This is a genomic window from Aureimonas psammosilenae (assembly GCF_009176975.1).
Lineage (GTDB): Bacteria > Pseudomonadota > Alphaproteobacteria > Rhizobiales > Rhizobiaceae > Plantimonas > Plantimonas psammosilenae.
The window spans coordinates 1-56,423 of record NZ_WEZG01000017.1; the positions used below are offsets into that span (position 1 = coordinate 1).

The 56,423-nt window shown below is 64.5% G+C and carries 51 protein-coding genes (1 of these 51 running past the window's edge); 32 read left to right on the top strand and 19 right to left on the bottom strand.

The window, feature by feature from the left end; genetic code table 11:
* Positions 1-350: 350 nt before the first annotated feature.
* Positions 351-773 carry a winged helix-turn-helix transcriptional regulator gene (locus F9929_RS21550; RefSeq protein WP_152048620.1) on the bottom strand — a complete coding sequence of 141 codons (423 nt, stop codon included), beginning with the start codon at positions 771-773 and terminating at the stop codon, positions 351-353.
* A 97-nt stretch (positions 774-870) separates the two neighbouring features.
* Between F9929_RS21550 and F9929_RS21555 the strand changes: the two genes are divergently transcribed.
* From F9929_RS21555 to F9929_RS21565, 3 genes are all read left to right on the top strand, one after another.
* Complete coding sequence (locus F9929_RS21555; protein ID WP_152048621.1) at positions 871-1,602, top strand: SDR family NAD(P)-dependent oxidoreductase; 732 nt, start codon at positions 871-873, stop codon at positions 1,600-1,602.
* On the top strand, positions 1,599-2,846 hold the full coding sequence (locus F9929_RS21560; protein ID WP_152048622.1) for an alpha/beta hydrolase family protein: 1,248 nt from the start codon (positions 1,599-1,601) through the stop codon (positions 2,844-2,846). The genes F9929_RS21555 and F9929_RS21560 overlap by 4 nt, the downstream gene beginning before the upstream one ends.
* 61 nt (positions 2,847-2,907) lie before the next feature.
* Complete coding sequence (locus F9929_RS21565; RefSeq protein ID WP_152048623.1) at positions 2,908-3,936, top strand: NADP-dependent oxidoreductase; 1,029 nt, start codon at positions 2,908-2,910, stop codon at positions 3,934-3,936.
* Positions 3,937-4,207: 271 nt separating this feature from the next.
* On the opposite strand, the gene F9929_RS21570 is transcribed toward F9929_RS21565, so the two are convergent.
* Positions 4,208-4,708 carry an Lrp/AsnC family transcriptional regulator gene (locus F9929_RS21570; RefSeq protein WP_210251375.1) on the bottom strand — a complete coding sequence of 167 codons (501 nt, stop codon included), beginning with the start codon at positions 4,706-4,708 and terminating at the stop codon, positions 4,208-4,210.
* Positions 4,709-4,807: 99 nt separating this feature from the next.
* Between F9929_RS21570 and F9929_RS21575 the strand changes: the two genes are divergently transcribed.
* Entirely contained in the window at positions 4,808-5,215 is a 408-nt protein-coding gene (locus F9929_RS21575; protein WP_152048624.1) for a DUF2000 family protein, read from the top strand.
* Positions 5,212-5,832: a LysE family translocator gene (locus F9929_RS21580; RefSeq protein WP_210251376.1), complete on the top strand. Its 621-nt coding sequence runs from the start codon at positions 5,212-5,214 to the stop codon at positions 5,830-5,832. Before F9929_RS21575 ends, F9929_RS21580 begins: the two co-directional genes overlap by 4 nt.
* Before the next feature lie 19 nt (positions 5,833-5,851).
* Here F9929_RS21580 and F9929_RS21585 read toward each other — a convergent pair whose 3' ends face one another.
* Complete coding sequence (locus F9929_RS21585) at positions 5,852-6,745, bottom strand: LysR family transcriptional regulator (RefSeq protein ID WP_152048625.1); 894 nt, start codon at positions 6,743-6,745, stop codon at positions 5,852-5,854.
* A 102-nt stretch (positions 6,746-6,847) separates the two neighbouring features.
* Here F9929_RS21585 and F9929_RS21590 point away from each other — a divergent pair, with 102 nt between their 5' ends.
* The 3 genes from F9929_RS21590 to F9929_RS21600 all read left to right on the top strand — a co-directional run bounded on the left by F9929_RS21590 (position 6,848) and on the right by F9929_RS21600 (position 9,001).
* Positions 6,848-7,717, top strand: a complete 870-nt coding sequence (locus tag F9929_RS21590; RefSeq protein ID WP_152048626.1) for an SDR family oxidoreductase — start codon at positions 6,848-6,850, stop codon at positions 7,715-7,717.
* Positions 7,718-7,782: 65 nt separating this feature from the next.
* Positions 7,783-8,256 (top strand): AtaL-like protein, encoded by a 474-nt coding sequence (locus F9929_RS21595; protein WP_152048627.1) that lies wholly within the window; start codon positions 7,783-7,785, stop codon positions 8,254-8,256.
* Positions 8,257-8,332: 76 nt separating this feature from the next.
* On the top strand, positions 8,333-9,001 hold the full coding sequence (locus tag F9929_RS21600) for an NAD(P)-dependent oxidoreductase (RefSeq protein ID WP_152048628.1): 669 nt from the start codon (positions 8,333-8,335) through the stop codon (positions 8,999-9,001).
* A 34-nt stretch (positions 9,002-9,035) separates the two neighbouring features.
* Here the strand turns inward: F9929_RS21600 and F9929_RS21605 are convergent, their stop codons facing one another.
* Positions 9,036-9,791 carry an SDR family oxidoreductase gene (locus F9929_RS21605; RefSeq protein ID WP_152048629.1) on the bottom strand — a complete coding sequence of 252 codons (756 nt, stop codon included), beginning with the start codon at positions 9,789-9,791 and terminating at the stop codon, positions 9,036-9,038.
* 98 nt (positions 9,792-9,889) lie between these two features.
* Here F9929_RS21605 and F9929_RS21610 point away from each other — a divergent pair, with 98 nt between their 5' ends.
* Entirely contained in the window at positions 9,890-10,795 is a 906-nt protein-coding gene (locus tag F9929_RS21610; RefSeq protein ID WP_152048630.1) for an AraC family transcriptional regulator, read from the top strand.
* A gap of 267 nt (positions 10,796-11,062) precedes the next feature.
* Here the strand turns inward: F9929_RS21610 and F9929_RS21615 are convergent, their stop codons facing one another.
* On the bottom strand, positions 11,063-11,674 hold the full coding sequence (locus tag F9929_RS21615) for an FMN-dependent NADH-azoreductase (RefSeq protein ID WP_152048631.1): 612 nt from the start codon (positions 11,672-11,674) through the stop codon (positions 11,063-11,065).
* An 85-nt stretch (positions 11,675-11,759) separates the two neighbouring features.
* Here F9929_RS21615 and F9929_RS21620 point away from each other — a divergent pair, with 85 nt between their 5' ends.
* A complete protein-coding gene (locus F9929_RS21620) occupies positions 11,760-12,149 on the top strand; it encodes a winged helix-turn-helix transcriptional regulator (RefSeq protein WP_152048632.1) in 390 nt (129 codons plus the stop codon).
* A gap of 387 nt (positions 12,150-12,536) precedes the next feature.
* Here the strand turns inward: F9929_RS21620 and F9929_RS21625 are convergent, their stop codons facing one another.
* From F9929_RS21625 to F9929_RS21645, 5 genes are all read right to left on the bottom strand, one after another.
* Positions 12,537-13,379: a phytanoyl-CoA dioxygenase family protein gene (locus F9929_RS21625; RefSeq protein ID WP_152048633.1), complete on the bottom strand. Its 843-nt coding sequence runs from the start codon at positions 13,377-13,379 to the stop codon at positions 12,537-12,539.
* Positions 13,380-13,394: 15 nt separating this feature from the next.
* Positions 13,395-14,387: an ABC transporter permease gene (locus F9929_RS21630; protein WP_152048634.1), complete on the bottom strand. Its 993-nt coding sequence runs from the start codon at positions 14,385-14,387 to the stop codon at positions 13,395-13,397.
* Entirely contained in the window at positions 14,387-15,403 is a 1,017-nt protein-coding gene (locus tag F9929_RS21635) for an ABC transporter permease (protein WP_152048635.1), read from the bottom strand. The genes F9929_RS21630 and F9929_RS21635 overlap by 1 nt, the downstream gene beginning before the upstream one ends.
* The gene (locus tag F9929_RS21640; protein ID WP_235919502.1) at positions 15,400-16,923 is read right to left on the bottom strand and encodes a sugar ABC transporter ATP-binding protein; all 1,524 of its coding nucleotides are present in this window, start codon (positions 16,921-16,923) and stop codon (positions 15,400-15,402) included. The genes F9929_RS21635 and F9929_RS21640 overlap by 4 nt, the downstream gene beginning before the upstream one ends.
* 72 nt (positions 16,924-16,995) lie before the next feature.
* A complete protein-coding gene (locus F9929_RS21645) occupies positions 16,996-17,985 on the bottom strand; it encodes an ABC transporter substrate-binding protein (protein ID WP_152048636.1) in 990 nt (329 codons plus the stop codon).
* A 184-nt stretch (positions 17,986-18,169) separates the two neighbouring features.
* Here F9929_RS21645 and F9929_RS21650 point away from each other — a divergent pair, with 184 nt between their 5' ends.
* A complete protein-coding gene (locus tag F9929_RS21650; RefSeq protein ID WP_235919503.1) occupies positions 18,170-19,267 on the top strand; it encodes a LacI family DNA-binding transcriptional regulator in 1,098 nt (365 codons plus the stop codon).
* Between the two features lie 110 nt (positions 19,268-19,377).
* On the opposite strand, the gene F9929_RS21655 is transcribed toward F9929_RS21650, so the two are convergent.
* Complete coding sequence (locus F9929_RS21655) at positions 19,378-21,156, bottom strand: methyl-accepting chemotaxis protein (RefSeq protein ID WP_152048637.1); 1,779 nt, start codon at positions 21,154-21,156, stop codon at positions 19,378-19,380.
* Positions 21,157-22,066: 910 nt separating this feature from the next.
* Here F9929_RS21655 and F9929_RS21660 point away from each other — a divergent pair.
* On the top strand, positions 22,067-23,893 hold the full coding sequence (locus F9929_RS21660) for a sensor histidine kinase (RefSeq protein ID WP_152048638.1): 1,827 nt from the start codon (positions 22,067-22,069) through the stop codon (positions 23,891-23,893).
* A complete protein-coding gene (locus tag F9929_RS21665; RefSeq protein WP_152048639.1) occupies positions 23,890-25,767 on the top strand; it encodes a putative bifunctional diguanylate cyclase/phosphodiesterase in 1,878 nt (625 codons plus the stop codon). Before F9929_RS21660 ends, F9929_RS21665 begins: the two co-directional genes overlap by 4 nt.
* A 225-nt stretch (positions 25,768-25,992) precedes the next feature.
* On the opposite strand, the gene F9929_RS21670 is transcribed toward F9929_RS21665, so the two are convergent.
* A complete protein-coding gene (locus F9929_RS21670) occupies positions 25,993-26,970 on the bottom strand; it encodes an aldo/keto reductase (protein ID WP_152048640.1) in 978 nt (325 codons plus the stop codon).
* 149 nt (positions 26,971-27,119) lie between these two features.
* Positions 27,120-27,878: a FadR/GntR family transcriptional regulator gene (locus F9929_RS21675; RefSeq protein WP_152048641.1), complete on the bottom strand. Its 759-nt coding sequence runs from the start codon at positions 27,876-27,878 to the stop codon at positions 27,120-27,122.
* A 158-nt stretch (positions 27,879-28,036) separates the two neighbouring features.
* On the opposite strand from F9929_RS21675, the gene F9929_RS21680 reads away from it, so the two are divergent.
* From F9929_RS21680 to F9929_RS21705, 6 genes are all read left to right on the top strand, one after another.
* On the top strand, positions 28,037-29,020 hold the full coding sequence (locus F9929_RS21680; RefSeq protein WP_152048642.1) for an arabinose ABC transporter substrate-binding protein: 984 nt from the start codon (positions 28,037-28,039) through the stop codon (positions 29,018-29,020).
* A gap of 61 nt (positions 29,021-29,081) precedes the next feature.
* Positions 29,082-30,596, top strand: coding sequence for an L-arabinose ABC transporter ATP-binding protein AraG (gene araG / locus F9929_RS21685; RefSeq protein WP_152048643.1), 1,515 nt, complete (start codon positions 29,082-29,084; stop codon positions 30,594-30,596).
* A gap of 6 nt (positions 30,597-30,602) precedes the next feature.
* On the top strand, positions 30,603-31,553 hold the full coding sequence (gene araH / locus F9929_RS21690; protein WP_152048644.1) for an L-arabinose ABC transporter permease AraH: 951 nt from the start codon (positions 30,603-30,605) through the stop codon (positions 31,551-31,553).
* Positions 31,554-31,558: 5 nt separating this feature from the next.
* A complete protein-coding gene (locus F9929_RS21695; protein WP_152048645.1) occupies positions 31,559-32,455 on the top strand; it encodes an aldose 1-epimerase in 897 nt (298 codons plus the stop codon).
* The gene (dgoD, locus tag F9929_RS21700; protein ID WP_152048646.1) at positions 32,452-33,600 is read left to right on the top strand and encodes a galactonate dehydratase; all 1,149 of its coding nucleotides are present in this window, start codon (positions 32,452-32,454) and stop codon (positions 33,598-33,600) included. The genes F9929_RS21695 and dgoD overlap by 4 nt, the downstream gene beginning before the upstream one ends.
* Before the next feature lie 5 nt (positions 33,601-33,605).
* Positions 33,606-34,385: an SDR family oxidoreductase gene (locus F9929_RS21705; RefSeq protein WP_152048647.1), complete on the top strand. Its 780-nt coding sequence runs from the start codon at positions 33,606-33,608 to the stop codon at positions 34,383-34,385.
* Between the two features lie 201 nt (positions 34,386-34,586).
* Here the strand turns inward: F9929_RS21705 and F9929_RS21710 are convergent, their stop codons facing one another.
* On the bottom strand, positions 34,587-35,612 hold the full coding sequence (locus F9929_RS21710; RefSeq protein ID WP_152048648.1) for a LacI family DNA-binding transcriptional regulator: 1,026 nt from the start codon (positions 35,610-35,612) through the stop codon (positions 34,587-34,589).
* A 171-nt stretch (positions 35,613-35,783) separates the two neighbouring features.
* Between F9929_RS21710 and F9929_RS21715 the strand changes: the two genes are divergently transcribed.
* The 7 genes from F9929_RS21715 (at position 35,784) to F9929_RS21745 (ending at position 44,224) form a co-directional block, all read left to right on the top strand.
* Positions 35,784-37,031 (top strand): ABC transporter substrate-binding protein, encoded by a 1,248-nt coding sequence (locus F9929_RS21715; protein ID WP_152048649.1) that lies wholly within the window; start codon positions 35,784-35,786, stop codon positions 37,029-37,031.
* 46 nt (positions 37,032-37,077) lie between these two features.
* Positions 37,078-38,004, top strand: coding sequence for a carbohydrate ABC transporter permease (locus F9929_RS21720; protein WP_152048671.1), 927 nt, complete (start codon positions 37,078-37,080; stop codon positions 38,002-38,004).
* Positions 38,001-38,855, top strand: a complete 855-nt coding sequence (locus F9929_RS21725; protein WP_152048650.1) for a carbohydrate ABC transporter permease — start codon at positions 38,001-38,003, stop codon at positions 38,853-38,855. Before F9929_RS21720 ends, F9929_RS21725 begins: the two co-directional genes overlap by 4 nt.
* Before the next feature lie 18 nt (positions 38,856-38,873).
* Positions 38,874-40,820, top strand: a complete 1,947-nt coding sequence (locus F9929_RS21730) for a glycoside hydrolase family 127 protein (protein ID WP_152048651.1) — start codon at positions 38,874-38,876, stop codon at positions 40,818-40,820.
* A gap of 12 nt (positions 40,821-40,832) precedes the next feature.
* Positions 40,833-41,933: an ABC transporter ATP-binding protein gene (locus F9929_RS21735; RefSeq protein WP_152048652.1), complete on the top strand. Its 1,101-nt coding sequence runs from the start codon at positions 40,833-40,835 to the stop codon at positions 41,931-41,933.
* Between the two features lie 43 nt (positions 41,934-41,976).
* Positions 41,977-43,329 (top strand): alpha/beta fold hydrolase, encoded by a 1,353-nt coding sequence (locus tag F9929_RS21740; RefSeq protein WP_152048653.1) that lies wholly within the window; start codon positions 41,977-41,979, stop codon positions 43,327-43,329.
* Positions 43,330-43,591: 262 nt separating this feature from the next.
* Entirely contained in the window at positions 43,592-44,224 is a 633-nt protein-coding gene (locus F9929_RS21745; RefSeq protein ID WP_152048654.1) for a tyrosine-type recombinase/integrase, read from the top strand.
* 191 nt (positions 44,225-44,415) lie between these two features.
* On the opposite strand, the gene F9929_RS21750 is transcribed toward F9929_RS21745, so the two are convergent.
* On the bottom strand, positions 44,416-45,588 hold the full coding sequence (locus tag F9929_RS21750) for a Gfo/Idh/MocA family protein (RefSeq protein ID WP_152048655.1): 1,173 nt from the start codon (positions 45,586-45,588) through the stop codon (positions 44,416-44,418).
* A gap of 17 nt (positions 45,589-45,605) precedes the next feature.
* Positions 45,606-46,529: a TIM barrel protein gene (locus F9929_RS21755; RefSeq protein WP_152048656.1), complete on the bottom strand. Its 924-nt coding sequence runs from the start codon at positions 46,527-46,529 to the stop codon at positions 45,606-45,608.
* Between the two features lie 99 nt (positions 46,530-46,628).
* On the opposite strand from F9929_RS21755, the gene F9929_RS21760 reads away from it, so the two are divergent.
* Positions 46,629-47,642 (top strand): LacI family DNA-binding transcriptional regulator, encoded by a 1,014-nt coding sequence (locus F9929_RS21760; protein ID WP_235919504.1) that lies wholly within the window; start codon positions 46,629-46,631, stop codon positions 47,640-47,642.
* Between the two features lie 311 nt (positions 47,643-47,953).
* Here F9929_RS21760 and bdcA read toward each other — a convergent pair whose 3' ends face one another.
* Complete coding sequence (gene bdcA, locus F9929_RS21765) at positions 47,954-48,667, bottom strand: SDR family oxidoreductase (RefSeq protein WP_152048657.1); 714 nt, start codon at positions 48,665-48,667, stop codon at positions 47,954-47,956.
* Positions 48,668-48,741: 74 nt separating this feature from the next.
* Here bdcA and F9929_RS21770 point away from each other — a divergent pair, with 74 nt between their 5' ends.
* Entirely contained in the window at positions 48,742-49,341 is a 600-nt protein-coding gene (locus F9929_RS21770) for a TetR/AcrR family transcriptional regulator (protein WP_152048658.1), read from the top strand.
* A 393-nt stretch (positions 49,342-49,734) separates the two neighbouring features.
* Here the strand turns inward: F9929_RS21770 and F9929_RS21775 are convergent, their stop codons facing one another.
* Positions 49,735-51,252: an FAD-dependent monooxygenase gene (locus tag F9929_RS21775; protein WP_152048659.1), complete on the bottom strand. Its 1,518-nt coding sequence runs from the start codon at positions 51,250-51,252 to the stop codon at positions 49,735-49,737.
* Positions 51,253-51,971: 719 nt separating this feature from the next.
* Here F9929_RS21775 and F9929_RS21780 point away from each other — a divergent pair.
* From F9929_RS21780 to F9929_RS21795, 4 genes are read left to right on the top strand one after another with little or no spacing between them, the layout of a single operon-like run.
* Positions 51,972-53,084, top strand: coding sequence for an ABC transporter ATP-binding protein (locus F9929_RS21780; protein WP_152048660.1), 1,113 nt, complete (start codon positions 51,972-51,974; stop codon positions 53,082-53,084).
* Entirely contained in the window at positions 53,081-53,731 is a 651-nt protein-coding gene (locus F9929_RS21785) for an ABC transporter permease (protein ID WP_152048661.1), read from the top strand. The genes F9929_RS21780 and F9929_RS21785 overlap by 4 nt, the downstream gene beginning before the upstream one ends.
* The gene (locus F9929_RS21790) at positions 53,728-54,417 is read left to right on the top strand and encodes an ABC transporter permease (protein ID WP_152048662.1); all 690 of its coding nucleotides are present in this window, start codon (positions 53,728-53,730) and stop codon (positions 54,415-54,417) included. Before F9929_RS21785 ends, F9929_RS21790 begins: the two co-directional genes overlap by 4 nt.
* 35 nt (positions 54,418-54,452) lie before the next feature.
* Positions 54,453-55,364: an ABC transporter substrate-binding protein gene (locus F9929_RS21795; RefSeq protein WP_152048663.1), complete on the top strand. Its 912-nt coding sequence runs from the start codon at positions 54,453-54,455 to the stop codon at positions 55,362-55,364.
* A gap of 95 nt (positions 55,365-55,459) precedes the next feature.
* On the opposite strand, the gene F9929_RS21800 is transcribed toward F9929_RS21795, so the two are convergent.
* On the bottom strand, positions 55,460-56,423 hold the 3' portion of the coding sequence (locus tag F9929_RS21800) for an HAL/PAL/TAL family ammonia-lyase (protein WP_152048664.1). It continues 545 nt past the right edge of the window; 964 of the gene's 1,509 nt are visible here — the last part of the coding sequence; its start codon lies off the right edge, out of view — the gene reads right to left on this strand; the stop codon is at positions 55,460-55,462.

Consider the following 56,423-nt stretch of genomic DNA (forward strand, 5'->3'; position numbering starts at 1 on the left):
TCGGCATGCCGTACCATCTGGCGGTCGATGCACCTTGCCCCTGCACCGCCGTCAGCCGAAAACCCCATAAACCACCAACCGGCATCCCGCGGGTTCGGTCTTCCGCGACTTTCGTACGCCTCACGGCGCCCGAAACTCTTCAGGAAAGCTGACTGTCCGCTTCCGGATTAGAATTTCCAAAAGCTGCCTTCGCGCCGAGCGCTACAATTTGGGCAAGACTCGATGACCGTCCTACCGTTTAGATTCCCAGTCATCGGCCTGGAGAGCTGACGAACTGGTTGCTGAGAATCTTTGGGGGGTTCGGCGAGACATACAAGCACGGCGCCCGAGTCACCCTGTCCGGAGCCGAGCTAATCGTCCCGTTTGTCGAACTCGACCTGTGCTTGCTGAAGTTCAGGCCCACGCTTGAGCGCCCACGCGTACAGCGCCTCAAACGGCTCCTGTAGGGAGTGACCGAGCGGGGTGATGGTGTACTCGACCCCGATGGGCGTCGTGGGCAAGACCGTGCGCTTGACGAGACCGTTGCGCTCCAGTCGCTTGAGCGCATCCGCCAGCGCCTTGTGGGTAATGCCATCGAGGCGGCGCATGATCTCGTTGAAGCGGGACGGTCGCGTGCACAGGACGGTCAGGATCAGGACCGACCACTTGTTCGCGATGTGCTCCAGGATCGGCCGCGTCGTGCGGGCGTCGATCAGGGCTTCGTCGGTCGCATCCGGAGCAGACGCCCTGGAACGGCGTTTCGAAGGACCCGTCTGCGTCAGGATTTCGGACATCGATATACTCCGTCATATCTGCGATAAATATAGTGCGTAATTGACCGTAAGTATAACATCTATATCGATGCGTCCATCATCAACGGATGGATGGGACATGACCCAGCTTAACAACAAGATCGCCGTCGTTATCGGTGGTTCGGGCGGTATCGGAGGCGCGATCGCCCAACGATTTGCGAAAGAGGGGGCGGCCGTCTATGCCACCAGTCGATCCGCCAAGACTGACGGAACCGCCACGGCGGTCGGGGCCGGCTCGATCCGCTCCCTATCGGCCGACGCCTCCAATCCAGCCGATCTCGAAGGCGCAATCGCTCGGATCTACGAGGATGCTGGCCGGATCGACATCCTCGTCGTCAACGCGGGGCTGTCGGAGTTCGCGACCCTGGACGGTCTTACCGAGGATCACTTCGACCGCACCTTCGGGCTCAACGTCCGCTCGCTCGTCTTCGCCGCGAAGGGCGCCGCGACGCACATGGGCGACGGCGGCTCGATCGTTCTGGTTGGCTCCATTGCCGGGGACATCGGCACGAAAGGCTACGGGGCCTACGGAGCGGCGAAGGCTGCGGTCCGTTCGTTCGCGCGGACCTGGGCCAACGAGCTCGCGCCACGCGGCATCCGCGTCAACGTCGTCAGCCCGGGGCCGACTGACACCGCGATGTTCGCCTCCGCCTCTGACGAGATGCGGGCGACACTCACTGCGATGATCCCGCTGGGACGCATGGGGCGCCCGGACGAGGTCGCAGCCGCCGCTCTCTTCCTCGCCAGCGACGAGGCGAGTTTCGTCACGGGAGCCGAGCTGCCCGTCGACGGCGGCATGGCACAGGTTTGAGGTCGATCACGATGTTTATTTCTACATTTGCGTCCCGTCTTCGTTCCCTTTCCGTCGCCGCCGGCCTTACAGTCGGTATCGCTTCGGCAGGGCCGCTGGCCATCCCGGGCGCCTGGGCTGAGGAAAGCCTGAACGTCAAGCTGCGGTCCGTTGCGGAGCACGCGGTTCCATCTGGCTTGGAGGCAGACGCCAAGCTGCTCGTCCACACGATGCCGGACGTCCGGGGCAGTCAGACCCCGGCCACCACGCTCCTGTTCGTCCCAAAGGGCAGGGCACCGACCGAAGGCTGGCCGATCGTGGCCTGGGCGCACGGCACCTCGACGCCGGGACAGAAGACATGCGCCCCAAGCCTCACGCCTGAACTCGACGGCGGGCTGACCCGCGACGGCTTCCCGAGCGACTACGTCTACCAGATCGGCGAGCTTCTGAGGGCGGGCTATGCCGTTGTGGCGCCGGACCTCGAAGGACTGGGTGCGCAAGCCATTGGTCCCTATCCGTACTTCGGGGCCGCCAGCGGCGCACGGTCCCTGATCTCTGCCGTCGAAGCCGCAAGGCTGGCCGAGCCGCACCTTTCCAACAGGTACGCGGCGATGGGGCACTCCGACGGAGGCCACCTCGCTCTCGGCGTCGAGGCACACGCCCATGAAGCGCCGGAGCTCGAGTTCGTCGGCACGGTCGCGTCTGTGCCCTACACCTCCGTCGCCGCGACAGCCGATCATTTCGGCGAAGCGGCACGAACGGCAAACGACGGGGCGGCAGCAAACCAAGCCCGGATGATGCGCGAGTTCCAGGGCGCGCTCATGACGGTGGGCTTAACCGCCGACAAGCCCGCCTTCGACCCGCGGGCGGTGATGGGTAACGACTTGGCCGGGCTGTTGCTGGAGTTCCGCTCCCTATGCTCGGTGAAGGCGATCGGGACGATCGACGCCGCGGTCAAGGCAAAGGGAGAGGCATTCGACGGCCTCAAGAAGGACTGGGCAACCAACCCCGACATGAGGGCCTTCCTCGCTGCCAACGACCCGGCAGCCTCGCCCGACTTCTTGCTTCGGCGGCCAACGCTCGTGGTGCAGGGAACGGCCGACGGCTTCGTCCTCGAGCCCCTGACGACGGCGTTCGTGGAAAGGCTGCGCGGCAAGGGAGCACCGGTCACCTACAAGACCTATCCCGGCGCTGACCACTTTTCGGTCATCCGCAAAGCCGATGACGACGTCCTCGCTTTCCTGCGGGAACGCTTCGCCGACTGAGAGTGACCCAGGCTGCCGACGCCAGGCGTCGGCAGCGCTTCTCACAGCAAGGGAACGCCAGATGGAAACGAGCTCGACGAACAGAAGGGTGCTGCTCGTGAAGCGGCCTCAAGGCACACCACGACCGGACGACTTTGCCATCGTCGACCAAGAGCGGCCGCAGGCCGGGGAAGGGGAGATACTGCTTCGTAACCTGTTCCTGTCGCTAGACCCTTACATGCGTGGCCGGATGAACGATGGCGACGGATCCTACGCCGCACCATATGCCCTCGGCGAGCCGCCAGGGGGCGGAACGGTCGCCGAGGTCGTCTCGTCGGACGTCGACGGCTTCCGTTCGGGCGACCTCGTGGTCGCGAACGGTGGCTGGCAGGAATACGCGGTCACGGACGGGTCGGACCTCTACGCTCTGTCAAGCGGCATGGCCCGGCCCTCGCTCGCCCTCGGCATCCTCGGCATGACGGGATTTGCCGCATGGCACGGTCTGACCGCCATCGGCTCCCCCCAGCCCGGCGAGACGCTGGTCGTCGGGGCGGCGACTGGCGCGGTCGGCGCCGCGGTCGGCCAGATCGGCAAGATACTGGGCTGCCGCGTGGTCGGGATTGCGGGCGGGGAGCGCAAGTGCCGCCATGCGGTCGAGGTGCTCGGGTTCGACGCGTGCCTCGATCACCAGACCCGGCAGCTTTACGAACGTCTGGCAGAGGCCGCCCCATCCGGCGTCGACGTCTATTTCGAGAATGTCGGCGGGGCGGTTCGGGCCGCCGTATGGCCGCTGCTCAACGTCGGGGCGCGGGTGCCCGTCTGCGGGCTCGTGTCTGGGTACAACGGCGACGTCGCCACTGACGGGAGCCCGCACGACCTGATGATGTCGCTGATCGTCAAACGCATCCGCATGGAGGGCTTCATGATCGGCGACCACTACGGCAGCAGGTTCGAAACCTTCAGCAAGCAGATGTCGGGCTGGGTGGAGGCCGGGAGGATCCACGCCGACGAGGACATCGCGGACGGGCTCGAGAAGGCTCCCGAGGCGTTCGTCAGGATGCTCGCGGGCCGTAACCTCGGAAAGACGCTGGTGCGTATCGGGCGTCGTTGAGGCGCGGGTGGTAGATCGTCACGACCGGACGTGAACTCCGGTGCGGCTTCTAGCGCATGAGAAGTGAGCGCCGTACTGGAGCTGGGTAACCAAGGCCGCTCAACGCTCCAGCGATCAGGACGGACCCGAGTTATGGGGTGCTCCCTCGGTCAGGGGAAGCACCTTACGCTGCCGCACCCGGAGGGCCGTTTGCCGTCGAACGCCACATTTCTACCTGATCACGTGAATCAAACGCCAGTCGACGATCCACGATTATCTACCCGCGTCGTCCTCACCCGGTCGCCACCGGGCTCGGCCCACGTTCGAGATAGGTCGATAGGGCGATGTAGCTTCTCGTGCCCTTGAAGCCCTCGATGGAGTGGATCCGCTCGAGAAGGTCCTCAAGCGCCTGCGTGTCGCGGGTCCTCACCTTGAGGAGCATCGCGCTCTCACCCGTCACGGTGTGAATTTCCTCCACTTCTGGCAGCTCCTTCAACGCCAGCAGGTGGCGCGTCACCGCCCAGCTCGTCGTATCGACGTGGACGAAGGTCAGGAGAGGGCGCCCGAGCTTCGCCCCGTCGAGGACCGCGACGTTCGCCTTAATGACCCCGTCCTGCCGCAGCCGTTTCACGCGCTCGTGGACGGCGGGCGCCGAGAGGTTGAGGAGCTGACCGAGCTCGGCGTAGCTGCGGGTCGTATCCTCGGCGAGCAGCCCTAACAGCGTTCGGTCCCTGTCATCCAAACGGGCCGGGGACCCACGGCTCGGCCGAACGCGGTTCGTATCTTCGCTCAACGCTCCGATCCTCCTTGGCGGCGAATGCTGTTCGGTTTTATCACCTCTTGGTCTTACCACATCCGGCCAAGTCGCCGCATCAGTATCAGAAGGTCAAGCATGTTCGACACGAAGGTCGCCATCCTGGTCCTGGACGATCTTGCGACCTGGCAGAAGCTGAACGTCACTGCGTTCCTTGCGACCGGCATCGCCGCTGCGGCGCCGGAAGCCATCGGCGAGCCGTACGAGGACGCCGCCGGACGACGCTTTGCCAGCCTTCTCGGCCAGCCCATGCTGGTCTTCGCCGCCGGACCCGACGAGCTCCGCCGCGCCCACCGGATCTCGGCCGAGAAGGACCTGACCACGGCCGTCTACGTCCGCGCGATGTTCTCGACCGGGCACGACGCTGCGAACCGCGACGTGTTCAAGGCCGAGCCGACCGACGCGCCCGACCTCGTCGGTATCGCCATCCGCGGCCCGAAGAGGGACGTCGACAAGGCCAGCAAGGGAGCAAAGCTGCATCCATGACCGCCCACTCGATGACCGTCGTCCAGCAGCTCCTGCCCTTCGTGACCTTCGCCTTCGTCGCTTCGATCACCCCCGGCCCGTCCAACCTCCTCGTTCTCGGCAACAGTACACGCTACGGCTTCGTGGCGGCGCTCCCGATCGTCTGGGGATCCTGCGTGGGAGCCGCAAGCCTCGTCCTGGTCGTCGGCTTCGGCATGGGCCGATGGCTGTCGGAGCACCCGGGGATCCAGGCCGCCATGGGCTGGGCGGGAGCGATCTGGATGAGCATTCTGGCTTGGCAGATCGTGTCGCAACCCGTCGGAACCGTCCACTCGGCTGCCGACAAGCCGACGGACGGCATGACCGCGGCCGCGCTCCAGGTGGTGAACCCGAAGACCTGGGGCATGGCGATCGCCGTTGTCGGCGTCTTCGCCGAAGAGAGCGCGGACATCGGGCGCTACGCCCTCCTGTCGGGCGTCTTCCTGCTGGTGTCGTTGCCGTGCCTCGAGATTTGGGCCGCCCTCGGTTCGCGGGCTGCAACCCACGTGCGTTCGCCGAAGGTCACGAGAGCCCTCAACCTCGCGCTGGGCGTCGCCCTCCTCGGCTCGGCGTGGATCGGCGTCCTGGAGCATGGCTAGGAAGCGTCGGGAACGGCAATCAGGCCTCGAGGTAGTTTGCCAGTTCCTCGGGCGTCCCTTGCGGGAAGGCTTCCTTCAGATGGTCGAGGAACGCAGACACGCGGGCGCTGAGGAGCCGGCGGCTCGGGTAGAGCGTCCACAGGGCGATCTCGGGTCCCTCGACGTCGCCCCAAGAGACCAGCCGTCCTGCAGCGAGATCATGGCCGACGAGGGAGATCGGCAGTCGCGCGATGCCGACGCCCATCCGCACCGCGTCCCGCACCATGATCATCGACGACAGGCTCAACGCGGGGCGGACCTCGATGTCGGATCGCCCTGTTGCCGTGATCACGGTCCAGGTTTCGCCCGCGCCTGCCGTCCCGCGCACCACAGCCGGAACGGACGATCCGTCCGAAGGTGCCTTAAGTCCCGGGTGCCCGACGACCACCAGCCGGTCGCGTAGGAACGCGCGCCCGACGAGGCTCTCGTCCGGCTCCGGGTTCACACGGATTACGAGATCGTAGGCTTCCTCAATCATGTCGACAGCACGGTCCTCCGTGGTGACCTCGAGCCGGACGTCCGAATGCTTGAGCGCGAACCCGGCTGCGAGCTTGCCCATGGCGGTCTGCGAGAAGAGCAGCGGCGCGCTGATGCGCAACCGACCCCGCGGCCGATGCCCGCCCGAAGCGATGGCGGCCGCGGTCTCCTGAAGGTCGGCGAGAAGCACGCCCGTGCGCTCGTACAGGGCCCAGCCCTCCTCGGTGAGCTTCAGCGCCCGCCCGCCGCGCTCGAACAGGCGGAGGTCGAGGCTGGCCTCCAACTCGGACACACGCCGCGACAGCGTCGCCTTCGGTCGCCCTGTCGCGCGGGCAGCTCGGCCGAACCCTTCATGCCGGGCGACGAGGTTGAAGTCGGCAAGGGCGAGAAGATCCATCCGTTCCACCTGTGAGACGGCACGTCCAAATTCGGCGTCTATTGGAATGAACGGGGATCACCGATCTTGCAACCGTAGCCAACACGAACCGGAGTGATCTCCATGACCATCCTCGTTACCGGCGCCACGGGCACCGTCGGCCGCAACGTCGTCGAGCAGCTCGCCTCCCGGGGCGCTGACGTGCGCGCCCTCGTCCGCGATCCGTCCAATGCCAACCTCCCGTCCGGCGTCGTCGCCATGCAGGGCGACCTCCTCGATGTCGACGCGCTGCGCAACGCCCTTTCGGGTGTGTCGACGCTGTTCCTCCTCAACGCCGTCGTTCCCGACGAATTCACCCAAGCGCTGATCACGCTCAACCTCGCCCGCGAGGCGGGCATCGAGCGCCTCGTCTATCTCTCGGTGATCCACAGCGACGTCTACGTCAACGTGCCCCACTTCGCGGGCAAGTTCGGCGTCGAACGGATGATCGAAGCGATGGGCTTCGGCGCCACCATCCTGCGCCCCGCCTACTTCATCAACAACGACGTCACGATCAAGGACGTGGTCACCGGATACGGCGTGTACCCGATGCCGGTCGGCTCCAAGGGTCTGGCCATGGTCGACGCCCGCGACATCGGTGAGATCGCGGCCATCGAGCTCATCCGCCGCGAGAGCTCGACGACGGCGCTTCCGCATGAGCGCATCAACGTCGTCGGACCCGACACGCTCACCGGAGCGGACATCGCCGCCATCTGGACCGAGGCGCTGGGACGTCCGATCGCTTACGGCGGCGACGACACCGCCGGGTTCGAACAGAACTCGCGTCAGTTCATGCCGCCTTGGATGGCCTACGACATGCGTCTGATGGCCGAGCGCTTCCTGACCGACGGCATGGTGCCGGAAGCCGGCGACGTCGAACGCCTGACCGCGCTCCTCGGCCGCCCGCTGCGCTCCTACCGCGACTTCGCCGCCGAGCTCACGGCCGCGGCCTGACCGCCACACGATCCGCCACCAAAAAGCGGGCGGTCGATGCCGTCCCCGAAACACGGAGCATTCCCATGATCTATTCGACCGCCATCGTCCCGGTGAACCCGGAAGGCGAGATGAAGCTGACCCAAGAGCAGGTGTGGAAGGGCCTTGAGCTCAAGGCACGCGACGCGCGCGAGTTCCTGCCGCCCGGCCTCTGCACCCGCTGCGAGGTCGTCGAGGAGAGCGCGACCCACTTCGTCCGCGAGGCCACCATCGCCGGGGCCGACCTGCGCGAGATCATCGTCCTCGAGCCACAGGCGAAGGTCACCTTCTTCCAGGCCACCGGACCGCGCGAGGGCGCCATCGTCAACGAGCTGTTCGACGACGGGGCCGGCGCGCTCCAGCTCCGCTTCTACTGCTACCTCGGCCTGCGCGGGAAGGAGCCGAACGGCCCCCAGGAGCAGGCGGAGCTGGCCCAGTTCGACAGCGACACGGGCTACAGGAGCGCCCTTCTGTCGACGCTGAAGCGGACGCGCGAGCTCGTGGCCGAAGGCCGGCTCTGAGCCTCAACCCGACATCCCCCAACCATCGAAGACGGGAACGCTCCAGGCGGGCGTTCCGCACAGGGAGACCCATGTCATGGATCGGATCACAACGCCCGCCCCCGCGGTGGCGAAGCCCAAGCTGCTTGTCCTCGGGGCGACCGGGGGAACCGGACGGCACATCGTCAGACAAGCGGTCGAGCAGGGTTACGACGTCACCGTACTCGCCCGCTCTGCGGAGAAGGCGAGCAAGCTGAACGGTGCCACGATCGTCGTCGGGGACGCCCTTGACCCGGCTGCCGTGCGCCGGTCGCTGGAGGGGCGGGACGCCGTCATCAGCGCCCTCGGGACGCCGGCAAGCCCCTTCAGGGAGGTCACGCTTCTCTCCTCCGCCACTCTGGTCCTCGTCGACGCGTTGAAGGCGGAGAACGTCAAGCGCCTGGTCGCCGTCACCGGGATCGGCGCGGGCGACAGCGCCGGGCATGGCGGCTTCCTGTTCGACAGGCTTATCTTCCCGCTGCTCCTGCGCCACGTCTACGCCGACAAGAACCGGCAGGAGGCGATCGTCAGGAACAGCGGGCTCGACTGGACACTCGTCCGCCCGTCCGTCCTCAACGACAAAACGATGGGCAAGCCGATCCGGGCGCTCGAGGACCTCTCGCGGTTCCATGGCGGTACGATCTCGCGAGCCGACGTCGCCAGTTTCGTCCTTGATCAGGTGACGGGCGATGAATGGCTGCATCGCTCGCCGTTGGTCACCTGGTAGAAGCAGCGCTGCGGCTCCGGCATCCCGACGGAGCTCAGCCGGCCGCGCTAACCAGCGCCACCGCGTCCGCGCCCGCCGGCAGCCGCATGGAGCAGTTCGGATCCGTCGCGGCCCTCCACACCGCTTCGACGACATCCGACGACTGGGTACTTGGCCCGGCTACCTCCCGCATGCGCGCGATGGTTGCCTCGGTAAACTCCGCATAGGCGTCCGGGAACCCGCCGGCGCCCTGGATGCGGGCGAAAGCGCTCTTCCCGAAGCTCGTGTCGGGCGCCTGGCCGGGCAGCACGATGCGGACGGTCACGCCGTAGGGTTCGAGCTCGAGCGCGACGGACTCGGTGAAGGCGTTCACGGCTGCCTTGCTGGCCGTGTAGACGGACAGGAGCGGCAGGGGCTTCAGCGTGACGGCGGAAGTCACGTTGACGATCGTGCCCGCCCTGCGCTCGCGGAACTGCGGCAGCACCGCCTGCACGACCCGCATGGTGCCGATCGTGTTGGTCTCGAAGATGTCGCGTGCGACGTCCATCGGCGTGCCTTCCAGAGCGTTCAGCCAGCCGATGCCCGCGTTGTTGACGAGGACGTCGATGGGGCCGCCCGCCTCGATGGCCTGCCGGACGCTCTCGTCGCTCCGGACGTCGAGGGGAAGAATGCGAAGGTTCTCCGAGGCCGGCAGGATGCTGTCATCGGGCGTGCGCATCGTGGCGACGACCTTCCAGCCTTGGTCGAGAAAGTGCTTGGCGATATCGAGCCCGAAGCCGGACGAGCAGCCCGTGATGAGGACGGTGTTCATGGTGTCTCCTGTGGTGCGACGGCACGCGAGACATGTGGACGCCGCAGGGCGGACTGCCTATCGTTCAAAGTCCGTCAAGCGTTAGAGATCGTCCTGAAATGATTGATCCGTTCGCCGAGGTGGTGGCGCTGATCCAGCCGCGGCTGCCCTTCTCCAAGCAGGCCAGCGGCTCGGGCTCGTGGCGGGTCGACGCTGCGGTGATTGACGACCCGCTGTTCTGCCTGATCCTTGAGGGAGCTTCGCTCCTTTCCGTGGCCGGGCAGGTGCCGATTGAACTCGGCGAGAACGACTTCGTCCTTGTTCCGCCCTCACGCGCCTTCGCCATGTCGAGCCTCGACGGCGGCCCGCCAGGGGGGCAGTCCGTCGTTTCCAAGCTGGACGACGAGACGAGACACGGCGATCCCGACGGGCCGGCGAACGTGCGCATGCTGGTCGGCCGCCTTGCGTTCGGCTCGCCGGATGCCGGGCTGCTCCTGTCGCTCCTTCCGGACCTCGTCCATGTGCGCGGGCTGGAGCGCATCGCCACCTTGGTGAAACTCGTCCGAAGCGAGGCGCAGGACGAGAGGCCCGCCCGGGACATGGTGCTGGAGCGTCTGCTGGAGGTGCTCCTCATCGAGGCGTTGCGGGCGACGTCCGACAGTGCCGCCCCGCCGGGGCTCCTTCGCGGCCTAGCCGATGCCCGGCTGTCGGGCGCGATACGCTCCATGCATAAGGACCCACGACGCGACTGGACCGTGGAACAGTTGGCACGGGAGGCGTCGCTTTCCCGCTCGGTGTTCTTCGACAGGTTCCGCCGGGAGGTGGGGACCGCGCCCATCGAGTACCTTCTGTCCTGGAGGATGGCGCTTGCTAGGAACATGCTGCGGCGGGGGGAGGGCAGCGTGAAGGAGGTCGCGGAACGCGTCGGCTACGGGTCCGCCAGCTCCTTCAGCGTCGCGTTCACCCGGTTCGTCGGCATCCCACCGATGCGCTTCGCCCGCGCGGGTGGATCGGGGGGTGGCTAACGCCGACACCGCCCTATCCGTTGGTGCGCTGTCAAAGATGAGAATTGGATGCCGCCTGCGGACCGATCGAGGGCGGGGCACCTGAGGACGACCGCCTCAGATTGACGCCCCCTCATCTGGGTGGATGGAAACCCGACTGTCCGCTTCCTGGCGCGTAAAAACTCCAGCGGACAGTCATGAGATGGTGGAACAGGTGCCCGATTTCGAAGATCCCGCCGACCTATTGGCTTCTGGCGAGTCGGCACGCTTCAAGGCGTACGGGAAGCCTTAAGCCGCTTCGAGGCGACCGATTTCCTCCAACGCCTTTGCGACCGATGCTTGGCGCTGGTCGGGTCCGATTGCGATGCCTTCAGCTATGATGACGTTCGGGTTCGTGATGCCGATAAAGGCCAAGGCCGCGCGCATGTAGGTTTCGGCATGCTCGAAGGACTGGTGCGGCGTACCGACCCCGTAGAAGCCGCCGCGCGACACGGTTAGTACGACGCGCTTACCGCCTGCCAATCCTTCCGCCCCGTTCGGTCCGTAGCGGAACGTCTTGCCTGCGACGAGGATCCGGTCGATCCAAGCTTTCAACTGGCTCGCCACGGCAAAGTTGTAGAGCGCGACGCCGATCACTACCGTGTCGGCGGCAAGGAATTCCTCCAAGACGCGCCCCCCCAGCGCAAGGTCCTCTTGCAATGCTTGGTCGTGCTGAACTTCCGGGCTCTGGCCGGCGAGGTAGCGTCCCGTCAGATGCCCGATCGGCTCAGCGACAAGATCGCGGTAGGTGACGTCGATGCCGGGCGCGCCCGATCGAAGATGCTCGACGACGGCGGCGGAGAGGGCGCGACTCACTGAGTTGTCGCCGAGTATGCTCGAATCGAGATGGAGAAGCTTCATGCCGGATGCCTTTGCGCTTGCGGTATCGGTTTGATACTGACGCCCATTAGATGACCGTCTCGCGCCGTCGCAAGGAGGCACATTTTTGGAACCCGGGCACACCGCTGTAACCAATACTCAACTACACGAACCCAGCCGTTGTCAGATCGTCAGCGGTGTTCTGGCGCGGATCGGCGACAAGTGGTCGGTGCTCGTGGTCATGCAACTCGGCGCCGGGTCACGCCGCTTCAGCGAACTCAAACGCGCGATCGGCAGCATCTCGCAGCGCATGCTGACGCTGACGCTGCGCGGCTTGGAGCGCGATGGTCTTGTGACACGGACGGTAACTCCATCCATCCCACCACGGGTTGATTACGAACTCACGGAGCTCGGTCGATCCTTGCTTGATCCTGTCCAAGCGATCGGTTCCTGGGCGATCGGCAACCACGAGAAGATCACCGTAGCACAGCAGGCATTTGACGCACGCGGTGACTGACTCGTGCCATATGCGTCTGTGTCAAGCCACCGCTTTGTGCCGCGCGTCACTCGGCGACGATCATCGCGTTGGTCCGCTTTAGAGAAAATCACCGACGAGCGTGAGCGTCGTAGAAGGGTCGATAGCGGAATGGCAGCGTATTGGCCTCCTGTCGCCCGAAGCGGACGGTCAGCTCTCGGCCCCTGGCGGTTCTCAGAGGATAGAAGAGGCTACACAGTCGTCTTGATGGCTCGCTGAAGCGGGAGCCATTCAACGTCGGTCTGGCACCGATCCTGCACCTCCCGTAAGCTCGCTTACTGGTTTCTCCGCTCCCGCGATGCTATGTCACCGTGCACAGCCCGACAGGCTCGCCCGCTCAGATGGCGAGCGAGCCTCGATGTGAGGGAGCTATTCCGAGCCCATCACCAGGCCTTCGATGTCGTGCTTCTGCGTGATGGGCACGAGCTCTTCCACCACGCGGCAGACGAGGTGGTCACGCACCGACTGGGGAAGGTTCTCGTGAAAGGCGCGCGTCACCATCATGTCGTGCAGTTCGGCATGGCCGGCGCCCGGGGCGTCGACGCCGAGAACGAGCACGGGTCGCGAGATCGGAGAAGGGTGAGCCGTGCCCCGGTGCATCATCAGCGCTGAGCGGCAGGAAATGTCGCCCATCGAGGGATACTTGCGTGTGGCGCGTTCCTCGTAGCGGCCCCAGAGCGAGCGGTCCGGGAACATCTCGTGTTTCCATTCGCGCCCGTCATCCCACTGCGTGCCGGGAGCGCATTCGAAGGGTCCCATGTCCTGGGTCACGTCGACGCCGGTCAGATTGAAGGCCAGCGAGGTAATTTTTTTATCCTGCCAGGAATCCTGGGGGGAAGGGAAGTCGCGGTGCCAGGGTTGGTTCTTGGCACCCTGGAAGGGCGTGTCGAAGCCGATTTCGACAATCTGGTAGTCCGGCCCGCAGACTGCCTCGCACATGCCGGCAACCCATGGATGGGTGACGAGATCGGTGAAGCCGGAGATGGCCTCCGGGTGAAGCTCCACATACCAGCGCCGGGGACCGCGCGTCACGGCGCCGCCCGGGCGCTGGATCGCCTCCCAGAAGGCGGTCATCATGTCCTCGCGCATCTGTTCGGTCCATTCCCGCGAGAAGGCGCCCTTCAGGCCGGTGATGCCGTCGCGATAGAGCGTGTCGACGCTCGCCTGGATGTCGAAGCTCGGCAGTTCGTGAGGTTTCTGAAGTGCGGACATGACCGTTCCCTTTGCTTAGAAGTCGTCGGAGGTCTTGGCGATCTTCGCCTGAAGGAGAACGAAGAGGAGGAGAAACAGCCCACGGATCACCGACTGCCAGTAGGCCGACAGGGAGATCCAGCCCTTGCCGTTCTCGAAGTTCAGGAGGTTGAAGAGGAGCGCGAGGAGCATGGCGCCCGCGAAGGTCGCCCCGACGGAGCCGGAGCCACCGGTGAGAAGGGTGCCGCCCACCACGACCGCAGCGATGGCGAAAAGCTCCCAGCCCACACCCTCCGTCGGCTGACCCGCGCCGAACTGTGCGGCGAGGATGACGCCGGCAAGACCGGCCAGCGCGCCGGAGGCGAGATAGACGCCGAGCTTCAGCCGGTCGACGTTGAGGCCCATCAGACGGGAGGCGTCCTCAGCCCCGCCGATGGCGAGCACACGGCGGCCGGTGCGGGTCCGCTCGAGGACGAGCCAGCCGACCAGATAGGCGGCGACCATGACGAGGGCCGGTACGGGCAGGCCGAACAGATCGCCCTGGCCGAACTCGGTGAAGGCGGTGTCGTAGGAGGCCGAGACGGACTGGTTGTCGGCCAGAAGCAGGGCAGAGCCGTAAGCGGCCAGCATGGTGGCGAGCGTCGCGATGAAGGGCGCGATGCCCAGGCGCGTGACTATGACGCCGTTCAGGAGCCCGGCGACGAGACCCGTCGCGGTGCCGGCCGCAACGCCTGCAAGGAGGCCGTAGGGCGAGGCGAGGGCCGCCACGACGCTGGCGAGCGCCGCCACGGCGCCGACGGACAGATCGATGCCGCCGGTGATGATCACGAAGGTCATGCCGAGCGCGATCAGCGCGAACATCGCGTTGTACCGCAGGAAGCTCAGGATGTTGTATTCCGACAGGAAGTTGTCGTAGCGCGCCCATCCGAAGAGGACGAGAAGCACGAGGGCGACGACGACGCCGACCTTGGCGATGTCCTGGGGCGAGGCGAAGAGCGTGCGGGGCGAGGCGGACGGGTTGAGTGACATCAGCCGGTCTTTCCGAGCGAGCGCTGCTGGATCCAGACGGCGGCCACGATCAGCGCCGCCTTGACCACGAGGGCCGCGGCATCCGGCACGCCGTTGGCCAGAAGCGTGTAGCGCACGAGCTGGATCACAAGAGCGCCGAGCAGCGTGCCGACCATCGATGCCCGACCGCCCGACAGGAGCGTGCCGCCGACCGCGACCGCCGCGATGGCGTCGAGTTCCATGCCAAGGCCAACGAGATTAGCGTCGCTCGCCCCGTTGCGGGCGATCACGACAAGGCCCGCGAGACCGGCAAGCGCGCCGCTCGCCACATAGGCCAAGGTTCGCACACGTCGCACCGAGATGCCGGAGAGATGCGCCGCGCGAGCGTTGCCGCCGACGGCGATGAGCTGGCGTCCATAAAGGGTCTTCGTCAGCACGAAGGCGCCGATGGCGACGATCAGTACCATGAGCACCACCTGGATCGGCACACCCGCGATACGGCCGAGTCCGATCGCCTGGAAGCCCGGCTCTCGAAAGACTTGCAGATTGCCGTTTGTCACGACCTGCGCGAGGCCGCGCCCGGCGATGAAAAGAACAAGGGTCGCGACAATCGGTTGGATGGAGAAGCGCGTCACCAGCCAGCCATTGAAGAGGCCGAGGAGGGCTGCGACGAGGATCGGCAGCACGAAGGCAAGCGCGATGCCGACCCAATGCGCGGGCAGCGGAAATAAGGTGCCGGTGAAGACCAGGGGGGCCAGCGCCCCCGAGATCGCCATCAGCGAGCCGACCGAAAGATCGATGCCCCCGGACGCAACCACCAGCGTCATGCCGACCGCGACGATGACGATCGCGCAAGCCTGCGTGAGGTTCACGTTCAAGGTCTGCCAGGACAGGAAGTTCGGTGTGAAGACGGCGTTGAAGGCGAGAAGCAGAAGCAGCGCCACGACGACGCCGTAGCGGCGCACCAGCTCGGCCGTTTTGGGGCGGGCGCGAGGGCTGCGAGCCGGGGCGGTTGCTGTGAGGGTCGGGTGGCTCATCGCGCGGAAACCTCCGGTGCGGCGCGCGGGGCATCGGCCGCCATAGCCGAAAGGATCGCGGGTTCGGAAATGCCGTCGCCGGACAGTTCGGCGACCGTCTGTCCGTCGGCAAGGACGGTGACGCGGTCGGCAAGGCTCAGCACCTCCTCGATCTCCGAAGAGATCATCAGGACGCCGAGCCCATCCTTTGACAGTTCGCGCAGAAGGGTTAGAATTTCGGCCTTGGCCCCGATGTCGATGCCGCGGGTCGGCTCGTCGACGATCAGGAGGCGCGGGTTCATGGCGAGCCAGCGTGCGAGCAGCACCTTCTGCTGGTTGCCACCCGACAGTTCGCGGATCTTCTGGTCAGGCGAGGCGAGCTTGATGCCGAGCCGCGTCACGAAGCGATTGACCACGGCCCGCTGCGCCGCCTCGTCCACCAGCCCCGCCTTGGCAAGACGGGGCATCAAGGCGAGCGTGAGGTTCTCGGCGACGCTCATGTCGGGCACGATCCCCTCGATCTTGCGGTCCTCGCTGCAGAAGCCGAACCCGGCGGCGATCGCCTCGGCGGGGCCGGAGAAGACGCGCGGGGTCCCGTCGAGATGGAGCGTGCCGGCATCGGGACGGTCGGCGCCGAAGACGATGCGGGCGGTCTCCGTACGCCCCGAGCCGAGGAGCCCGGCCAGCGCCACCACTTCGCCGCGCCCGACCGAGACGCTGGCCCCGTTCAGCCGGCGTCCGGCGACGAGGTCGCGCGCGTCGAGGAGCGCCTGGGGCGCTGCATCCGTCTGCAGAGCACCGAGCCGCTTCTCCGCCTCGGCCAGCGTGCGGCCGAGCATAGCTGTGACGAGGTCGATCTTGGCGATCTCGCCCATGCGGTGAACCCCGACCGTCTGGCCGTCGCGCATGATCGTGACGCGGTCGCAGACGGCGTAGAGTTCGTCCATGCGGTGGCTGACGAAGAGGACGGCGACGCCTTCCCCGGTCAGTTTCCGGATCGTTGCAAACAGCGTCTCGACTTCGCGCTCGTCCAGCGAGGAGGTGGATTCGTCCATGATGACGAGGCGGGCGCGCATCGACAGGGCGCGGGCGATTGCCACCATCTGGCGCGTGGCGGCATTGAAGCGCCCGAGTGGCTGGGACACGTTGACGGCCAAGCCGAAGCCGGCGAGCAGCCGTTCGGCCTCGCGCGCCATGGCACGGCGGTCGGTGAGGCCGAAGCGGGTCAGTTCGCGGCCGAGAAAAATGTTCTCCGTCACCGAGCGCTGGGCAACGAGATTGATCTCCTGGTAGATCGTGGCGATGCCCGACTCTTGCGCCGCGCCGGGGCTGGCAAAGTCCACCGGACTGCCGTCAAGGGTGATCGCCCCGCCGTCGCGCCGATAGGCACCGGTCAGGATCTTGATGAGAGTGGACTTGCCCGCGCCGTTCTGGCCGATCAGGGCCATGACCTCGCCCGGCTCGATCTCTAGCGAAGCGCCGGACAGAGCCGGCACGCCGGAAAAGGACTTCTCGATCTCGCGCATTGACACGAGCGCCATGGCCTTGCACTCCGCTGTTCGGTCTGCGCCCGGCCGAAGCCGGGCAGCAAGGTCGGTGCGAACCTTCGAGGCTCAGTAGGCGTTGGTGACTTCGGTCGAAGCGTTTGACTTGTCGTAGAAGGCGTCGATGTTCTTGACCCAGGGCTCGATCGTCTCGCCGGCCGCGTAGCGGTTCAGGGTCTCGAAGGCTTTGGGGCCGAAGCGCGGGTTGCACTCGACGACGGCGGCGATCTTGCCGTCCACGACCGCCTGTACAGCTTCCTTGCCGCCGTCGATCGACAGCACCATGATGTCCTTGCCCGGCACCTTGCCGGCCGCCTCGATCGCAGCGATGGCGCCCATCGCCATCTCGTCGTTGTGGGCATAGACAACGTCGGCGTCCGGGTGCGCCTGAAGCAGTGCCTCGGCCACCTGTCGGCCCTTGTCGCGTGCGAAGTCGCCGGACTGGGAGGCGACGACCGTGAAGTTGGCCTTGCCGGCCAGGCCGTCCTCGAAGCCCTTCTTGCGGTCGTTGGCCGGCGAGGAGCCGGTGGTGCCTTCAAGCTGGATGATCTTGGCGCCGTCCGGCTTTTCCTTGGCGAGGAACTCGGCGACGCGCCGTCCTTCGTCCACGAAATCCGAGCCGATGAAAGTCACGTAGTCGCGACCTGCCTTGGCAAGCGCGGGATCGACGTTGCGGTCGAGCAGAATCACCGGAATGCCGGCGCGGGCGGCGGCGCGCACGGCTGGGATCAGCGGCTTCTCCTCGCGCGGGGCGAGGAAGATGAGATCGACGCCCTGCGCGATCATGGAATTGACGTCGGCGACCTGCTTGGCGGCCGAGCCGGCGGCATCGGTGTAGACGAGCTGGTGGCCGAGCTTCTTAGCCTCGTCCTGCATGCTCTGCGTCTGGGCGATGCGCCAGGGATTGTTGCTCTCGGTCTGGGCGAAGCCGACCTTGTAGCTGTCCTTCTTTTCGAGCTTCGGCAGCTCTTGCGCGCCGGCCGGCAGCGAGGCGGCCAGCGACATGGCGGCAAACAGCGTGGATGCCAGAAGCACGGCACGGCGTGTCGGTGCGAACATATGATTCCTCCCCAGGAAGGACGACCGCTTGGGATCTCCCGCCGTCCGAGGACAAAGAACGTGATAATAATATTATCAGTCAATAACTAATTTTATCAACTAACCAACGATATGGTTTTTGACGCAAGGTCTGACACAAGGGGATGGTGTGCCGAGCCGCTTTGGCCGGACGAAGGAGACGGACGTGCAGAGAGGACCGGATGAAGGGCGCATCCGGCGGGCCGAGGGCGTCAAGGCTCCCGAGCGGCGCCCGACGATGATCGAGGTTGCTCGGCTCGCTGGCGTCTCGCAATCCAGCGTCTCCATGGTGCTCAACCGCATGGAGGGTGCGCGGATCACGGATGCCACGCGCCAACGTGTCGAGGAGGCGGCCCGAACGCTCGGCTACGAACTGCCCGGGCGCAGTCGACTGCGCCATCGCGACTTGGAGCGGCGAACGATTGCCTATCTCGTCGATGAGATCTCGACGAGCCCGCACCCGGTGATCAATCTCGACGGCGCACGCGATGCCGGCTGGGAACAGGGCTATCTCGTCAGCGCCCACGTGACACGATCTGATCCGGCCTTGGAAGCTACGACGCTGGCGGCGATCCTCGCAGACCCGTCTGTTCTAGGCATCGTCTATTCCACGATCTTCACGCGCAAGATCACCCCGCCGGACGCCCTGCGCACCCTGCCGAGCGTGCTTCTCAATTGCTACGAGGAGGAGCGTTCGCTCACTGCCGTCCTGCCGGCCGAAGTCGTCGGCGGCTTCAACGCGACGACGCATCTGACACAACTCGGCCATCGCCGGATCGGCTTCATCAATGGCGAGCCCTGGATGGATGCGGCCGTCGACCGGCTCGCCGGCTATCGCCAAGGTCTCGCAACCTCGGATCTCCCCTTCGACGAGAGCTTGGTGCTGCACGGCGACTGGTATCCAACGACCGGGTACCGGCACGCCAAAGATCTATTGACGCGCGCCGACCGGCCCACCGCCCTTTTCTGCGCTAGCGACCAGATGGCGGTAGGCGCGCTGGAAGCGGCGGCGGAACTCGGCCTCAGGGTGCCCGACGACGTGTCGATCCTCGGCTACGACAACCAGGAGCTCGCGCGCTACACCAACCCGCCGTTGTCCACCGTGGTTCTCCCGAACTATGAGATGGGCCGGCGCGCCGTGGAAACCCTGATCCGCCTTGCCAATGCCACCAAACCGGCTCGCCCACACCTGATCAAAATCGACGGCCCTTTGGTCGCACGTAATACAACGGGTCATCGCGCAGCGGCGGCTTTGAAGAGATGAGCGATCTCAGGAAGACCGTCCGCTTTCGGCCCCCTTGATACCCTTTCGAGATATGATCGCCAGCGCCCCTTCCATATCGAATTTCATGGGCCGCTGACTTCCAAGTTTCGTCAGAACTCTGCCCAATCTTCTGTTGTCTCGACGGGCACATAGGATTCGCCAACTGCGACCAGACGCGCAGAAACTGACGAAGGCTTCTTGTAAGGCTTGTGATGCCTCTCGGAGCCGATCTTCTGTCCGGGGTTATGTCCGGCCCGAAGTGTAAACTGCCCTGCCATTCGTGCGAGTTCATCGGTCTCGTTGAGAAGGGACTGCGCGGCGGCCGTGGTCTCTTCTACCATGGCAGCGTTCTGCTGGGTTGTCTTGTCCATCTGGTCGGCAGCGACCGCGACTTCACGAAGGCTGATCGACTCCTCCCTGGCTGAACGTGCCATCTCGGTGATGATCGCCGACACTTCTCCGATCTGCGAAATGATCTGTTTCAGACTCTCTCCCGACGCCGAAACATGCGTCACACCGTTCGATACCTGGAAGGTGGATGCAGAGATGAGGTCCTTGATCTCCTTGGCCGCTTCGGCAGATCGCTGGGCTAGTCCGCGCACTTCGAGTGCAACAACGGCAAAACCGCGACCTGCCTCTCCGGCACGAGCTGCCTCAATGCCGGCGTTCAAGGCCAGCAGGTTCGTTTGAAAGGCAATTTCGTCGATGACGCCGATGATGCGATTGATTTGATCCGATGACCGCTCGATTTGTGTCATCGCCTCAATCGCTTGGCTAACAACAGCACCGCCTTTCTCGGCTTCCCTTCGCGCGACCACCGCTGCGTTTACGGCATTATCTGCCCGTTGCGCCGTCGCATCGACGGCTTCGGTGACGTGGGAAAGGGCGGCAACTGTTTCTTCGAGGGAAGCTGCCTGTTGCTCGGTCCGATGCGAGAGATCGCCGGCGGCCGTCGTGATCTCGCCAAGCCCCGCACGCATGGTGCCAACCGCACCGATGATCGCTCCCATCGTGTCTTCCAAGCGCTCAACAGAAGTGTTGAAGCTTTCGCGCAGTGGCTCCAGGGCAGCAATGAACGGCTCGTCAAGGCGCTGCTTGAGATCGCCATCGGCAAGCTGGCTCAGAGACTTACCGAGCCTATCGACGGCGGCAACGCGAAGGGAAACGTCCGTTGCGAACTTGATGACCTTCACGACCCGTCCATCAGCATCGAAGATGGGATTGTAGGAGGCCTGAATGTGAACTTGGCGTCCGTTCTTGCCGATCCGGCGAAACTCGTCGGAAAAGAACTCGCCCGCCCGTAGGCGGCTCCAGAACTCAGCATAGCTTGCCGTTTGCGCCTCGCTCGGCTCCACGAATATGCGATGATGACGGCCTTGGATCTCGTCGAGCTGGTAGCCGAGAGCGGAAAGAAAGTTCTCGTTGGCGATCTGGATCGTGCCATCGGGTTCGAACTCGATTATGGCCTGCGCTCGCGACATGGCGTCGATCTTTCCGATCGCTTCCACCGCAAGGCGCTTGGCCACGGAGATGTCGGCGGCGATCTTGACGATCTTCTGAACTCTCCCGCCAGAAACGACAGGGCTGTAGGACGCCTGCAGCCAGACCTCATGCCCGGCTTTCGCTAAACGCTTGAACTCTCCCGTCACGAACTCGCCGCGCTGCAACTGCTGCCAAAACAAGGCATAGGCCGGTGATGTCGCATCGGCCAATGTTGCGAACATACGGTGGTGCTGACCGACGATGTCGCTCGGCTCGTAGCCCATGATGCGGCAGAAGTTCTCGTTGGCTGAGAGGATTTTGCCGGTTGGATCGAACTCGATGATGGCAAGAGACTTCGAGAAGGCCGCCAACACGGCCGAAGCGCCGCCATTCATGAAACCGAGCATGCCATCTTTCCTGCTTGAAACGAGATACAACATGAGATGCAGGCGCGGGAATGTAAGCGCTCAGTGGTCGTTATGAAGATCTACCCTTCATAGGAGATTAACATGTGGGGGGCATTCGTTGGTGTACTTGCATGCGTGAAGAGTTTCAGCGCACAATTCTCGCCATGAGCGTAATCAAAATTACTGAAAGCGTTTCATCTAGCGATATTAATCGAGATTATCATACGTACGCTCGAGTTGTATTCGAAGTGTGAGAGCGAGCTTCGTGATCAATACGGGAAAAGAAGCGAGAACTGCCTCACTCTAAAAAATGTATCGAATGACCTTGACGGACCGAAAACGTGACTAAGGGTTCAGTCGCTTGGAGATTGGCGGTCGATTCTTAAACTGGGCCCTTGTGCAAAGTTGCCGTCACGGCCACACCTCGGACCCTGCCTGTTAGCGCTCATTGAGACTCGGCAGGATCGAAGATTACTCAGCTCGGATCGACCAACTATCGATCCAATATACACCCACTAGTGGTATCTTTTGCGGGATATGACTTTATTCCCTGAATGACACGAGCGGTCCCTGTGGAGTAGATCCGCTTCTTCACTAATGGCAGAAAACCAACTTTCTGCTTCCAGTTCCATGCGGCTGTCCGGACGTAGAGTTCGGTAAACAGACAAGGGTGAGTTGTCGATGATCGTTCGGCGCTTCCTTGACTAATCCTTGAGCTTTTTTGTTCGTATTGATGAACATAGGCTTTTTCGACGGAAAGCGGATCCCAACGTGCGACTGCCCCGACTTCTCCTAGTGTTCGAGATTACTGTTTGTCGAGAACATCAGTCCTGCCGTTGATTTCATTCTTTCCATCCCAGCACGATGCTTCCTTAACATCGTTGCGCTACGCCTCAGTCGGGAGGTGGTGATGCGTATAGTCACAAAAACCAATCTTGCCCTCGTTGGCGTCGTCGCCGTATCGGCCTTCCTGAACTTCGCGGTTCTCGAATGGACAATCATGCCGCGCTTTTTCGACATCGAGAAACAGGCGGCGGCGCGTAATCAGAGCCGCGCTCTGGAAGCCATCGAGATGCAGGAAGATCAGGTCGCCGCGTCCTCCCGCGACTACGCCTTCTGGGACGACAGCTACTCGTTCATGCGCGACGAAGTGCCGGACTACGAGGACAAAAATGTCAGCGCCGAATCCCTGAAGGCGTTGAATGTCAATTTCTTCCTCGCGATCGACGCGGCCGGCCGCGTCAAGCTCGACAAGGGTTTCGACTATTCCGGTGAAGAGCCCGCCGAAGTTCGCCTTCTGGACGAGGACGAGCTTCCGAGCGAGCATCCGTTCCGCAGCCTCGAACCCGTCCCGCAGTCGCGGCAAGGTCTCATGCGAACGCCTCAAGGCATCGTCGCGGTCGGCTATGGGCCGGTCCTGACGACGCAGCGAACGGGTCCGACCATGGGAACGCTGGCCTTCGGCAAGGTGCTCGACATGGACGCCTTGCGGCAGGCGACGAAGGTCGACTTCGACCTCTTGTCCGTCGACGTCAAAGCTTCGGCCGCGAGCGGGGTGATCGAAAGCGCTGACACCATTGAAATCCGTACCGTTCTGGAAGGTGTGGACGGCAAGCCGCTCGTGGTACTTTCCTCGAAGACCGATCGGCTGATCTCGTCGGCCGGCCATCGTGCGATCTGGGTCGCCATGTCTCTGTTGGCGATCGGCGGTGCGCTGTTGATTGTCACTCTCGGTTTTCTTTTGCGTCGCATCGTTATTGCGCGTGTGGAGGCCATGCGGAGCCATCTGGTGACAGTGGCATCGACTGGCAGCCTCGCCCTGATCCCACCCGACGATCACGGCGACGAGTTAAGCGACACGGTTGCGTCCTTCAACCGCATGGCGGCGCAGCTCGCCGACCTGCGCGAGGCCCTGCGTCGCCAGGACTACCACCACGGCGCCGCTGACCAGGCTGCCGGCATCCTGCACAACGTGCGCAATGCAGTCAGCCCGATCAGCACGATCGCCTGGGATCTGATGCGCGACGAAGACGCGCCCTGGAAGCAGAACCTCGCGAAGGCCGTGGAGCAACTGGGTGATCCCGCCCTTGCGCCGGAGCGCGCGAGCAAACTGAACCAGTTCGTTGCCTTGTCGGTTGCGAAACTTCTCGACGAGGGCACCAAGCGAAAAGGGAACCTCGAGTCGCTCGGCGCGATGGTGCGCCATGTCGACCGGATCCTGAAGGACGAGGACGCGGTCTCCCAGGGCGAGCGCGCTCTGGAGACGATCGATCTCGTTTCCTGCACGGCCGCTGCGATCGCCATCCTGCAGAACAAACCCGGCATCACGTTCACGACCGACCTCGTCGCTGGAACGAGCGTCATCGGCCACAAGGTCGCGCTGGAACAAGTGCTGGCAAATCTCTTCGTGAACGCCGCCGAGGCGGTGAGCGCGAACGGTTCGGCTGGCGCGATCTCCTTGTCGATGCACGAAACGCAGCACAACGGCGCGCCGGCACTCGACATCCGCCTCCGCGACACCGGGGACGGCATTCCATCGGATCATCTCGAACGGATCTTCGAGAAGGGCTTCTCTACCAGACGTAAGCGATCAAGCGGTCTCGGCCTTCACTGGTGCGCGAACGCGGTGAACGCGATGAAAGGTCGGCTCTACGCGGAAAGCGCCGGGACCGGGCGCGGTGCAACGCTGCATTTAGTGCTGCCCGTCGCCGTCGCGCAGTTGAAGGAGGCGGCATGACGACGGGCGAAAGACCGCGGCGCGTTCTGGTCGCCGATGACGATACGCTGGTCCTTGAGGCCTATCGCCGGGTCCTTGATGGCCTGACCGCATCGGCGGCATCGGATGCATCGGACTTCGATGCCCTGTCGGCCGAATTGTTCGGGGAGGAAACGGCCTCAGACCCCGGCGATGCACTACTCGCCGGCATCACCTATTGCCGGCAGGGCCTCGACGCGATCGGCAAGGTTGAGGAAGCCTTCGCGGAGGGCCAGCCCTTCGCGATCGTGTTCCTTGACATGCGGATGCCGCCGGGCATTGACGGCCTGGAAACCGCCCGGCGCATTCGCCGGATCGATCCGGACGTGAACATCGTCATTGTCACCGGTTATTCGGATCACAAGCCCGCCGAAATCACAGCGGCCGTGGGGAAGCCGGAGCGTTTGTTCTATCTTCTGAAGCCGTTCGATGGGGATGAACTCCAGCAGTTGGCGACCGCGCTAGCGAAACGCTGGTCCGCGGATATCGGCATGGCGGCGGAACTGGCGAAGCGCGTCGCCGAACTCGAAGCGTTGAACGCAAGATTAAAGACGAGTGAGGCAGAAGCCCAAGCTGCAGCGCGCACCGACGCGCTGACAGGCCTATTGAACCGCACTGGACTTGGGGAGCAGTTCCGGATCGAGGCTGATCGTGCGCACGAGAACGGCAGGCGGCTCGCCGTGTTGTATCTCGATCTCGACCGCTTCAAGGACGTCAACGATTCTCTCGGTCATGACGTCGGCGACGAACTGATCCGCGAGTTCGCTCGCCGGATCCGGACGGCAACTGGCGAGGACGGATTTGCAGCGCGCCTTGGAGGTGATGAATTCGCCGTAATCTCGACGGTGCCCTCGGCCGCAGCAGAGCTGGGACGGCGCCTGCTTGAGGCTTGCTTGGTCCCCTACGTCATTGGAAATCAGGTTGTTCAGACGGGCGTCTCCATCGGTATCGCCCGTGCCGATGCCGAACAGCAGAACTTGATCGAAACCATGCGACGCGCCGATATCGCCCTCTACGCCGCCAAGGCGGCCGGGCGTGGCGTCATGTTTGAGTTCGACTCGTCGATGGAGCGCGATATTCTCGGCACGCAGCGTTTGGCTAGCGACCTTGCAAAGGCGATCACCAACGATGAACTCATGCTTCACTATCAGCCGCTCGTCTGTTCTGAAGGCTTGCCGATCACTGGCGTTGAGGCTTTGCTGCGCTGGACGCATCCGACGCGCGGGCTAATTCCGCCGCTCGCTTTTATCGATGTTGCCGAAAAGACTGACCTCATCCACAAGCTTGGGGACTGGGTCTTGCGACGAGCCTTCGCCGATTCCAAACGCTGGCCGGATATTATCACGGCGGTGAACTTGTCCCCCGTCCAATTCAAGAAACCTGGGTTCGTTGATCGTTTGGTGGCGCTCGCGACCGCGAGCGGTGTTGACCCTCGCATGATCGAACTGGAGATTACGGAAACGGTCCTTATCGCTGACATGGCAGACGCCGCAGGTAAGATTCGCCAGTTGAGGGAAGCTGGTTTCCGGATCGCGCTCGACGACTTCGGCAACGGCTATGCCGGTCTCGGCTATCTGAACCAGATCCAGTTCGACAAACTCAAGATCGATCGTTCCTTTATTGAGAACCTTCGAGCCAAAAGCGGTGCCGACGAGGTTATTCGCTCCATCGTTGGGCTCGCAAAGTCCTTCAGCCTGTCGATCACGGCCGAAGGTGTCGAGCATCTGGAGCAACAGCTGTTTCTGCAACAAGCTGGCTGCTCACATATGCAGGGTTTCTTGTTCGGCCGTCCCATGCAGGCCGACGATCTCGTGCGCTTTCGCTACACCACACTCACTGCACAGGCGAGCGGATGAAATTCAACGGAAGACGCTGAGAATCAATGCCTGATGTCAGTTTCTATGGATCCAAGCGGTAGAGTTGGGTTATTCGCGGAATGGCTGCTTTCCTTGCTTCCTTTTCCCGAAACGGACCGTCCGCTTTCGGCCCGAAGCGTAGGGTATAGATCCGCCCCTGAGCTAATTATTAGTGCGTCGTGGCTTTGATAAAACCAACGGTGCCGGACGATCGCTCGCCCCTCACTAAAAGCCCATCACCGAGTGCGGGACATAGGGTGCTTCAAGCGCTGCGATCTCCTCGTCTGTCAGGCGAACGGAAAAGGCCGCGACCGCGTCGTCGAGGTGATGGGGCTTTGTAGCACCGATGATGGGCGCAGTGACGGGGCTCTTCTGCAACACCCAGGCCAGCGCGATCTGGGCGCGGGGCAGGCCACGGGTCTCGGCCAACGCGGCCACCGCTTCCACCACCTTGCGGTCGGCCTCAACGGTGGCGGCGTAGAGCGTCTGGCCGAACGTGTCGGTCTGCGAGCGGTTGGTGGTCTCGTCCCAGTCGCGTGTCAGACGTCCACGGGCAAGCGGGCTCCATGGAATGACGCCGATCCCCTCTTCCCGGCAAAGCGGCAGCATCTCGCGCTCCTCCTCGCGATAAAGGAGGTTGACGTAGTTCTGCATCGTCGAAAAGCGCGCCCACCCGCGACGCTCTGAGATCGCCAGCGCCTTGGCGAACTGATAGGCGTACATGGACGAGGCGCCGATGTAGCGGGCCTTGCCAGCGTGAACCACGTCGTTCAATGCCTCCAGCGTTTCCTCGAGCGGCGTTTCGGCGTCGAAGCGGTGGATCTGGTAGAGATCGACATAGTCCATGCCGAGCCGCTGCAGGCTGGCATCGATTTCAGCGAAGATCGCCTTTCGCGACAGGCCCGCACCGTTCGGACCCGGCCGCATCCGCCCGTGCACCTTGGTCGCCACCACCACGTCGTCGCGGCGCGCGAACTCCTTCAGAGCACGACCGACAATCTCCTCACTGGAGCCGTCGGAATAAACGTTGGCGGTGTCGAAGAAATTGATGCCGAGATCCAGCGCCTTGCGGATGAACGGCCGGCTTTCCGCTTCGGGTAGGGTCCAGGCGTGGTTGCCGCGTTCCGGCTCGCCATAGCTCATGCAGCCGAGGCAGAGGCGGGATACGTCGAGACCGGTGCGACCAAGCTTCACGAAATCCATGGTTTCGTTCCTCCAAAAGTCCGTGGTGACGAGGCGCTCGAGAACCGAGATGGAACGGTTCAGTCCGATGTCACGGCACGGCGACATCTCCTTCGGACGCTAATTGCGCGGGTATGCAAGAGTTCCAATCCACAGGCCGACAGGACTGGCTAAGGGTGAGGGGCGGAGCCTTCCTTCCCGAACATTCTCAAAAGATCGATCTGGGCGGTTTCAAGCATTTCGAAGGAAGCGGCACGCGCGGCCGCTCCATCTCGCATGCGCAAGGCCTCCACGAGGCGGCCGTGAACCTTAACCGTATGAAGATGCGACTCCACCGAGCGATTGGTGCGGTCGAGGGCGCGGGTCAGCGCGGCGTCGATGATGCCGGAAAGCTGCACGAAGACGCGGTTGCCGCTGGCGCGCAGAAGGATACGGTGGAACTCGGCGTCCGCTGCGGTGAAGGCGTCGTCCTCGCCGGGCTCTGCGTCGCGCATCGCTTCCCAAGCCGCATGAAGCGCGGTGATCTCGGCGAGGCTCGCCCGGCTCGCGGCCAGTTCCGCCGCGAAAGGCTCGATCGCGCGCCGCGCTTCGAGAACGGCCGCGAGTAGGTCGGCGTCGACGACCGCATCGCCCATCCAGTCGAGGAGGTCGGCGTCGAGAAGGTTCCACTCGACGCGCGCCCGCACCAGCGTGCCGGCGCGGGCGCGCGAGCGCACCACGCCCTTCGACTCCAAGGTTTTCAGCGCCTCGCGCACCACCGTACGGCTGATCGAAAACTCGCTGCAGAGGTCCTGCTCGCGCGGTAGGGTCGTGCCTTCTGGAAAGCGCCCTTCGACGATGCTGCGGGCGAGCGCCACGACGAAGTCGCGCCCGACCCTTGGGCGGGGTCGCGAAGCAAGGGCGCGGGCTTGTGGCTCAGCGGGCAGCATGCGCAGCGTCTCCAATCGATACCGACCGTTGTCTACCATTTCTCCTGATCGGACAACGCACGAGATAAGTCATACATTGCGGTTGACTCATCCGACTAGGCGGTCATACCAATAGGCTGCGCCATGGGAGAACGGGCGTCACCTTTCGGGAGGCACACATGAAATTCTGGAAGCAGGCGATCCTCGCCGGCGCGACCCTTCTGGTCGCTCTCGGCTCGGCGGGCGCAGAAGACGTGAAGATCGGCTTCGTCGTGAAGCAGCCCGAGGAGCCTTGGTTCCAGGACGAATGGAAGTTCGCGCAGGAGGCCGCGAAGCAGAAGGGTTTCACCCTTGTCGAGATCGGCGCCGAGGATGGCGAGAAGGTCCAGGCCGCGATCGACAATCTGGGAGCCCAGGGAGCCCAGGGCTTCATCGTCTGCACGCCGGACGTCAAGCTCGGTCCTGGCATCGTGGCCAAGGCCGCTGCCAACAACCTGAAGCTCATGACGGTGGATGATCGTCTCGTCGACGCTTCCGGCAAGGCGATCGAGGACGTGCCGCATATGGGCATTTCCGCCACCAAGATCGGTGAGGCCGTCGGCCAGGCCATCTCCGACGAAATCAAGAAACGCGGCTGGGACATGGCCAAGGTCGGAGCGGTCAAAGTCTCCTACGACCAGTTGCCGACTGCCGTCGATCGCGTCACCGGCGCAACGTCGGTGCTGGAAAAGAACGGCTTCCCTGCCGCCAACATCTTCAACGCGCCGCAGGCCAAGACAGACACCGAAGCCGCTCTCAACGCCGCGACGACAGTTATCAACGCCCATCCCGAGATCCAACACTGGGTCGCGGTCGGCCTCAACGACGAGGCGGTGCTGGGTGCGGTGCGTGCGACGGAAAGCGTGGGCGTGCCCGCCGCGAACGTCATCGGCGTCGGCATCGGCGGCGCGGAATCGGCGATCAACGAGTTCAAGAAGCCGAGCCAGACCGGCTTCTACGGCACGGTCATCATCTCGCCGAAACGCCACGGCTACGAGACCGCGCTGAACATGTACGAATGGATCGCGAACGGCAAGGAGCCGGAAAAGCTGATCCTGACGAGTGGGCAGCTTGCGACGCGCGCAGACTACGAGGCCGTCCGCAAGGACCTCGGCATCCAGTAAGCGCGTCCTAAGGTCCGGCGGAGCGCAACGCCCGCCGGACGCACCGCGTCGAGGACCATCCATGGCCTTTCTTGAATTCTCCGGACTCTCGAAGTCCTATCCGGGCGTGCGCGCCATGACGGATGTCAGTTTCGCGGTTCCCGCCGGCCAGGTGCACGGCTTGATGGGCGAGAACGGCGCCGGCAAGTCGACGCTGATCCGCATTCTGTCGGGTGACACGAAGGCTGACGAGGGGACGATCCATGTCGGTGGCGCCCAGCAGCAGTTCTCCTCGGCGCGCGACGCCATCGACGCGGGCGTCGTTGTCGTCCACCAGGAACTTCAGCTCGTCCCGAACCTGTCGGTCGCCGAGAACCTTCGGCTCGGCCGCTTTCCCGCCCGCGCGGGCGTCGTGGATTTTCGCGCGCTGTACGAGACGGTCGGCGCGACGCTTCGCGAGATCGGCGTCGAGATCGATCCGCGCGCCAAGGTCGCGAACCTTTCGATCGGCGAACGGCAGATGGTGGAGATCGCCAAGGCCGTGATGACCGACGCGCGCGTCATCGCGCTCGACGAGCCGACCTCCTCGCTGTCCTCGCGCGAAAGCGAGATCCTGTTCCGCCTGATCGGCCGCCTGCGCAATGCCGGCAAGGTGATCCTCTACGTTTCGCACCGGCTCGATGAGATCTTCCGGCTTTGCGACGGTTGCACCGTGCTGCGCGACGGCAAGCTCGCCGCCCATCACCCGACGATGGAGGGCGTGACTCGAGAAAGGCTCGTTTCCGAGATGGTGGGACGCGAGATCTCCGACATCTGGGGCTGGCGACCGCGTGATGCCGGAAGCGCGCGCCTGTCCGTCGAGGGCCTTTCCGGCGCCCGCGTGCCCGAACCGCAGAGTTTCCAGGCGCGGGCGGGTGAAATCCTCGGCTTCTTCGGCCTCGTCGGCGCGGGGCGCTCGGAACTGATGCGCCTCGTCTACGGCGCCGATGCCGCGAAGGCAGGCCATGTACGCGTCGACGGGGAGGCGCTGTCGCCGGTGACGCCTCGCCGTGCGATCCGCGCCGGCCTCGTTCTTTGCCCGGAGGACCGCAAGGCCGACGGCATCGTGCAGGGGCGCTCGGTGGCCGAGAACATCGCCATCTCGTCCCGCCGCCACCATTCGCCCTTCGGCATGGTGCGCCCCGGACGCGAGGCCGAGACGGCGGACCGCTTCATCGCATCCTTGCGCATCCGAACGCCTTCGCGCCGCCAGGACATCGTGAACCTGTCGGGCGGCAACCAGCAGAAAGTGATTCTCGCCCGCTGGCTTTCCGAACCTCATGTGAAGGTGCTGATCGTCGACGAGCCGACGCGCGGCATCGATGTCGGCGCCAAATCCGAAATCTACGAGATCCTCTATGCGCTCGCCGAGAAGGGCATTGCCGTCGTCGTCGTGTCCAGCGAGCTGCCGGAAGTGATCGGCATCTGCGACCGCGTCCTCGTGATGTGCGAACGGCGGATCGCGGCGGAATTCAACCGCGCCGAACTCTCCGAAGCCGTCCTTCTCGCCGCCGCCCTGCCTGACCGGGCGACGCCCCGCTTCGCCAAAAAGGCCTGACGCTCCATGACCGCCAAGATCAAGCGCATCCTTCTCGGCGAACAAGGCCTCCTCGTCCTCTTCGTTCTCGCCTTCGCCGTTGTTTCCCTCACCGTCCCGAACTTCCTGACCGAGCGCAATATTCTCGGTCTTCTCCAGTCGGTGGTGACGATCGGCATCGTCGCCTGCACCATGATGTTCTGCCTTGCCTCGCGCGACTTCGATCTTTCCGTCGGCTCGATCGTCGCCTTTGCCGGCATGGTCGCGGTGATGGTGTCGAACGAAACGGGTTCGATCCCGCTCGGCCTCCTCGCGGCGCTCGTGGCCGGCACCTTCGTCGGCTTCGTCAACGGCGTCGTGATCGCCAAGCTCCACATCAACGCGCTGATCACGACGCTCGCCACCATGCAGATCGTGCGCGGCCTCGCCCTTATCGCCTCCGACGGACGCGCGGTCGGCATCAACGATCCTGCCTTCTACTCGCTGGCGCTCAGCCGCTTTTTCGGCATCCCGACGCCGGTCTGGATCATGGCGATCCTTTTCGCCATCTTCGCCTTCGTGCTCAACCGCACGGTCTTCGGGCGCAATACGCTCGCGATCGGTGGCAACCCCGAAGCCTCGCGCCTTGCCGGCGTCGACGTCGACTGGGGCCGCATCGGCATCTTCGCGTTGCAGGGGCTCGTCTGCGGGGTGGCGGGCATCCTCCTGGCCTCGCGCATCACCAGCGGTCAGCCGAACGCGGCGACGGGGCTGGAACTTTCCGTGATCTCGGCCTGCGTCCTCGGCGGCGTGTCGCTCGCGGGTGGTCGCGCAACGATGAGCGGCGTCATCGTCGGCGTCCTGATCCTTGGCATCGCCGAGAACGCGATGAACCTCCTCAACATCCAGGCCTTCTATCAATATGTCGTGCGCGGCCTGATCCTGCTTTTCGCCGTTCTCCTCGACAACCTGCGCTCGCGCGCGCTCGGCCGGCGCTGACGCCCATGACCGTCCTCCCCCTTTCGGCGGACGGGATCGAGGCCCGCGTTTCGACGCGCGGCGGGCGCGTCCTCGCCCTCCGCTGGCACGGAAACGGGGGCGATCCTCTGCCTCTCCTTTGCGAAGCCGTGGAAGGTGCCTCGCCGGGCGATCGCTCCGCGTTTCCGCTCGTACCCCTTGCCAACCGCCTTGCGGGCAACGCCTTCCGCTTCGGCGACGTCCTTCACAGGTTCGCGCCCAACACCGGGGACCCGTCCTATCTCCACGGCGATGGCTGGCTCGGCGACTGGCATGTCGAGGAGGCGGGAAAGGCCGCCCTTTCCCTTGTATTGCGTCACGAGGCCGGCCCCTATCGATACGAGGCGCGCCAAGAGTTCGCCATTGACGATGCGACGTTCCGTCTCACGCTGGTGGTCGAGAACCATGGGCAGACGCCGATGCCCTTCGGTCTGGGCTGGCACCCCTTCCTCCCGCGCACGCCGCAAACGCGGCTGCGTTGCCGTGCCGGAGGCTTCCGGACGGAAGAACCGGGCCGCCTTCCTGGCCAAGCGGCTCCGCTGCCGAATGACCTCGACTTCGCGGCGCCAATGCCCCTGCCGGCGCGCTGGGTCAATAACGGCCTGGAAGACTGGGACGGGATGGTCAGCATTCTTTGGCCCGAACATGGCGCCGGGCTCGTGATCTCCGCCGATCCCGTCTTCGCCCACGCCTTCCTGTTCCTGCCGGACCGCGGCTCCGCTCCGGCTCTCGATTGGTTCTGCTTCGAGCCGATGACGCACCGTGCCGGCGCACATGGTCACATGGACGGCGGCGGCCTCGTCGTCCTCCAGCCGCGAGCGAGCCTGTCGGGCACTCTGCGCCTCACCCCCATCGCTCATTTTGCGGGGATCGCCAGCCCATGAAGATCACCAATCTCTCTACTTTCCTCGTGCCACCGCGCTGGTTGTTTCTGAAGATCGAGACCGACGAGGGTGTCACCGGCTGGGGCGAGCCGGTGGTGGAAGGACGGGCGCAAACAGTCGAAACGCTGGTGCACGAACTCGCCGACTATCTTATCGGCAAGGACCCCTTCCTGATCGAAGACCATTGGACTGTTCTTTACCGCGGCGGCTTCTATCGCGGCGGCGCGATCCATATGAGCGCGCTCGCCGGCATCGATCAGGCGCTTTGGGACATCAAGGGCAAGGCGATGGGACAGCCCGTCCATCAGCTTCTCGGTGGACGCTGCCGCGACCGCATCAAGGTCTACTCCTGGGTCGGGGGCGACCGGCCGGCGGATGTGGCGATGAGCGCCCGGCAGGCCGTGGCGAGCGGGTTCGAGGCCCTGAAGCTCAATGGCTGCGAGGAACTGCAGATCGTTGACACCCATGCGGCGATCGACCGGGCGGTGGAGGTGATCGCGACGGTTCGCGAAGCGGTCGGCCCTCACATCGGCATCGGTGCCGACTTCCACGGGCGCGTCCACAAGCCGATGGCCAAGGTTCTCGCCAAGGAGTTGGAACCGTACCGATTGATGTTCATCGAGGAGCCGGTGCTGTCGGAGCATCACGAGGCGCTGCGCGAGATCGCCAACCACTGCTCGGTGCCGATCGCGCTCGGCGAGCGCCTTTATTCGCGCTGGGATTACAAGGGTGTTCTTCAGGACGGCGTCGTCGACATCATCCAGCCCGACGTTTCCCATGCCGGCGGCATCACCGAATGCCGCAAGATCGCGTCGATGGCGGAAGCCTTCGACGTCGCACTCGCCCCTCATTGCCCGCTCGGCCCCATCGCGCTCGCCGCCTGCCTTCAACTCGACGCGGTGAGTCAGAACGCCTTCATTCAGGAACAGAGCCTCGGCATCCACTACAACGAGGGCAGCGATCTCCTCGACTACGTCACGAACCGGGAGGCTTTCGCTTACAAGGACGGTTTCGTCGCGATTCCCGACGGGCCGGGCCTCGGCATCGAGGTGAACGAGGAGCATGTCGTCGAGATGGCGAAAATCGGCCACCGCTGGCGCAACCCCGTCTGGCGGCACGCCGACGGCTCCTTCGCGGAGTGGTGAGACCCATGGGCGGCAGGCTTTCTGGCAAGCGCATCATGATCACCGGCGCGGCGCAAGGCATCGGCCTCGCCATCGCCAAGGCCTGTCATGCGGAGGGAGCCGCGCTTCTTCTCCTCGACCGCGACGCCGCGCTGCTTGCGGTGGAAGCGGACCGCCTGAGGCAGAACGGGGCGCGGCTCGTCCACGCTGCGGTCGACATCACCGACGCGGATGGCATCACTCGGACCGTTGCGGACGCTGCCGAAAAGATCGGCCCGATCAACGCCCTCGTGAACAATGCGGGTATCAACGTCTTCACCGAACCGCTAGCGATGGAGGACGCGGACTGGGAGCGCTGCTTCGACGTGAACCTGAAGGGCGCCTGGAACTGTTGCCGCGCCGTCCTGCCTGAACTGATCGAGATGGGCGGCGGGGCGATCCTCAACATCGCCTCCACTCACGCCTTCACCATCATCCCCCACACCTTCCCTTATCCCCTCGCCAAGCACGCGCTTCTCGGCATGACCAAGGCGCTTGGGCTCGAATATGCTGCAAAGGGCATCCGGGTGAACGCGCTGGCGCCGGGCTATGTGGCCACGCAGAAGGTGCACGACTACTGGAACTCGTTCCCCGACCCCGAGGCGGCGAAGGCTGCCACCTTGGCGCTGCATCCCGGCAAACGAATCGCGAGCCCCGAGGAGATCGCGCTTGCCGCAGTCTTCATGATCTCGGACGAGTGCCCCTTCATGAACGCCACCTGCCTCACCATCGACGGCGGCCTCAGCGTGCAGCAGCATCCGAGTTAGTCATGATCGACAGTTCTCAGGGCTCCGATGACGACCACTCTGCATAACAGCGCGATGTCTGCTTTTCGCCTGCCCTTCCTCCGATGCGGACCGGCCGTTTCCGGCCCGATCCAGCGTTCACCAAGGATGTATCGTCGAGAAACCTCAGTATCGCACCTGAACACGTATTGGACCGCGCCAGAAACTCAATTTGCCATTTGATCAGTAAGGCGCGTCCTTTGTCGCTCCGCTTGAATGACGCAACACGAGACTGCAGGGCATACGGGTGATACCGAACGGTACAGGTTCGCTGCGGCAAAGGGCAAGGATCGCTTCTCCGACACGTCGGCCAAGCGCCTTCAGTTCCATGTCGATCGTGGAAAGCGGCGGGCGGGTCTGACGCGAAACGACTTCCCAATTGTCGAATCCCATCACCGCCACATCGCTCGGAACCCGGACGCCCCGGTCGCGTAGAGCGTCGATCACGCCCCGCGCGATCTCGTCGCTCCCACAGAAAACGGCATCGGGCTTGGCGCCCGGTCCGGCGAACAGTTTCTCCACGGCCTCCCGGCCCCATTCCTCCGTCCATTCCCCTGACAGGACGTCGGCGTTCGCCCCGATCAGGCCGCGATAAACGCTCGCTCGGCGACGAACCGCAAGATAGTCCATCGGACCCGTGACATGAACGACGCGTTTGCGCCCGAGCGCCATGAGATGGTCCACCGCGAGCCGGGCTCCCTGCTCATCGTCGGGCACAAACGAAACCCGATCGGCGGGACCTTCCGAGAACGCGTGAACCACTGGAATCGGCAGGTCGGCCAACGCCGGCGGTGGCGGCAGATCGATGCGCGTCGCCGTGAAAATCAGCCCATCCACCTGCTTGTCGAGCAACGCCTCCAAATGAAGCCGGGCGAGGCGCGGATCGTTGTTGGTTGGGCAGAGGAACACTGAAACGCCCTCGTCGAGAAGCGCTTCCGACACGCCGGCGGTCATCGGCAGCGTCAGGCGGCCATAGGTGTCGTTCGTCAGGATGCCGACCGTGTGACTGCGCCGGCTGACGAGACTGCGGGCAAGGGCGTTGGGCCGGAAGCCGATCTCCTTGGCGATGCGCCGCACGCGCTCACGTGTTTCGGGGCTCGTGCGCCCGATGTCGTTCAGGGCGTTCGAAGCTGTCGAAACGCTGACCCCGGCTGCCGAAGCGACATCGCGGATCGTTTGTCTGCGCGGCCCATCGTCGAAAGAATTCATGTCGTCCGCCGCTTGCGTGCTAAAACCTTTTAGCATAGCTTTTCGAATTGCTGGAACGTTTTAGCAAACAGGACTGAAGGTGATAAGGCCTGTTTGTCCGAGTGCTGCTCCGCGCCTGCGCGCTTGCCATCGCCGCCTGACCAGAAGCCAGCAACCGAGGGGGAATTTTCGATGCCGAAGACCACAGGTGCATTTGTCTCGTTGATGATGCTTCTTTCCTCGACCGCCCTTGCCGGCGCGGAGGAGGCGACGCTCTGGGTTCGCACGTCCTCGGCGCCCGTGCTCGAGGGTCTCGCCCAACGCTACAACGCCGCACATTCCGACAAGATCACGGTCACCGCCATCACGGCCGAGCAGATGGTGCCCAAACTCGGCGCGGCGCTGGCCGGCGGAACACCCCCGGACGGTGCGGTGCTCGACCTCATCTACATGCCGACCTTCGCTGCAAACGAGAGCCTCGAGGACATCACCGATTTCGTGAAGAGCCGGCCCTATGCCAACGCCATGAGCCCTTCGCATATCCGCCTCGCGACATACGAAGACAAGATCTACGGCGTGCCCGCCCTGCCGGATGCCTCCATCATCGCCTACAACACCGATCTCTTCCAGAAAGCCGGGCTCGATCCCGCCAAAGCTCCCGCATCGCTGGAGGAACTTGCGGCGGATGCCAAGAAGATCGCGGCGCTCGGCAACGAGACCTACGGCTTCTATTTCGTCGCCAACTCGGGAAGCTGGCTGATCTACGACTTCCTGCCCCATCTCTGGGCGGCGGGCGCCGACATCCTCAGCCCCGACGGGCGCGAGGCGACCGTCGACACACCCGCACTGCGCGAGACGATCGCGGCCTATCGCGAGATGTGGAAGAACAAGGCTATCCATCCGACCTCGCGCTCGGGCAACGGCAACAACGCGGTGGAAGCCTTCGCTTCCGGCAAGGTCGGCATTCTGATGACCGGCTCCTATATCGTGAACCTTCTGACCTCCAAATATCCGGATGTGAAGTTCGCCGTCGCGCCGATCCCCGGACCGAAGGGCGGCGAATCGAGTTTCGCGGGCGGCGACACGCTCGCGCTGATGGCGGGCGTCGGCGAGGAGAAGAAGCGCGTCGTTCTGGATTTCGTGGACTTCTACATGGCGCCCGAGAACCAAGTCTACATCACGAAGGAGTCCGGCATGCCGTCCCGCACGGATCTGGCGGCCGATGCCTATGCAAGCTTCGACAAGCGCAACCTCGTCGCCTACGACATCCTCACCAAGGCCCGCACCCCCTACACCTTTTCGTCCGACGAACTCTTCGTGAGCCGTACGGGCCCGTTCGTGAACCTCATCCAGGAAGCGGTCTTCGGCGAGGACGTGGACGGCGCCATCAAGCGAGCGCAAGACGACTTCAGCAAGGTCCTGAAACGCACCAACCCCTGACGCCAGGGTCGCGAACGAGGGGCGGAGGGAACCGAGCGTGTCGATCATCGCCGCAGCCACGGAAAAGCGGGCGCGACGCGGGAGCGTTAAGGAGGATTCCGAGCCGCATGGCTGGCTCGGTCTTGCCTTCGTCCTGCCGAGCCTCGCCTTCATCCTCCTTCTCTTCCTCATACCGCTCGCGATGGCGGTCTGGATGAGCTTCCACAATTGGCCGCTTCTCGGGAGGGTGCGCTTCGTCGGTTTGGCGAACTACGCCGAACTGATGGGCGACATGCAGTTCTGGCATTCGCTCGGCTTCACGGCGCTCTACACGGTGCTCGTCACGGTCGCGATCATGGCCGTGGCGTTGCCGCTCGCGCTTTTGGTCGACCGCCCGCTGCGGATGGCCGGTTTCTTCCGCACGATCTACTTCATGCCGGTCGTGGTCGGCTTCGGCGCGGCCTCGACGCTCTGGATGTGGCTTCTGAACCCCGACAACGGCGTCTTCGCCGAGCTTCTGCGCGGCCTCGGCCTCATCGATTCCGCGCCCCGCCCGCTCGAAAGCTTCTGGCCGGCGCTCGGCGTCATCATCCTGATGGTGGTCTGGAAGACGGCGGGCTTCACCATGGTGATCCTTCTGACCGGTCTCCAGAGCATTCCGAACGACGTGATCGAGGCGGCCAAGATCGACGGGGCGCGGCCGCTCGCGCGGCTGCGGCGCATCACGCTGCCCTTGATGCGCAACTCCATCCTCCTCGCCCTTGTTCTGAACGTCACCTCGTCCATGCTCGCCTTCGACCAGTTCTTCATCGTGACGCAGGGCGGCCCAAACAATTCCACCATCTCGGCGGTGTTCTCGATCTACCTCGCCTCCTTCTCATCCTACCGCCTCGGCTACGGCGCGGCGATGTCCTTCGTCCTGCTCGTCGTCCTCGTCGCCCTTTCGTCGGTGCAGCTTGCCTTCATGCGTCAGCGCCCGGAGGACAGCCGATGAGTTCCACCGACGCCGCGCCCGGCGAACGGGCACGCTTTTTCGGCTTCGTTATCGCCGCCGGGCTCGTCGCGCTGTTCTTCCTGATGCCCCTCGTCTGGTCCTTGGCCAATTCCTTCAAGCCGGCGGCCGATGCGCTGGCGAATCCCGCGGCCTTGTTTTCCAGAGCCTTCTCGCTCGAAAACTATCGCCGCCTCGAAGGCGTCGGGGCGGGTTGGACGAGTTATGCGACGAACTCCGTTCTTCTCGCGCTCGGCACGGTGGTGATCACCGTCCTCGTTTCGGTGCCCGCCGGCTACGGTTTCTCGAAGTTCCGCTTCCCCGGCCAGACCGCGCTCTTCGTCGCGATCATGGCGACGATGATGATCCCGTTCCAGTCGATCCTGACGCCGCTCTTCCTGATCATGAAGCTGCTGCGCCTTCAGAACAGCCTCTTCGGCCTCGTCCTGATCTACGTGACCTTCCAACTCCCCTTCTCGATCTTCATGATGCGAAACGCCTTCGACGCGGTGCCGCGCGCCCTGATCGAGGCGGCGCGGATCGACGGGGCGAGCCAATGGACGATCCTGCGGCGGATCATGCTGCCGATCGCTCTGCCGGGCGTCGCCACCGTCGCGATGTTCGCCTTTCTCAATTCCTGGAACGAGTTCCTGGCGGCGCTGATCTTCCTGTCCGACCAGAACAAGTTCACACTGCCGATCATGCTGGTGAACGTCTCGTCCGGCATCTACGGCATCATCGACTGGGGTGCGCTCCAGGCCGGCATCACGGTGTCGATGGCGCCCTGCATCGCCCTCTTCCTTCTTCTGCAACGCTACTACGTGCGCGGGCTGACCGCCGGCGCGGTGAAGTAGCCTCCGCAAGGAAACGCCATGTCCTCCCTGCCGAAATCCGTGGCGCCCGCCGCATCTGGCGCGCACCAGCGCTTCGTGCCTGTCGATCACACCAAGGTCGCCTTCCCGGGCGGCTTCTGGGAAAGCTGGACCCGCACCGCCCGCGAGGTCACGGTTCCCTCGCAATACCGGCGGCTCGAGGAAGAAGGCTTCCTGGAAGTGCTCGACTTCGGCAAGCCGCCCGCGCCCCTCGTTCGCCCGATCCAGCCGAGCGGGCTGTCGATGCAGCACTTCTTCGATTCCGACTTCGGCAAGTGGATCGAGGCGGCGAGCTATACGCTGAAGACTCATCCCGATCCCGACCTCGAGGCCAAGATCGACGGCATCGTGGAAAAGCTCGAACAGGGTCAGATGGCGGACGGTTATCTCAACTCCTGGTTCATCCGCCGCGAGCCGGAAAAGCGCTGGACGAACCTGCGCGATCTCCATGAGATGTATTCCATGGGCCACCTCCTAGAGGGGGCGGTCGCCTATTTCGAGGCGACCGGCAAGCGGCGCTTCCTCGACGTGATGATCCGTGCCGTCGACCACATCATCGACACCTTCGGGCCGGAGCCGGACAAGCTTGCCGGCTATGATGCGCACGAGGAGATCGAGCTGGCGCTGGTGAAGCTCTGGCGCGTCACCGGCGATCCGCGCCACCTGAAGCTTGCCACTTGGTTCGTCGACGAGCGCGGGCAGATGCCTTCCTATTACGATGGGGAAGCGCGCCGGCGCGGCGAGGACCCCGCAACCTACATCTACCAGACCTATGCCTACAGCCAGGCTCACGAGCCGGTGCGCGAGCAGCGGGAGGTCGTCGGCCACGCCGTGCGGGCGATGTATCTTTTCTCCGCCATGGCGGACCTGTCGCACGAGAACGACGATCCGGCGTTGAAGGCGGCCTGCGACCGGCTGTTCGACAACCTGACCGGACGCCAGCTCTATGTCACGGGCGGTCTCGGGCCGTCGGCGTCCAACGAGGGCTTCACCCGCGCCTTCGACCTGCCGAACGAGACGGCCTATGCCGAAACCTGCGCGGCGGTCGCGCTTGGCTTCTGGACGCACCGCATGGCGCAGACCGATCTCGACCGGCGGTTCACAGACCGGCTGGAAACGGTCCTCTACAACGGCGCCCTGTCCGGCATCGCGCGCGACGGCGAGCATTACTTCTACGAGAACGTCCTTGAAAGCCACGGCCAGCACCGGCGATGGAAATGGCACTACTGCCCCTGCTGCCCGACCAACATCGCGCGGATGCTGACCTCGCTCGGCCAGTATTTCTATTCCGCCAAGAAGGACGAGCTCGCCGTCCACCTTTACGGGGAAAACACGGCCGAACTCGATATCGGAGGCCGCTTCGTGCGGCTGCGCCAGGAAACGCGCTATCCGTGGGACGGCGACGTGGCGCTTGCCCTGACCCTGGAGAATCCGGCGACCTTCACGTTCACCTTGCGCATTCCCGGCTGGTGCCGGGAAGCAAGCGTGAGCGTCAACGGCGAAACCGTTGATCTCGGCGCGGCATGCGTGAAGGGCTACGCATCGATCACGCGCGAATGGCGGAACGGGGACGAGATCCGCCTGTCCTTTGCGATGCCGGCCGAGCGCCTCTACGCCCATCCGGCGGCGGGCGAGGACGCGGGCCGCGTCGCGCTCCGGCGCGGGCCGGTGGTTTATTGCGTCGAGGAGGCCGATATCGGCATCGAGCCGCAGCGCCTGCGCCTCAGTTCCGAAGCCGCACTGGAGCCGAGATTCGACGCGACGCTTCTGGGCGGCGCGGTGGTGCTGGAAGCCGAGGGGCTGGAAGCCGATGCTCAAGGATGGACGGGCGATCTTTATCGCACGACGGCTCCGGAACTTCGGCCTCGGCCGTTCCGGGCGATCCCCTATCATCTCTGGGCCAATCGCGAGACCGGCGCCATGCAGGTCTGGCTTCTGGAAGCTTGATGGAGGCGGGCGATGGCACGATTGGAACTGAAGCGGGTCGTGAAGTCCTACGGCATCTATGAAGCCGTCCGGGGCGTCGACCTCGTGATCGCGGACAACGAGTTCGTCGTCTTCGTCGGCCCGTCGGGCTGCGGCAAGTCCACGACGCTTCGCATGATCGCAGGGCTTGAACATGTCTCGAGCGGCGAGATCGTCATCGGCGACAGGATCGTGAACCGACTTCAGCCGGGCGAGCGCGACATCGCGATGGTGTTCCAGAACTACGCGCTGTACCCGCATATGACGGTCGCCGAGAACATCGCCTTCTGTCTCGAGCAACAGCGCGTCCCGAAGGGCGAGATCGGTCAGCGGATCCGCCGCGCGGCCGAGACGCTGCACATCGAAGCGCTGCTCGACCGGAAACCCGGCCAGCTTTCCGGCGGCCAGCGCCAGCGCGTCGCGATGGGGCGCGCGATCGTGCGCAATCCCAAGGTCTTTCTGTTCGACGAGCCCTTGTCCAATCTCGACGCCAAGCTTCGCGTCCAGATGCGGACCGAGATCAAGCGCCTGCATCAGTTATTTCCGACAACCACGGTCTACGTGACGCACGACCAGATCGAAGCCATGACCATGGCCGACCGCGTCGTGGTCATGAATGCGGGACTGATCGAACAATGCGGACCGCCGCAGGAGCTCTACCACCGCCCCGCGACACGCTTCGTCGCCAGTTTCATCGGTTCGCCCTCAATGAACATCCTTCCCGCTCGGCTGGAGGCCGCGGGCGACGCGCTGGTTCTCGTTCTGGCCGACGGGTCGCGCGTGTCCGTTCCGGCTGAGCGACGCGCCCGCTATGCTCCCCATGCGGGACGGGAGGTCGATTTCGGCATCCGGCCGGAGGCGATTGTTGTCCGGAGCGAACGCGCCGCCGGGGCCACGATCGAAGCGCGGGTGGATCTCATCGAGCCGCTCGGCGCCTCCACGATGATCTACTTCGACATCGCCGGACAAACGCTTTGCGCCTCCATCGACCCCGAAACCGCTCCGAGCGCCGGCACACTCATGCCGCTCGCCTTCGATATGCAGCGCATGCATCTCTTCAGTCGCGACACGGGACGCTCACTCGATGTCGAATGAAGGCCAAGAATAAGCGGGCGATCGCGCCGCGGAGACCCGTTCGATGATCCTGTCCGAATACGTCATTCCCGGCATGCGCATTCGCGATCACCGCGTCGCGGTGCCGCTGGACTGGCAGCGACCGGAGAACGGGCGCCAGATTCACGTCTTCGCGCGCGAGGTGGTGAACCCCATGCGCGACAGCGAGGCGGCGCTGCCCAAGCTCCTTTTTCTCCAAGGCGGGCCGGGCGGCAAGTCGCCCCGGCCGGCGGGTGGGCCGCCTTGGCTGAAGGAAGCGCTGAAATCCCATCGCGTCATTCTTCTCGACCAGCGCGGCACGGGACGCTCATGCCCGATCGCAGGGGTCGACATGGCGGGCTTCGAGAATGGGGAGGAGGCAGCCGATCACCTCAGCCTGTTCCGCGCCGACAGCATCGTGCGCGACGCCGAGCATCTGCGAAAGACGGTGTTCGGGAACACGAAGTGGGAAACGCTTGGGCAGAGCTACGGCGGCTTCGTCACTATTACCTACCTGTCCTTCGCCCCGGAAGGTCTTGCGGCCTGCTACGTCACGGGTGGGCTGCCGGGTCTTTCGGCCAGCGCTGAGGACGTTTATCGCCGCACTTTCCCGCGCGCCCGCGAGAAGACAAGGGCTTTCTACGAGCGCTACCCGGACGACCGTGCCCGGATCGGCCGCGTCGCCGACTTCATCGCCGCGAACGACGTCCGTCTCCCCAACGGCGACCGTCTCACCGTTCCGCGCCTCCAGATCGTCGGTATCGACCTCGGCATGGGACCGGGCTTCGAGAACGTCCACTGGCTGTTCGACGAGGCCTTCGCGGACGCCGGCGAAACGCGGCTGTCCGATCATTTCCTGGCGGAAGTGGCGCGCCTCACCTCCTACGACGGCAATCCGCTCTACACGGTGATGCAGGAGAGCATTTATGGGCAGGGCGAAGGAGCTACGGCTTGGGCGGCGTGCCGCGTCCTTGCCGAACATCCCGACTTTGCGCCGGATCATCGGCCCCTGCTCTTGCCCGGCGAAATGATCTATCCCTGGATGTTCCGGGACATCCGATCGCTGCGCGCGTTCGAGGCAGCGGCGGAAGCCCTGGCGGCGAAGCCGCGGCACGATCCGCTTTACAATGCGGATCGCCTCGCCGCGAACGAGGTCCCGCTCGCCGCCGCGGTCTATTTCGACGATCTCTATGTCGATGCGGGCTTGTCCCTGGAAACGGCGGCCGGCATCGGTAACGCGCAGGTCTGGGTGACGAACGAGTACGAGCACGACGGCGTGCGAGCTTCACCTCATGTCTTTGCCCGACTTCGTGATATGGTTCGCGAACGCGGTGGCCCGCTTCCTCCCCATATTCCGGATTACTCCTTCGGTCGTCAGCCATCCAGTGACGCGGTTTGAAACTATTCCTCAGTTAGCCTCGAAGTGCTGAAGATTGAGTCTGTCATCTCGTCCAATGACTTGTCTTAACGAGGCAGCGCTCGGTCCCCTTCGCAGCACCGAAAGCGATGGCTTGAATAAAGAGTAAGATCGAATGGCAGCTTTCTAGCAAGTTTCCCACAAAGCGGACGGACCGCTTTCGGCCCGTTTTTCAGTTTCATCCCACAAGCCGTTCGCGCAGCCTCACATTCCCGTCAGCCATGCTGGCCGTGGAAGAACGACAATGGGACATTCGACATTTGATCCGGCAACGAACGTAAGGAGAGCATGGAACGCAGGCCGAGTGGTTGGCGCCAAGCGAGCATTGAAGCTGCCACAGGTCTGGGCAATCCGCTTCTGGCTCGACCATGAAGGGCGTCTTCGCGACAGGGCGCTGTTTGATCTTGCAGTCGACAGCAAGCTACGTGGCTGTGACGTCGTGAAGGTGAAGATCGGCGACTTCGTGTCGGGTGGACGCATTCGTGCCCGCGCCATCGTTGTGCAGCGTAAGACGAAGCGGCCAGTGCAGTTCGAACTCATGGAAGCAGCACGCACGAGCCTGCTGGCATGGCTGGAGCGACGCGGCGGAACGGTCGATGACTACGCTTTTCCGAGCCGCATCGATCACTCCACTCACCTCAGCACACGGCAGTATGCTCGCCTCGTCGATGAGTGGGTGACAGCGATCGGTCTGCGAAGGGAGGACTACGGCACGCATTCGCTGCGGCGGACGAAGGCGTCGATCATATATCGGGCGACCGGCAATCTTCGTGCTGTTCAGATCCTGTTTGGTCATACCAAGATCGAAAGCACGGTGCGCTATCTCGGTGTCGACGTTGAGGATGCACTAACCCTTGCCGAGGGAATCGAGGTTTAGGATCTCCTTAGATCGCAGCATCCCGACGGGGACGGCCGCTTACGAGTCTTGTTTGCGACCGTTCCGATAGCGGCGTGGGGTAAATTAGTGCCGGTTCCCGTTTGGAGAGAGTGGCTGGTAAAGCTGGCATGCCTGACAAGGGCGTCTGTTCCCCGCGCATCCCTGAGAGCAATCCGATCGGTGCCCCGACCTCAGGCGTAATCGATCCAGACACCTCCGGCGTCCGCAGAACGCACGCAGGCCTCCACCCAGCGCACACCTTCGACGCCGGCCCGAATGTCGGGATAGCGCAGGCTGGAGAGACGGTCTCCATCACTCTGGTCCGTTGCCTCCATCGCAATGGCGAAGCGACCATAGAGATTCCCCCAAGCCTCGAAGAGTCCCTCGGGATGACCCGCGCCGATCCGGTCGTCCGCCAGCGCTGCGGCGTGGAGATAGGGCATGCCGCGTTCGATGATGCGCGCCGGCTCGCCTTGCACCTCGAAGGAGAGCTGGTTCGGCCGCTCGTCCCACCATTCGATGCTCGCCTTCGACCCGACGATGCGCACTCTCTGCCCGTGCATGGAGCCGGCATTCACCGCGCTCGACCAAACTGTGCCGATGGCGCCGTTATCGTATTCCATGAGTGTCACGGCATTGTCTTCCAGCGGCGCGCGGCTTTTCACGAAGCTCTGACGGGTGCAAAGAAGCCGCTTCACCTTCAGATGCGGCAGGATCACCTCGGAGATGTGGAAGGGATGCGTGCCGACATCGCCAAGGACATAGCTCGGCCCGGCGAAGGCCGGCGTCACCCGCCAACGCGTCGCTGGGTTTGTCTCCTCAACCGCCTGCGAATGGAAGCCGTGGGCGAACTGGAGATTGACGATGCGGATCTCGCCGAGTTCGTCCGCCTCAACCATGGCGCGCGCCTGCTCGATGAGCTGATGACCGGCATAGCCATAGGTGACGCCCACGATCTTGGCGCGCGCCTCCGACAGCGCCGCCAACTCCTTCGCTTCGGCCACGGTGAAGCAGAGCGGCTTCTCGCAGACCACGTGGATGCCGTGTTCCAAGGCGGCCTTGGCGATGGCGAAGTGGGTGTTGTTGGGCGTCGCGATCGATACCGCCTGGATGCCATGCGGCCGCGCGGCCTCGCCCGCGAACAAGGCGGCGTAATCTGGGTAACAGCGCGCAGGGTCGAGGCCGAGTTCGACGCCAAAGGCGCGACCGCGCTCTGGATCAAGGTCGAAAGCGCCTGCCACCAGTTCGAAACCCCGGTCGCGCAGCGCTGCCGATCGGTGGATGTAGCCGATCTGGCTACCGCGCCCACCACCCACCATCGCCCAGCGGATCGGAGCCGCGGTCTTCAGTTCGCCATTGATCATCGCTTCTCTCCCCTTTCTCAGAACCCAGCGGTCGTTAGGTAGTCGCGGCTCGCCTTCACGTCGGCGAGGCTGCCGCCAGCGTTGCGCGGATCGCGCTCCTGCTCGACCGTGATGAAGCCGGCATAGCCGAGGCGCGAGAGAAGCCCCCGGATCGCCGGATAGTCGATGACGCCGCGCCCGATCGGGCACATGACGCCTTGCGCGCAGGCTTCGAAGAAGCGGATGCGGGTTGCCATCACACGATCGAAGACGGTCTGGTCAATGTCCTTGAAGTGGACGTAGTCGAGGCGGTCCGCATAGCGCTCCAGCGTCTCGGCCGGATCCATGCCGGCATAGTAGGTGTGGCCCGTGTCCAGGCAGAAGCCGGCGACCTCCTTGGGCACGTCCGCGGAGATGCGCTCGATCTCGTCGGCGAACTCGATATAGCCGCCTGCATGCGGGTGGATCACGGCGCGCACGCCATATCGCGTCCGGGCGAGATCGGCGACGGCGCGGATGTTCTCGACCATGCCGGCCCATGCCTCATCGGACAGGCGCGGGGCGCGGTCCGAATGGCCGGCGGCAAAGTCGCGCTCGTCGTGGCCCCAGTCCATGACGGTGAGGTAAGGAGCGGGAAAGCGCTGGCCCTCGGTCCTGGGCGGGGGCGGCAGGCGCGTTATTAGCCCGCAGATCTCGTCGACCTGCTTGAGTAGGCTGTCACGGTTGGCGGCCGAAACGAGGTCGTCGAAGATCGTGCCGGCGACGATGAAGAGGCCTCGCGCTCGCAGTGCCTCCGATACCCGCGCCTCGTCCAGCGGTACGTAGCCGTAGGGGCCGAGCTCCAGCCCGCCGTAGTCCGCCTTCGCGGCCTCATCGAAAACGCGCTCCCAAGGCGGCAGGTTCGGGTTCGAAACGTCGTCGACGCCCCAGCAGCATGGGGCCGTCGTAATGGTGATGCTCATGGCGCTCTTGTCCTCCCGGCGCCCATTGATAGACCGGGCGAGGCCCCTTCCATGAGAGCCGATTTGATGGGATGCCATCAAGCTGCGGAGGATCGGCTCATGGGTCGCAAGGCGACGATGGCAGACGTGGCTCGGGAAGCGGGCGTGTCGCCGGCGACCGTCGACCGCGTGCTCAACGGACGCGGCGGCGTCGACACGGACAAGGAGGCACGCGTCCTCGCCGCTGCGCGCCGACTTCGGCTCGATCGGGCGCTCGCCATCCGCCCTCATCGCATGTTGCGGGTCGCGGTCCTGATCCAGGCACCGAGAAACCCTTTCCATGCCGCCTTGCGAACCGGGTTGGACACGGCGGCGCGCGTTTATGCCGATCTCAACATCCAGTTCTTTGTCCACCACATCGATCCCAACGATCCAAAGAGCACGGCGGGGATCGTCGCCCGCCAAACCATGGAAACCGATGGGCTCATCGTCACGCTGCCGGACGAGCCTCGCATAACGGAGGCCGTAGGCGCCGCCGCGGCTGCACGACCCGTGGTCACCTTCGCGACCGACCTGCCGACGAGCGGGCGCGCGGCCTATGTCGGGCCCAACGACCGCCGCGCCGGCCGCGTTGCAGGCGACTTGATGGGGCTGTTCCTGGGACCGCAGGGCGGGCGTGTGCTGTTGATCGCTGGACGCCGGGACATCTTGGGCCAGCGCTCGCGCGAGGACGGCTTCCGGCAGATCCTGGCCGAGCGCCACCCCGGCATCGACGTGGCGCCGACCGCGGAGAACGGCGAGGATGGCGAGCGGGCCGGCCGGATCGTCCTGGAAGCGCTATCGGCCGACCACGCGATCCGTGGCATCTATCACATGTCAGCCGGCGCCCAGCCCGTGGTGGCCGCGTTGCGACGGCTCGGACGCACCGACTCGACCGCCTTTATCACCCATGAGCTGACGCCGGACCGGCGCGACCTCCTGCGCGAGCGTGCCATATCGGCCGTCATCGATCAGCAGCCCGACCTCGAGGCCCGCATCGCGGTGGAAACCATGGCTCGCCTCCTCCGACGCCTGGATGGGGCCGCCGAATCCGTCGAGACCGGGTTTGCCATCCATATGCCGGAGAACGCCTGAAACGAACGCAAGGAGATTAACGTCATAAACGGGTGGAAAGCTTCCGGTCCGTTTCGGAGTAGACTTAATAAGAAATCTGCTGTTGGCAGACATCCGTGGCGACGCACCAAAGGATGGTCGATCAGAAAAGCTGAAGCCTTATCTGATTTGTGAGTATGACTGACGCGCCTAACGGAGCCGACCGACCCGATCGAGGCTGGTCAAGTCTGCTTCCCCTACAGAACCACGAAACCTAGGCACTGCAAAAGGCGACCTTTTAAAGACACGCCTAATCAAGGGAGGGGCGTGCTCGTCTCCCCTCTCAAGACGGATCAGGCGTTAAGGCCGCCATCGATCGTGTGCATGGCCCCCGTTACAAAGCCTGCTTCCGGCCCCGCGAGCCAAGCCACCATTCCCGCGATCTCCTCGGGCCGTCCGTGGCGGCGGATCACCATCATGCCGTGAAGCATATCCTTCAGCGGCCCGTCGGCCGGGTTCATGTCGGTATCGACCGGCCCAGGCTGCACCGCGTTCACGGTGATCCCCCGCGACCCGAAGTCCCGCGCCAGCCCTCGCACCATTCCCTGAACCGCCGCCTTGGTCATGTAGTAAGCCGCAAGGCCCGGGAACCCGGTCCGGTCCCTGGCATTCGAGCCGATGATGATGATCCGCCCGCCTTCCGGCATTCGCCGCGCCGCTTCCACGGCGGCATGGTAGGGCGCGTTGACGTTGATGCGGATCATCCTGTCCACCTCGTCGGCGTCGAGTTCCCCGGGGTCCCCCATCATGGCCACGCCCGCGTTCACCACCAACACATCCAGGGGTCCGCTGTCGCGCACCCGCGCGACCATCGCGTCACGGTCCGCGCTGTCCGCCATCACGGCGGTCGCCCCTGTCTCGGCCGCAATCCGCTCCGCCGCCTCGCGCGATCCGGCATAGCTGAAAGTCACCGTCGCACCATCGGCTGCGAAGCGCCTCACGATCGCTGCCCCGATTCCCCGGCTGCCGCCGAGCACCAGAACGGACTTTCCTGCAAAACCGGTCATGACGTCGTCCTTGCGATAAAAGTAAGAAGCGCTACATAAATAATCGCACGGCACCGTCAAGGAATTTTATAGCAATGACTACAGATATTCCGCGCCCTCGGGGGCGTCCCCGTCGCTTCGATCCGGACGAGGCGGTGGCGACCGCGCAAAGCCTCTTCCATGCCCGCGGCTACGACGCGGTGAGCGTTGCCGACCTCACCGCCGCTCTTGGCATCAACCCACCCAGTTTCTACGCGGCCTTCGGCAGTAAAGCCGGCCTCTACGCCCGCGTCGTCGAGCGCTACGGCGCTGCCGGAACGGTCTTCCTGGAAAAGGTTCTCAGCCCCGACCGCCCTGTTGCCGACGCTCTCGCGGCTTTGTTGGAAGCCGCCGCTCGTTTCTACTCCGCCGATCCCGTTGCGCCTGGCTGCCTCGTCATCGAGGGGGTCCGCTGCAACGATGCGCAAGCTCGCGAAACGGCCTGCACGGCCAGCGGGACGTCGCAGGACGCGATCCACGCCTTCGTCGCGTCTCAGTTTCCAGACGATGCAGCGCGCATCACGGACTACGTCGGCACGATCATGGCGGGTCTATCCGCCATGGCGCGCGCCGGTCACGGTCCCGACCGCCTCCTCGCCACCGCTCGTCTCGCCGGTACGGCGTTGGCACTGGCTTTACGGAATACGAGGGCATAGCGTTCGTCATGTTATGGGCGAAGGGCCCGTCCAGGAACGTGCAGGCTGCATGTTGGCCGACTCTGAACTCAACAGAACGGCGGTTCACACCGTTGACGCCAGTCCGCGACGCGTTCCTGAGTCGACAGCTCCTCCAGAGCCTTGCCAGAATGCAGTCCTGAAATGGCTTGGCGACGATGGCTTTACGAGACCTATCGAAACGTTTGAACGATCGCTTCAAGGGAGGGGGTGAAGGGCTCAGAATGGCGATATCGGGTCGAGTGCGCCTGGACCGCTCCCGGGCGTCTGCTTCTTTGTCGTCGATCGGCTCGACCGAGTGGTTTGCGGTCCGCCAGCTTCGGGGCGCAGGCTCTTTGAATGCGAACATTGCTTAAGCAGGTTCACCAGCCTCGATCATGTGCCGAACCATTGCGTCATAGCTTGGCCGATGGCCGCAGTGTCGGGCGCGGTGTTACCTGCCCAGGCGACGATCCCGTCCGGCCGCACCAGCACGGCTTGCAAGCCCAGCCGGTCGCGCACATCCCCCGCGACATAGTCGATCCTTACGGCTCGTCGGTCCGCTAGCGCCCGAAGCGGCGAATCGGGCACGAAGTCCAAGAGCAACCCCCTGCCATCGCGCAAGAGGCTGGAGGCTCTCCGCCCGTCGCTCAGCACGAAATCGGGAACGCTGCACCCCGCCAGCGGATGGCTACCGCCGAGATCGTAGCGGATCGAGACGCCCCACACGCGTTCAGCGAAGTAGGTAGCGCCGTCTGGCGTCTCGATCAGGTCGCGGATGATGGCTTCGAGCGCGCGCGAGCTCCGGCTCGGCCGCATCAACGCGACCTGGGCCCGCGACCAGTCGAGGACGCGAGCACCGACCGGATGCCGTTCGCGCTCATAGCTGTCGAGGAGGCCCGCCGGCGCATCACCGCGGATCGTCGCTGCCAGTTTCCAGCCGAGGTTCATCGCATCGCCGAGCCCGAGGTTGAGACCCTGCCCGCCCAGTGGCGAATGGATGTGAGCGGCGTCGCCGGCTAGCAACACGCGGCCGGTGCGATACGCGCTCGCCTGAAAGGCGCGGTCGGTCCAAGTGGTGGCGAGTTCGAGCTTGGTCACGGTGACATCGACGCCCGAAATCCGGCGCATGACCGCCTCAACGTGTTCGCGCGTGATCGGCGCGGAGCGATGGAAGGCGCCACCGTCGAAGTCGTCGATCGCGATCGTGCCGGGCGGCGTGAACAGGTACATGCCCTCCGCGGTGTAGTGGCGGCCGGGCGGGAGCGCGTCCGCGCCGGCTAAAGCGGCTTGGATGGAGTACCCCGTAAATTCAGGCTCGGTGCCCTCAAAGCCGTTGCCTGCCGCCTTGCGCACCTTGCTGCGGGCGCCGTCGCAGCCAACGAGCCAGCGACCTCGGAACGCCTGACCGCCTGACTGGACGGCAACAAACTCATCCGTCTGAGCGAAGCCTTCGACTCCCTTGCCTCTTTGGATATCTGTGCCCAATGCCCACGCGCGCTCGGCCAGTACGGCTTCGATGCTCGCCATATCAGCAGCTAGGTTGCTGACTGAGCCAGGAAGGCGATACGGCCAGCGCGCGGTGCCGATCTGGTCGTGGAAAAACTGGATACCGGCAAAATGGCCGCCCGGACGGCGCGGCTGCTTCGTCCAATGCGCTGTCCCCGGCGTGGCGCGGCTGGCTGCGCGGGCTTCAATCTCGCTCAGCAGACCGCGCCGGTCGAAGCTCTCGATCGTCGGGATCGAGAGGCCACGCAGTCCGAACGGAGCACGCTTCAAAGGTGAGGACAGATCGGGCGCCTGTTCGAGGACCAGGACAGAGCAGCCTGCTAGCGACAGCTCGCAGGCGAGGAACAGGCCGACGGGACCTGCGCCAGCGATGATCGTATCGTAAAACGTCGTCGATGCGGGCATGGTTGGGCTCCGATGTCGATGTTCGACCGGAGCGTTTCCCAAACCTGAGACCCGCACGGACGAACAAGCGGACGCATCAGTGCGTCCTTCGTTCGTCGTGGGGATCTGCGGCTCGGAGCCAAAGACCAGAGCTTTCGTCATCGAAAGGACTTGGGCTTACCAGACCAAGTCTGCCTTTTCCGACACCGCCAGAATAGCTCGCGCGCGAATAGGCTGCAATGGCCACGCTGCGCAGGCAGGAGAACCGCGTTCTCGACAAGATTCGCTTACGGGTACAGCTCAACGCTAACCCAACCACCTGACTTGGGTCGAAAGACGAAGGGCAGCTTTTTGTTTCAATCGTCCCGAAGCGGACGGGCGGCTATTGGCCCTCCCATTCCCAAAAGCGGGCTGGGCATCGCTGGCTCATGATGTTCGATGAGGCACCACGGGAGTTCAGTGCATATGACTTCAGATGGCAACTGTCATTGACGTCATACTGGCTGCAGACCCACGTCAGTCTTCACCGTTGGAAGCTGGACGGCGATGTCGCTGCTTAATTGATAAGCAAGCTCCATGTTGGGAATATTTCCGGCAGCCCATCTTGAGTGCGCGCCGAGCCCGTGTAACATGTATAGACAATTGCCATCCATGCTTGAATGAGATGGCTTCAAATGCCTATCCGATCGCGCAGCATCGAAGCGGACAGTCGGCAGGGCTCAAGGCGGGGCGGTGACGGAATGATCACGTTCGACAACGTCACCAAGCATTATCCTGGCGCGACCACCGCAGTTGACGGCCTTTCGCTGGAAGCGCCGAATAACAAGCTGACCGTGTTCGTCGGCCCTTCCGGCTGCGGCAAGACGACGTCGCTGCGCATGATCAACCGGTTGATCACGCCGACATCAGGCTCGATCCTTCTGGACGGCGAACCGACGGAGCGCATGGATGTCGCGCTGCTTCGCCGTCGCATCGGCTACGTCATCCAGCATGCCGGCCTTTTTCCGCACCGGACCGTGGTGCAGAACATCGCATCCACCCCACGGCTGAACGGCGTCGCGAAGGCCAAGGCGCTCACCATCGCCCACGAGACGCTGGAGCGCGTCGGGCTGAACCAGAGCTTCGCGCACCGCTACCCCTGGCAGCTCTCCGGCGGTCAGCAGCAGCGCGTGGGCGTTGCGCGGGCGCTCGCCTCCGATCCCAAATTCATGCTGATGGACGAGCCCTTCAGCGCTGTGGACCCGGTGGTGCGCGCCCAGTTGCAGGACGAATTCCTGCGCCTTCAGCGCGAGATCGGCAAGACCATCATCATGGTCACGCACGATATCGACGAGGCGTTGAAGCTCGGCGATCGCGTGGCGGTGCTGCGCACCGGCGGCAAGCTGGCGCAGATCGCGACGCCACGGGAGCTTCTCGCCCGGCCGGCCGATGCATTCGTCGCCGATTTCGTCGGGCGCGACCGCGGCTTCCGCTTCCTGTCCTTCGCCGGCTTCGACGCTTCCCTGCCGCTTCGCAAGGAGCCGACCGTGGCGCTCGGCACGATGCCCGAAGCCGCGCGGCAGGTCGCGCTGGACCGCTGGGTCCTGGTTTCGGACGGTGCCGGCCGGCCTTTCGGCTGGGCCGATCTCGATGCGCAGTCCGGCCCCTTGCGCGAGGAGGACGTCAACCTTTCCGGCACGATGGCGCCGCGCGGCGGCAATCTGAGGCATGTCCTCGACGCGGCGCTGAGCGCGCCGTCCGGCCGGGGCGTCGTGGTGGATGCCGAGGGCGGTCTTCTGGGAACGATCACCCTGTCCGAGGCCGCCGCCGCCGTGGAATCGGCGCGCGGCATGGGGGGCGAAGCACGGTCATGAGGTTCGACTGGCTTTGGCGTGAATCCGGCCGCATCGGCGAATTGTTTCTCTGGCACCTCGGCCTGTCCGTGCTTCCCGTCCTGATCGGGCTCGTCCTCGCCCTGCCGCTCGGCTGGATCGCGCACCGGGCTGGCCTCTTCCGCGCGGCATTTCTCGGGGTTTCCGGGCTTCTTTATACGATCCCCTCGCTGGCGCTGTTCGTGCTCCTACCGCTTCTCCTCGGCACCAAGATCCTCGATCCCCTCAACGTCGTCGTCGCCTTGACGGTCTACGCGCTCGCCCTTCTCGTCCGCACCGTCAGCGACGGGCTTGAATCAGTGTCGCCGGAGGTGATCCAGGCCGCGAGCGCGATGGGCTACCGGGCGCTGCCGCGCTTTCTTCTGGTGGAACTGCCCTTGGCGGTGCCGGTGATCGCGGCGGGACTTCGCGTCGCCGTCGTGTCCAATGTCAGCATCGTTTCGGTGGCCGCTCTCGTCGGCACGCCGCAGCTCGGCCTTCTGTTCACGCAAGGGCTGCAACTGCGCTTCCTGACGCCGATCATCGCCGGCATTGTCCTTTGCGTCCTACTCGCCGCGATCCTGGACGGCCTCGTGCTCTTCGTCGCCCGTCGGCTGACGCCGTGGCAGCCCAAGGGAGGCAAGCCATGATCGCTTGGTTCGCCGATCCCGCGCATTGGCAGGGCTCGGAAGGCGTGCCGGCGCTTGTCGGCCAGCATCTTCTCTACAGCCTCGCCGCCCTTCTTCTCGCCGCCCTGATCGCCCTGCCGATCGGCCTTTACGTCGGGCACACGCGTCGGGGCGTCGTGTTCGTCGCCGGCTTCGCCAACGCCCTGCGCGCGCTGCCGAGCCTCGGCCTGATCGTGCTCCTGGTGATCCTGTTCGGGCCGGTCTTCGCGTCCGATCTCGCCTTCGTCGTGCCGAGCCTGATCGTGCTCGTGCTTCTCGCCGTGCCGCCGATCATGACCTCGACCTATGCCGGCATCGCGGCCGTCGACCCGGCGGCGGTGGATGCCGCGCGCGGCATGGGCCATCGCCCGCTCGGCATCCTGTTCGGGGTGGAGCTTCCCTGCGCGCTGCCCTTGATCTTCTCGGGCCTTCGCGCCGCGACGCTCCAGATCGTCTCCACCGCGACGATCGCCGCCTATGTCTCGCTTGGGGGGCTCGGGCGGCTCATCATCGATGGCCGGGCGCAGAACGACTATTACCAGATGGCGGCCGGCGCGGTTCTCGTCGGCCTTCTCGCGCTGGCCGTCGACCTCCTCATCGCGCTCGCCTCGCGCCTTTTCGTATCGCCGGGGCTCACCCGGCGGGTGCGTATGCGGGCGCCGGCCTGACCTCCGTTTCCCATCAACCCCACGAAGGAGCAAGCATGGCAACCAACATGATCAAGGCGGCGAGCGCCCTTGCGCTTCTGGCGCTTTCCAGCTTCCCGGCATTCGCCAACGACCCGCTTTCCGCCGAGGCGCCGGCGCGCGCCGATACGGCAACGATCGTCGTCGGCTCGGCCGACTTCCCGGAAAGCCAGCTTCTCGCCACGATCTATGCCAAGGCGCTCGCCGCCAAGGGCATGGCGACCGACACCAAGCTGAACATCGGCAGCCGCGAAGTCTACATGCCGGCGCTGCTCGACGGCTCCATCGACCTTCTGCCGGAATATGCCGGCGCGACGCTCAGCTATCTCGACAAGAACGCCACCGCCCATTCTCCCGCGGACGTGGCCGCGGCTTTGAAGGCCGCGCTGCCGAAGGGCGTTTCCATGCTGACGCCATCCCCGGCGCAGGATGGCGACATTCTCGCCGTCACCAAAGCGACGGCCGAGAAGTACAAGCTGAAGACCATCGAGGACCTGAAGCCCCATGCCGGCGAACTGGTGCTCGGCGGCCCGCCGGAATGGAAGACCCGCAAGGAAGGCGTCGTCGGTCTGAAGGACCTCTACGGGCTCGAATTCCGGTCCTTCAAGGCGCTCGACGTCGGCGGTCCGCTGACGGTGACGGCGCTCGCCAACGGCCAGGTCCAGGCTGCCGACCTCTTCTCCACCGACCCGGCGATCGCCGCCAACGACTTCGTGGCGCTTGAAGACAACAAGAACCTCTTTCCGGCGCAGAACATCGTGCCGGTGATCGCCACCCCGAAGGTCAGCGACACAGTGACGAAGACGCTGGACGCCGTGTCGGCGGCGCTCACCACCGAGGCTCTGATCAAGATGAACGGCCGCCTCGCCGACCACGAAAGCTTCGATGTGGTGGCCGACGAATGGCTGGCCGAGCACAAGCTGAAGTGAACCGGAGACGCTGACATCTTCGAAGGTGAAGGGCGGCCGACGAGCCGCCCTTTTTCGTCGTGTTGCTTACCTGGGGAGTCGCGGAATGCGCCGCCTCAACTCTCGACCGTCGCCTCCGGCGAGAAACGCGCAAGAAAGGGGCGCAGATGCTCGATATCGCCCTGCATCGGCCTGTCGTCGGCATAGAACGGCACTTCCTGGCGGATAATGGCGCGAAGCGCGGCGGTGCGGGGCGCAAGCTCGGCGCCGGGCTGGAAATCGTAAGCCTGTACCGCCGCCAGGAGTTCGATCGCGATCACGTCGCGGAGGTTGTCGAGGATCGCCAGGAGCTTGGTGGCGGCCGGCGTCGCATGGGTCAGGATATCCTCCTGCAAGGCCGACGTGATGCCGCCGTCGAGGCTGGCCGGAAGCGACAAGCGGCGGTTCTCGGCGATAAGCGCCGCCGCCGTGTATTGGGCGATCATGTAGCCGGAATAAACGCCGCCGTCGGGGGCGAGAAAGGCGGGCAGGCCGCTGACGAGCGGGTTCACCAGCCGGTCGATCCGACGTTCGGAGACGGCGGCGAGCGCGGCCGCGGCGGGCGCGAGCGCATCCAGCGCAAGAGCCAGCGCCGCTCCGACCGCATGGGCCTGCGAGCGAACTTCCGGCGCGTCCGGAGAGCCGCCGACGGCCGGGTTGTCGGTGACGCTCGCGAGTTCCTCAGCCACGACGGCTTCGGCACGCTCGAGCGCGTCGCGGGTGGCCCCATGGATCTGCGGTACGGCCCGGAGACTCAAGGGGTCCTGCGTGCGCTGGCCGGCGCGGCTGGCGAGAAGCGGGCTCGCCTCCAACCAGCGGCGCAACCGGCGGCCGACCGCCTGCAGGCCGTTTGAGCGGCGCAGCGCCAGCGTTCGGGCATCGAACGTCCCGGCCTGCGCGCCTAGATTCTCGTAGGACATCGCGGCGGCGGCATCCGCCCAATCGGCAAGGACACCCAGTCGATGCACGGCGAGGCAGGCAAGGCCCGTCGCGCAAGGGGTGCCGTTGACGAGGCTGAGACCCTCCTTGGCTTCCAGCACC

Excerpts from the sequence above, each read along its gene's own strand:
- F9929_RS21680 (WP_152048642.1), top strand. The coding sequence starts at position 28,037 with ATGAAATTCTGGAAGCAGGCGATCCTCGCCGGCGCGACCCTTCTGGTC.
- F9929_RS21555 (WP_152048621.1), top strand. The coding sequence starts at position 871 with ATGACCCAGCTTAACAACAAGATCGCCGTCGTTATCGGTGGTTCGGGC.
- F9929_RS21745 (WP_152048654.1), top strand. The coding sequence starts at position 43,592 with ATGGGACATTCGACATTTGATCCGGCAACGAACGTAAGGAGAGCATGG.
- F9929_RS21565 (WP_152048623.1), top strand. The coding sequence starts at position 2,908 with ATGGAAACGAGCTCGACGAACAGAAGGGTGCTGCTCGTGAAGCGGCCT.
- F9929_RS21640 (WP_235919502.1), bottom strand. The coding sequence starts at position 16,923 with ATGGCGCTCGTGTCAATGCGCGAGATCGAGAAGTCCTTTTCCGGCGTG.
- F9929_RS21580 (WP_210251376.1), top strand. The coding sequence starts at position 5,212 with ATGACCGCCCACTCGATGACCGTCGTCCAGCAGCTCCTGCCCTTCGTG.
- F9929_RS21775 (WP_152048659.1), bottom strand. The coding sequence starts at position 51,252 with ATGCCCGCATCGACGACGTTTTACGATACGATCATCGCTGGCGCAGGT.
- araH (WP_152048644.1), top strand. The coding sequence starts at position 30,603 with ATGACCGCCAAGATCAAGCGCATCCTTCTCGGCGAACAAGGCCTCCTC.
- F9929_RS21635 (WP_152048635.1), bottom strand. The coding sequence starts at position 15,403 with ATGAGCCACCCGACCCTCACAGCAACCGCCCCGGCTCGCAGCCCTCGC.
- F9929_RS21660 (WP_152048638.1), top strand. The coding sequence starts at position 22,067 with ATGCGTATAGTCACAAAAACCAATCTTGCCCTCGTTGGCGTCGTCGCC.
- araG (WP_152048643.1), top strand. The coding sequence starts at position 29,082 with ATGGCCTTTCTTGAATTCTCCGGACTCTCGAAGTCCTATCCGGGCGTG.
- F9929_RS21770 (WP_152048658.1), top strand. The coding sequence starts at position 48,742 with ATGACTACAGATATTCCGCGCCCTCGGGGGCGTCCCCGTCGCTTCGAT.
- F9929_RS21645 (WP_152048636.1), bottom strand. The coding sequence starts at position 17,985 with ATGTTCGCACCGACACGCCGTGCCGTGCTTCTGGCATCCACGCTGTTT.
- F9929_RS21710 (WP_152048648.1), bottom strand. The coding sequence starts at position 35,612 with ATGAATTCTTTCGACGATGGGCCGCGCAGACAAACGATCCGCGATGTC.
- F9929_RS21585 (WP_152048625.1), bottom strand. The coding sequence starts at position 6,745 with ATGGATCTTCTCGCCCTTGCCGACTTCAACCTCGTCGCCCGGCATGAA.
- F9929_RS21740 (WP_152048653.1), top strand. The coding sequence starts at position 41,977 with ATGATCCTGTCCGAATACGTCATTCCCGGCATGCGCATTCGCGATCAC.
- F9929_RS21715 (WP_152048649.1), top strand. The coding sequence starts at position 35,784 with ATGCCGAAGACCACAGGTGCATTTGTCTCGTTGATGATGCTTCTTTCC.
- F9929_RS21755 (WP_152048656.1), bottom strand. The coding sequence starts at position 46,529 with ATGAGCATCACCATTACGACGGCCCCATGCTGCTGGGGCGTCGACGAC.
- F9929_RS21735 (WP_152048652.1), top strand. The coding sequence starts at position 40,833 with ATGGCACGATTGGAACTGAAGCGGGTCGTGAAGTCCTACGGCATCTAT.
- F9929_RS21615 (WP_152048631.1), bottom strand. The coding sequence starts at position 11,674 with ATGAAGCTTCTCCATCTCGATTCGAGCATACTCGGCGACAACTCAGTG.
- F9929_RS21750 (WP_152048655.1), bottom strand. The coding sequence starts at position 45,588 with ATGATCAATGGCGAACTGAAGACCGCGGCTCCGATCCGCTGGGCGATG.
- dgoD (WP_152048646.1), top strand. The coding sequence starts at position 32,452 with ATGAAGATCACCAATCTCTCTACTTTCCTCGTGCCACCGCGCTGGTTG.
- F9929_RS21630 (WP_152048634.1), bottom strand. The coding sequence starts at position 14,387 with ATGTCACTCAACCCGTCCGCCTCGCCCCGCACGCTCTTCGCCTCGCCC.
- F9929_RS21665 (WP_152048639.1), top strand. The coding sequence starts at position 23,890 with ATGACGACGGGCGAAAGACCGCGGCGCGTTCTGGTCGCCGATGACGAT.
- F9929_RS21785 (WP_152048661.1), top strand. The coding sequence starts at position 53,081 with ATGAGGTTCGACTGGCTTTGGCGTGAATCCGGCCGCATCGGCGAATTG.
- F9929_RS21760 (WP_235919504.1), top strand. The coding sequence starts at position 46,629 with ATGGGTCGCAAGGCGACGATGGCAGACGTGGCTCGGGAAGCGGGCGTG.
- F9929_RS21795 (WP_152048663.1), top strand. The coding sequence starts at position 54,453 with ATGGCAACCAACATGATCAAGGCGGCGAGCGCCCTTGCGCTTCTGGCG.
- F9929_RS21625 (WP_152048633.1), bottom strand. The coding sequence starts at position 13,379 with ATGTCCGCACTTCAGAAACCTCACGAACTGCCGAGCTTCGACATCCAG.
- F9929_RS21610 (WP_152048630.1), top strand. The coding sequence starts at position 9,890 with ATGATTGATCCGTTCGCCGAGGTGGTGGCGCTGATCCAGCCGCGGCTG.
- F9929_RS21600 (WP_152048628.1), top strand. The coding sequence starts at position 8,333 with ATGGATCGGATCACAACGCCCGCCCCCGCGGTGGCGAAGCCCAAGCTG.
- F9929_RS21655 (WP_152048637.1), bottom strand. The coding sequence starts at position 21,156 with ATGCTCGGTTTCATGAATGGCGGCGCTTCGGCCGTGTTGGCGGCCTTC.
- F9929_RS21590 (WP_152048626.1), top strand. The coding sequence starts at position 6,848 with ATGACCATCCTCGTTACCGGCGCCACGGGCACCGTCGGCCGCAACGTC.
- F9929_RS21705 (WP_152048647.1), top strand. The coding sequence starts at position 33,606 with ATGGGCGGCAGGCTTTCTGGCAAGCGCATCATGATCACCGGCGCGGCG.
- F9929_RS21605 (WP_152048629.1), bottom strand. The coding sequence starts at position 9,791 with ATGAACACCGTCCTCATCACGGGCTGCTCGTCCGGCTTCGGGCTCGAT.
- F9929_RS21550 (WP_152048620.1), bottom strand. The coding sequence starts at position 773 with ATGTCCGAAATCCTGACGCAGACGGGTCCTTCGAAACGCCGTTCCAGG.
- F9929_RS21780 (WP_152048660.1), top strand. The coding sequence starts at position 51,972 with ATGATCACGTTCGACAACGTCACCAAGCATTATCCTGGCGCGACCACC.
- F9929_RS21730 (WP_152048651.1), top strand. The coding sequence starts at position 38,874 with ATGTCCTCCCTGCCGAAATCCGTGGCGCCCGCCGCATCTGGCGCGCAC.
- F9929_RS21595 (WP_152048627.1), top strand. The coding sequence starts at position 7,783 with ATGATCTATTCGACCGCCATCGTCCCGGTGAACCCGGAAGGCGAGATG.
- bdcA (WP_152048657.1), bottom strand. The coding sequence starts at position 48,667 with ATGACCGGTTTTGCAGGAAAGTCCGTTCTGGTGCTCGGCGGCAGCCGG.
- F9929_RS21725 (WP_152048650.1), top strand. The coding sequence starts at position 38,001 with ATGAGTTCCACCGACGCCGCGCCCGGCGAACGGGCACGCTTTTTCGGC.
- F9929_RS21575 (WP_152048624.1), top strand. The coding sequence starts at position 4,808 with ATGTTCGACACGAAGGTCGCCATCCTGGTCCTGGACGATCTTGCGACC.
- F9929_RS21675 (WP_152048641.1), bottom strand. The coding sequence starts at position 27,878 with ATGCTGCCCGCTGAGCCACAAGCCCGCGCCCTTGCTTCGCGACCCCGC.
- F9929_RS21790 (WP_152048662.1), top strand. The coding sequence starts at position 53,728 with ATGATCGCTTGGTTCGCCGATCCCGCGCATTGGCAGGGCTCGGAAGGC.
- F9929_RS21695 (WP_152048645.1), top strand. The coding sequence starts at position 31,559 with ATGACCGTCCTCCCCCTTTCGGCGGACGGGATCGAGGCCCGCGTTTCG.
- F9929_RS21670 (WP_152048640.1), bottom strand. The coding sequence starts at position 26,970 with ATGGATTTCGTGAAGCTTGGTCGCACCGGTCTCGACGTATCCCGCCTC.